Annotated in this window: 60 protein-coding genes, 1 tRNA gene and 1 other annotated feature; of the genes, 50 read left to right on the plus strand and 11 right to left on the minus strand. The window is 29.3% G+C overall.

What is annotated here, in order from left to right; translation table 11 throughout:
- Positions 1–70 precede the first annotated feature (70 nt).
- Positions 71–2014, minus strand: a complete 1944-nt coding sequence (locus HMPREF0078_RS00335; RefSeq protein WP_004838021.1) for a G5 domain-containing protein — start codon at positions 2012–2014, stop codon at positions 71–73.
- Positions 2015–2289: 275 nt separating this feature from the next.
- Between HMPREF0078_RS00335 and HMPREF0078_RS00340 the strand changes: the two genes are divergently transcribed.
- The 3 genes from HMPREF0078_RS00340 to HMPREF0078_RS00350 are packed head-to-tail and all read left to right on the plus strand — an operon-like array spanning position 2290 to position 5309.
- Positions 2290–3006, plus strand: a complete 717-nt coding sequence (locus tag HMPREF0078_RS00340) for an ABC transporter ATP-binding protein (protein ID WP_004838022.1) — start codon at positions 2290–2292, stop codon at positions 3004–3006.
- The gene (locus HMPREF0078_RS00345) at positions 2996–3991 is read left to right on the plus strand and encodes a COG1361 S-layer family protein (RefSeq protein WP_004838023.1); all 996 of its coding nucleotides are present in this window, start codon (positions 2996–2998) and stop codon (positions 3989–3991) included. Before HMPREF0078_RS00340 ends, HMPREF0078_RS00345 begins: the two co-directional genes overlap by 11 nt.
- Positions 3981–5309 carry an ABC transporter permease gene (locus tag HMPREF0078_RS00350; protein WP_004838024.1) on the plus strand — a complete coding sequence of 443 codons (1329 nt, stop codon included), beginning with the start codon at positions 3981–3983 and terminating at the stop codon, positions 5307–5309. The genes HMPREF0078_RS00345 and HMPREF0078_RS00350 overlap by 11 nt, the downstream gene beginning before the upstream one ends.
- Before the next feature lie 34 nt (positions 5310–5343).
- Here the strand turns inward: HMPREF0078_RS00350 and HMPREF0078_RS00355 are convergent, their stop codons facing one another.
- Together HMPREF0078_RS00355 and HMPREF0078_RS00360 are read right to left on the minus strand one after the other, a co-directional pair.
- Positions 5344–6831 (minus strand): NAD(P)/FAD-dependent oxidoreductase, encoded by a 1488-nt coding sequence (locus HMPREF0078_RS00355; protein WP_004838025.1) that lies wholly within the window; start codon positions 6829–6831, stop codon positions 5344–5346.
- 34 nt (positions 6832–6865) lie between these two features.
- On the minus strand, positions 6866–7582 hold the full coding sequence (locus tag HMPREF0078_RS00360; RefSeq protein ID WP_019118256.1) for an MIP/aquaporin family protein: 717 nt from the start codon (positions 7580–7582) through the stop codon (positions 6866–6868).
- A 214-nt stretch (positions 7583–7796) separates the two neighbouring features.
- On the opposite strand from HMPREF0078_RS00360, the gene HMPREF0078_RS00365 reads away from it, so the two are divergent.
- The 5 genes from HMPREF0078_RS00365 (at position 7797) to HMPREF0078_RS00385 (ending at position 13668) form a co-directional block, all read left to right on the plus strand.
- Positions 7797–8828 (plus strand): M42 family metallopeptidase, encoded by a 1032-nt coding sequence (locus HMPREF0078_RS00365; protein ID WP_004838027.1) that lies wholly within the window; start codon positions 7797–7799, stop codon positions 8826–8828.
- A 98-nt stretch (positions 8829–8926) separates the two neighbouring features.
- Complete coding sequence (locus tag HMPREF0078_RS00370; RefSeq protein ID WP_004838028.1) at positions 8927–10000, plus strand: BMP family lipoprotein; 1074 nt, start codon at positions 8927–8929, stop codon at positions 9998–10000.
- A 105-nt stretch (positions 10001–10105) separates the two neighbouring features.
- A complete protein-coding gene (locus HMPREF0078_RS00375; RefSeq protein WP_004838029.1) occupies positions 10106–11629 on the plus strand; it encodes an ABC transporter ATP-binding protein in 1524 nt (507 codons plus the stop codon).
- Positions 11622–12740, plus strand: coding sequence for an ABC transporter permease (locus HMPREF0078_RS00380; protein WP_004838030.1), 1119 nt, complete (start codon positions 11622–11624; stop codon positions 12738–12740). Before HMPREF0078_RS00375 ends, HMPREF0078_RS00380 begins: the two co-directional genes overlap by 8 nt.
- On the plus strand, positions 12733–13668 hold the full coding sequence (locus HMPREF0078_RS00385; protein WP_004838031.1) for an ABC transporter permease: 936 nt from the start codon (positions 12733–12735) through the stop codon (positions 13666–13668). The genes HMPREF0078_RS00380 and HMPREF0078_RS00385 overlap by 8 nt, the downstream gene beginning before the upstream one ends.
- Before the next feature lie 403 nt (positions 13669–14071).
- On the opposite strand, the gene HMPREF0078_RS00390 is transcribed toward HMPREF0078_RS00385, so the two are convergent.
- Together HMPREF0078_RS00390 and HMPREF0078_RS00395 are read right to left on the minus strand one after the other, a co-directional pair.
- A tRNA-Pro gene (locus HMPREF0078_RS00390) sits at positions 14072–14148 on the minus strand.
- A gap of 76 nt (positions 14149–14224) precedes the next feature.
- Positions 14225–14683, minus strand: coding sequence for a 2-thiouracil desulfurase family protein (locus HMPREF0078_RS00395; protein WP_004838032.1), 459 nt, complete (start codon positions 14681–14683; stop codon positions 14225–14227).
- A gap of 43 nt (positions 14684–14726) precedes the next feature.
- Between HMPREF0078_RS00395 and HMPREF0078_RS00400 the strand changes: the two genes are divergently transcribed.
- The 12 genes from HMPREF0078_RS00400 to HMPREF0078_RS00450 all read left to right on the plus strand — a co-directional run bounded on the left by HMPREF0078_RS00400 (position 14727) and on the right by HMPREF0078_RS00450 (position 22466).
- Entirely contained in the window at positions 14727–15176 is a 450-nt protein-coding gene (locus tag HMPREF0078_RS00400; RefSeq protein ID WP_004838033.1) for a ribonuclease domain-containing protein, read from the plus strand.
- Positions 15177–15431 carry a barstar family protein gene (locus HMPREF0078_RS00405; protein WP_004838034.1) on the plus strand — a complete coding sequence of 85 codons (255 nt, stop codon included), beginning with the start codon at positions 15177–15179 and terminating at the stop codon, positions 15429–15431.
- A 28-nt stretch (positions 15432–15459) separates the two neighbouring features.
- A complete protein-coding gene (locus tag HMPREF0078_RS00410; protein WP_004838035.1) occupies positions 15460–15810 on the plus strand; it encodes a hypothetical protein in 351 nt (116 codons plus the stop codon).
- A complete protein-coding gene (locus HMPREF0078_RS00415; RefSeq protein ID WP_039920334.1) occupies positions 15803–16501 on the plus strand; it encodes an ABC transporter ATP-binding protein in 699 nt (232 codons plus the stop codon). The genes HMPREF0078_RS00410 and HMPREF0078_RS00415 overlap by 8 nt, the downstream gene beginning before the upstream one ends.
- Positions 16498–17286 (plus strand): ABC transporter permease, encoded by a 789-nt coding sequence (locus tag HMPREF0078_RS00420; protein ID WP_004838037.1) that lies wholly within the window; start codon positions 16498–16500, stop codon positions 17284–17286. Before HMPREF0078_RS00415 ends, HMPREF0078_RS00420 begins: the two co-directional genes overlap by 4 nt.
- A gap of 9 nt (positions 17287–17295) precedes the next feature.
- Entirely contained in the window at positions 17296–18030 is a 735-nt protein-coding gene (locus HMPREF0078_RS00425; protein ID WP_004838038.1) for an ABC transporter permease, read from the plus strand.
- 7 nt (positions 18031–18037) lie between these two features.
- Entirely contained in the window at positions 18038–18202 is a 165-nt protein-coding gene (locus HMPREF0078_RS09165) for a hypothetical protein (protein WP_004838039.1), read from the plus strand.
- A 25-nt stretch (positions 18203–18227) separates the two neighbouring features.
- On the plus strand, positions 18228–18965 hold the full coding sequence (locus tag HMPREF0078_RS00430; protein ID WP_004838040.1) for an NAD-dependent protein deacylase: 738 nt from the start codon (positions 18228–18230) through the stop codon (positions 18963–18965).
- 2 nt (positions 18966–18967) lie between these two features.
- Positions 18968–19342, plus strand: coding sequence for a hypothetical protein (locus tag HMPREF0078_RS00435; RefSeq protein ID WP_004838041.1), 375 nt, complete (start codon positions 18968–18970; stop codon positions 19340–19342).
- A 68-nt stretch (positions 19343–19410) separates the two neighbouring features.
- A complete protein-coding gene (locus HMPREF0078_RS00440) occupies positions 19411–20592 on the plus strand; it encodes a coenzyme F420-0:L-glutamate ligase (protein ID WP_004838042.1) in 1182 nt (393 codons plus the stop codon).
- A gap of 56 nt (positions 20593–20648) precedes the next feature.
- Entirely contained in the window at positions 20649–21623 is a 975-nt protein-coding gene (locus tag HMPREF0078_RS00445; protein WP_004838043.1) for a YitT family protein, read from the plus strand.
- A gap of 12 nt (positions 21624–21635) precedes the next feature.
- Entirely contained in the window at positions 21636–22466 is an 831-nt protein-coding gene (locus HMPREF0078_RS00450) for a glycosyltransferase family 8 protein (protein WP_004838044.1), read from the plus strand.
- 35 nt (positions 22467–22501) lie between these two features.
- Here HMPREF0078_RS00450 and HMPREF0078_RS09240 read toward each other — a convergent pair whose 3' ends face one another.
- The 3 genes from HMPREF0078_RS09240 to rd all read right to left on the minus strand — a co-directional run bounded on the left by HMPREF0078_RS09240 (position 22502) and on the right by rd (position 23317).
- Complete coding sequence (locus tag HMPREF0078_RS09240; protein WP_244261731.1) at positions 22502–22756, minus strand: VTT domain-containing protein; 255 nt, start codon at positions 22754–22756, stop codon at positions 22502–22504.
- On the minus strand, positions 22663–23097 hold the full coding sequence (locus HMPREF0078_RS00455) for a TVP38/TMEM64 family protein (protein WP_004838046.1): 435 nt from the start codon (positions 23095–23097) through the stop codon (positions 22663–22665). The genes HMPREF0078_RS09240 and HMPREF0078_RS00455 overlap by 94 nt, the downstream gene beginning before the upstream one ends.
- Before the next feature lie 61 nt (positions 23098–23158).
- Positions 23159–23317 carry a rubredoxin gene (gene rd / locus HMPREF0078_RS00460; RefSeq protein ID WP_004814307.1) on the minus strand — a complete coding sequence of 53 codons (159 nt, stop codon included), beginning with the start codon at positions 23315–23317 and terminating at the stop codon, positions 23159–23161.
- Between the two features lie 135 nt (positions 23318–23452).
- On the opposite strand from rd, the gene HMPREF0078_RS00465 reads away from it, so the two are divergent.
- The 9 genes from HMPREF0078_RS00465 to HMPREF0078_RS00505 all read left to right on the plus strand — a co-directional run bounded on the left by HMPREF0078_RS00465 (position 23453) and on the right by HMPREF0078_RS00505 (position 30611).
- Positions 23453–23851, plus strand: coding sequence for an ATP-binding protein (locus HMPREF0078_RS00465; protein WP_019118240.1), 399 nt, complete (start codon positions 23453–23455; stop codon positions 23849–23851).
- 118 nt (positions 23852–23969) lie between these two features.
- Positions 23970–25796: a translational GTPase TypA gene (typA, locus tag HMPREF0078_RS00470; protein ID WP_004838048.1), complete on the plus strand. Its 1827-nt coding sequence runs from the start codon at positions 23970–23972 to the stop codon at positions 25794–25796.
- Positions 25797–25806: 10 nt separating this feature from the next.
- A complete protein-coding gene (locus HMPREF0078_RS00475) occupies positions 25807–26247 on the plus strand; it encodes a hypothetical protein (RefSeq protein ID WP_004838049.1) in 441 nt (146 codons plus the stop codon).
- Between the two features lie 11 nt (positions 26248–26258).
- On the plus strand, positions 26259–26897 hold the full coding sequence (locus tag HMPREF0078_RS00480; protein ID WP_004838050.1) for a redox-sensing transcriptional repressor Rex: 639 nt from the start codon (positions 26259–26261) through the stop codon (positions 26895–26897).
- 7 nt (positions 26898–26904) lie between these two features.
- A complete protein-coding gene (gene abc-f / locus HMPREF0078_RS00485) occupies positions 26905–28827 on the plus strand; it encodes a ribosomal protection-like ABC-F family protein (protein WP_004838051.1) in 1923 nt (640 codons plus the stop codon).
- A 54-nt stretch (positions 28828–28881) separates the two neighbouring features.
- A complete protein-coding gene (amaP, locus tag HMPREF0078_RS00490; RefSeq protein ID WP_004838052.1) occupies positions 28882–29421 on the plus strand; it encodes an alkaline shock response membrane anchor protein AmaP in 540 nt (179 codons plus the stop codon).
- Positions 29422–29429: 8 nt separating this feature from the next.
- Positions 29430–29735: a hypothetical protein gene (locus HMPREF0078_RS00495; protein WP_004838053.1), complete on the plus strand. Its 306-nt coding sequence runs from the start codon at positions 29430–29432 to the stop codon at positions 29733–29735.
- A gap of 19 nt (positions 29736–29754) precedes the next feature.
- Positions 29755–30198 (plus strand): Asp23/Gls24 family envelope stress response protein, encoded by a 444-nt coding sequence (locus tag HMPREF0078_RS00500; protein WP_004838054.1) that lies wholly within the window; start codon positions 29755–29757, stop codon positions 30196–30198.
- 59 nt (positions 30199–30257) lie between these two features.
- Positions 30258–30611, plus strand: coding sequence for a Spx/MgsR family RNA polymerase-binding regulatory protein (locus tag HMPREF0078_RS00505; protein WP_004838055.1), 354 nt, complete (start codon positions 30258–30260; stop codon positions 30609–30611).
- A 16-nt stretch (positions 30612–30627) separates the two neighbouring features.
- On the opposite strand, the gene HMPREF0078_RS00510 is transcribed toward HMPREF0078_RS00505, so the two are convergent.
- The gene (locus tag HMPREF0078_RS00510; protein ID WP_004838056.1) at positions 30628–31251 is read right to left on the minus strand and encodes a thiamine diphosphokinase; all 624 of its coding nucleotides are present in this window, start codon (positions 31249–31251) and stop codon (positions 30628–30630) included.
- 101 nt (positions 31252–31352) lie between these two features.
- Here HMPREF0078_RS00510 and HMPREF0078_RS00515 point away from each other — a divergent pair, with 101 nt between their 5' ends.
- The 13 genes from HMPREF0078_RS00515 (at position 31353) to yihA (ending at position 46121) form a co-directional block, all read left to right on the plus strand.
- Positions 31353–32549 (plus strand): AI-2E family transporter, encoded by a 1197-nt coding sequence (locus tag HMPREF0078_RS00515; RefSeq protein WP_004838057.1) that lies wholly within the window; start codon positions 31353–31355, stop codon positions 32547–32549.
- A complete protein-coding gene (locus tag HMPREF0078_RS00520) occupies positions 32550–33164 on the plus strand; it encodes a hypothetical protein (protein WP_004838058.1) in 615 nt (204 codons plus the stop codon).
- Positions 33165–33192: 28 nt separating this feature from the next.
- On the plus strand, positions 33193–35556 hold the full coding sequence (locus tag HMPREF0078_RS00525) for a glycogen/starch/alpha-glucan phosphorylase (protein ID WP_039920337.1): 2364 nt from the start codon (positions 33193–33195) through the stop codon (positions 35554–35556).
- Positions 35557–35575: 19 nt separating this feature from the next.
- Positions 35576–36370 (plus strand): ZIP family metal transporter, encoded by a 795-nt coding sequence (locus HMPREF0078_RS00530; protein ID WP_004838060.1) that lies wholly within the window; start codon positions 35576–35578, stop codon positions 36368–36370.
- A 506-nt stretch (positions 36371–36876) separates the two neighbouring features.
- On the plus strand, positions 36877–37692 hold the full coding sequence (gene cdaA, locus HMPREF0078_RS00535) for a diadenylate cyclase CdaA (RefSeq protein WP_004838061.1): 816 nt from the start codon (positions 36877–36879) through the stop codon (positions 37690–37692).
- On the plus strand, positions 37685–38617 hold the full coding sequence (locus HMPREF0078_RS00540) for a CdaR family protein (RefSeq protein WP_004838062.1): 933 nt from the start codon (positions 37685–37687) through the stop codon (positions 38615–38617). The genes cdaA and HMPREF0078_RS00540 overlap by 8 nt, the downstream gene beginning before the upstream one ends.
- The gene (locus HMPREF0078_RS09245) at positions 38617–39297 is read left to right on the plus strand and encodes a CCA tRNA nucleotidyltransferase (protein ID WP_004838063.1); all 681 of its coding nucleotides are present in this window, start codon (positions 38617–38619) and stop codon (positions 39295–39297) included. The genes HMPREF0078_RS00540 and HMPREF0078_RS09245 overlap by 1 nt, the downstream gene beginning before the upstream one ends.
- Positions 39294–39944 carry an HD domain-containing protein gene (locus HMPREF0078_RS09250; protein ID WP_004838064.1) on the plus strand — a complete coding sequence of 217 codons (651 nt, stop codon included), beginning with the start codon at positions 39294–39296 and terminating at the stop codon, positions 39942–39944. The genes HMPREF0078_RS09245 and HMPREF0078_RS09250 overlap by 4 nt, the downstream gene beginning before the upstream one ends.
- Before the next feature lie 49 nt (positions 39945–39993).
- Positions 39994–41331, plus strand: coding sequence for a trigger factor (tig, locus tag HMPREF0078_RS00550; protein ID WP_004838065.1), 1338 nt, complete (start codon positions 39994–39996; stop codon positions 41329–41331).
- Between the two features lie 33 nt (positions 41332–41364).
- Positions 41365–41952, plus strand: a complete 588-nt coding sequence (gene clpP, locus HMPREF0078_RS00555) for an ATP-dependent Clp endopeptidase proteolytic subunit ClpP (protein ID WP_004838066.1) — start codon at positions 41365–41367, stop codon at positions 41950–41952.
- A gap of 2 nt (positions 41953–41954) precedes the next feature.
- On the plus strand, positions 41955–43163 hold the full coding sequence (clpX, locus tag HMPREF0078_RS00560) for an ATP-dependent Clp protease ATP-binding subunit ClpX (RefSeq protein WP_004838067.1): 1209 nt from the start codon (positions 41955–41957) through the stop codon (positions 43161–43163).
- A 43-nt stretch (positions 43164–43206) separates the two neighbouring features.
- Complete coding sequence (gene lon / locus HMPREF0078_RS00565) at positions 43207–45537, plus strand: endopeptidase La (protein WP_004838068.1); 2331 nt, start codon at positions 43207–43209, stop codon at positions 45535–45537.
- The gene (gene yihA, locus HMPREF0078_RS00570; protein WP_004838069.1) at positions 45534–46121 is read left to right on the plus strand and encodes a ribosome biogenesis GTP-binding protein YihA/YsxC; all 588 of its coding nucleotides are present in this window, start codon (positions 45534–45536) and stop codon (positions 46119–46121) included. Before lon ends, yihA begins: the two co-directional genes overlap by 4 nt.
- Before the next feature lie 83 nt (positions 46122–46204).
- Here yihA and HMPREF0078_RS00575 read toward each other — a convergent pair whose 3' ends face one another.
- A complete protein-coding gene (locus tag HMPREF0078_RS00575; RefSeq protein ID WP_039920698.1) occupies positions 46205–46777 on the minus strand; it encodes a xanthine phosphoribosyltransferase in 573 nt (190 codons plus the stop codon).
- A gap of 103 nt (positions 46778–46880) precedes the next feature.
- Here HMPREF0078_RS00575 and HMPREF0078_RS00580 point away from each other — a divergent pair, with 103 nt between their 5' ends.
- Together HMPREF0078_RS00580 and HMPREF0078_RS00585 are read left to right on the plus strand one after the other, a co-directional pair.
- Complete coding sequence (locus tag HMPREF0078_RS00580; RefSeq protein WP_004838071.1) at positions 46881–48167, plus strand: M18 family aminopeptidase; 1287 nt, start codon at positions 46881–46883, stop codon at positions 48165–48167.
- An 8-nt stretch (positions 48168–48175) separates the two neighbouring features.
- Positions 48176–48475 (plus strand): MTH1187 family thiamine-binding protein, encoded by a 300-nt coding sequence (locus HMPREF0078_RS00585; protein WP_004838072.1) that lies wholly within the window; start codon positions 48176–48178, stop codon positions 48473–48475.
- Between the two features lie 59 nt (positions 48476–48534).
- On the opposite strand, the gene HMPREF0078_RS00590 is transcribed toward HMPREF0078_RS00585, so the two are convergent.
- The gene (locus tag HMPREF0078_RS00590; RefSeq protein ID WP_004838073.1) at positions 48535–49860 is read right to left on the minus strand and encodes an NCS2 family permease; all 1326 of its coding nucleotides are present in this window, start codon (positions 49858–49860) and stop codon (positions 48535–48537) included.
- Between the two features lie 99 nt (positions 49861–49959).
- Between HMPREF0078_RS00590 and HMPREF0078_RS00595 the strand changes: the two genes are divergently transcribed.
- The 6 genes from HMPREF0078_RS00595 (at position 49960) to HMPREF0078_RS00620 (ending at position 57167) form a co-directional block, all read left to right on the plus strand.
- The gene (locus tag HMPREF0078_RS00595; RefSeq protein ID WP_039920340.1) at positions 49960–51213 is read left to right on the plus strand and encodes a hemolysin family protein; all 1254 of its coding nucleotides are present in this window, start codon (positions 49960–49962) and stop codon (positions 51211–51213) included.
- A 7-nt stretch (positions 51214–51220) separates the two neighbouring features.
- The gene (locus HMPREF0078_RS00600; RefSeq protein WP_039920341.1) at positions 51221–52876 is read left to right on the plus strand and encodes a putative manganese-dependent inorganic diphosphatase; all 1656 of its coding nucleotides are present in this window, start codon (positions 51221–51223) and stop codon (positions 52874–52876) included.
- A gap of 312 nt (positions 52877–53188) precedes the next feature.
- Positions 53189–54199 carry a 3-deoxy-7-phosphoheptulonate synthase gene (gene aroF / locus HMPREF0078_RS00605; protein ID WP_004838076.1) on the plus strand — a complete coding sequence of 337 codons (1011 nt, stop codon included), beginning with the start codon at positions 53189–53191 and terminating at the stop codon, positions 54197–54199.
- A 1-nt stretch (position 54200) separates the two neighbouring features.
- Positions 54201–55277, plus strand: a complete 1077-nt coding sequence (gene aroC / locus HMPREF0078_RS00610; protein ID WP_004838077.1) for a chorismate synthase — start codon at positions 54201–54203, stop codon at positions 55275–55277.
- Positions 55270–56310, plus strand: coding sequence for a prephenate dehydratase (locus tag HMPREF0078_RS00615; protein WP_004838078.1), 1041 nt, complete (start codon positions 55270–55272; stop codon positions 56308–56310). The genes aroC and HMPREF0078_RS00615 overlap by 8 nt, the downstream gene beginning before the upstream one ends.
- A gap of 8 nt (positions 56311–56318) precedes the next feature.
- Positions 56319–56587 (plus strand) — a binding site (T-box leader).
- Positions 56588–56639: 52 nt separating this feature from the next.
- Entirely contained in the window at positions 56640–57167 is a 528-nt protein-coding gene (locus HMPREF0078_RS00620) for a tryptophan transporter (RefSeq protein ID WP_039920344.1), read from the plus strand.
- The last annotated feature ends 93 nt before the right edge of the window (positions 57168–57260 follow it).

The raw sequence follows: 57260 nt of genomic DNA on the forward strand, positions 1-57260 counted from the left end.
GATTCATCACCTTTTTTATTAAGATTTTCTAAATTATTACTTTAAAATCTTTAAAATTTAATCATTCAATTTATTTTCTTTTTTTAGAAACAAATAGTCCGCCGCTTGCCATTCCCAATAGGGCAAGAAGACTTGAAATTGAACCTACGCCTGTTTTAACATTATTATTGTTATTTTTGTTAGATACAATTTTAGAAACTATAGGTTTCTTTTCATCTTTTTCTTTTTCTTTTTCTATTTTATATTCTTTTACTGTTATAGTTGATAAAGCTGTTGTTGTTAATCCGTCTTTATCAGTAAGAGTGAATTTTATTTTGTACTCACCAGCTTTATTGTTATCAAAATTTCCCTTATCGATTACAACTTTGTCAATCATTTCTCCATCTTCAGGATCAAAAGCCTTTAGTATTAATTTCTTTAAATCTAATTTTTCTCCAAGATCAATTTCTTTTGATGGTTTAACCTCAAGAATTGGAGCTTTATTTTTTTCGACTTTTTTTGTTCCTCTTAGGATGATTTTATCTACTGGTTTTTTTTCTACTTTTTCTACTTTTTCATTAGTTAATTCTTTTATAATTTCTTTAGTTCCGTCTTCGTTTATAACGTAGTAATAAGGAGTAGAGGTAACACTTAGTCCGTTTACACCTTCTTGTTTTACTTTTGTTTTTCCTTCTTCTAGTGTAGGATCATCTTCATAGACAGTCTTATATTTTATTTCTGATTCCTCTCTTTTATCTTCCTTTAGGATTTTGGATTTAAGAGTTAGCTTCCAACCATCTAGGTCATTTCCTTGCATATCTAAAGAATAAAGCTTTCTTAAACGTTCAGCATTGTCGCCTGTAAATTCTGCTTTTAGTATAAAATCTTTAAATTTTTCTGAAGAGTGACTATATAAATTAAGTGAGTTTTGAATAAGAGCTCTTTTAAAGGACCTATCATTATATAATTTAAATTCACCTTCTTGGAATTTTCTGTTAGAAGAAATTAGTTTTCTTCTATTTGTAAGTTTTTCTGTTATTTGCCCATTATGAATTTGTGTTATTGTAAATTCAATATTTAGACTTTCTTTATCTTCATCTAAGATAATAGCATTGGGATCTTTTATTCCCACAAGAGAAGTGTTCATGTTTTGTGTAATATAACCACCTATTATGCCTTTATTAGGTTGATTTTGATTTGAAATTTGATATATATAATTTTCATCATCAGGTTTTATATCAATACTTTCAACATTAAAATCCTTAATAATTTGACCGTTATCATCTTTTATTTCATCTGTTTTGATATCAAATTCTAAAGGTGTTCCTATTTTACCATCAAAACGCTTCGTAACAGATGTATAATTTTTTTTGCCGTTCTCTCCGATATATTGAATTCTTATAGAGTAATTAAAGGATACAGGTTTACCCTCATCGGCTTGGTTGTAATATCCTTTACTATCACTATATTTCCAGCCTATTCTTACTTTCACATTCTCATGTTTTGCGAAAGCATTTACTCTACTATTTTCTGGCTTGTTTTCATTATTAATTTCTAATCCATCATTAGACTTATTGGTTTTGTCCTTATTTTCGTCATTTATTATATTTTGAGATGGTTGAATTTTTTTCTCAGGATTTTTATTTTCTTCAACTTTATTTTCTTTAGCTTTTTGTCCTATTTTTTCATTCACAAAATTTTCAACTTTAAAAGCTGGATTACTTTTCAAAGATTCTCTAATTTGATTTTCAAATACTGAAATTTCTTCTAAAGAGTATCCTGCATTTTTTAGGCTATTTATATTATTTTCGCTAAAATTAAAGGCTTTTTGTTCATTTTGTACTTTTTGATTATTTACTTCTTCATTTTTTGTAGATATTTCTACTTTTGTAGATATTTCTACAATACTTTGGTTTTGACTTTCAGAAGCTTTTTCATTTTCTGCAAAAGCTGTTGCAGGCGCTTGAAGAATCATTGTTAATGATAGGGCTGCTGTAAAAATTGGAGTGCTTACCTTTCTTCTATCTTTTTTCATGTGTTCTCCTTTTTAATGTTTTTTGACTTTTTTTGTTATTAGTAATAACAAAATCTGTTTTCCATTTACATATAAACTATACTTGAATAATTAAAAAAATCTAAAATTATTATAATTTAAAAAAATTAAATAATAATTAAATCAACTTATAAATTTATATAAATACTTATTTAATTTGAAAATTTTTAAATTAACTATTGATTGTTTTTTTATAAAAATTATATAATAAGAAAAACAATTTATGGTTTTAGATACGCTTATTAAAAGGGAGTTTTATGACTTTTATTCAAATAAAAAATGTAAAAAAATACTATAAGCTTGGTTCAAATATTATAAAAGCTTTAGATGGAATTGATTTAACAATTGATAAGGGCGAATTTATTGCTTTGCTTGGGACTTCTGGCTCTGGTAAATCGACTTTGTTAAATATTCTTGCAGGTCTTGAAAGACCATCTTCGGGAGATATTTTATACAAAAATATTTCTTTAAATTCTTTGAGTGAGGAAGATATAACTAGATTTAGAAATTTAAATATTGGTTTTGTTTTTCAATCATATAATCTTATGCCTTATCTTACGGCTATAGAAAATGTGGCTTTGCCTTTAATTTTTAAAGGCGAAGGCAAAAAAGAAAGAGAAGAGAAAGCCTACCAAATTTTAAAAGACATGGGGCTTTCTAAAAGAGTTTATAATAAACCAAACGAGCTTTCTGGTGGACAACAACAAAGAGTTTCCATTGCGCGTGCTTTTGTGGGAAATCCAAATATTATTTTTGCTGATGAGCCTACGGGAAATCTTGATACAAAAACTTCTTTTGAAATTATGGAATTGATAAAATCAATTGTTAGAAAAAATAATCAAACCCTTATTATGGTAACGCATGATGAGGAAATGACAGAATTTGCTGATAGAACCCTTTTTATGAGAGATGGACTTATAGAAAAAATACATGAAAAATTAAGTATAGATGAGGTATTAAAAAATGGAAAATAATCAAGTTGAAAACACTACAAATTTTAATAAACAAGATGATTCTGCCAATGAGCAAGCTCAAATAAGAAATAAACCAAAATTAATTATTTCTTCATATAAAATCCAACCAAAAATGGTTGAAGCTGGAAAAGATTTTGATATAATTTTAACTTTGTATAATACGAATGCACAAAATGCTATATTTAATTTGAAAGTTTCTCTTGACCAAGCATCTTCAACTGAGCAAGTTTCTGGAAATAATAAAGCAGGTTCGGAAACTGCTTATGGGAATGAGGGATCTGTTTTTACACCAGTTGAAAGGTCAAATACTTTTTATAGGTCTGCAATTTATCCTTGGAATTATTCAACAGAAACTATAAAAATGAATGTTTTGCCTAATACAAAAGCTGGCAATTATCAAATGAGCGTTAATTTTGAATATGAAGATTATCTTGGCAATCAATATCAAACCACAGAAAGTATAGGAATACCTGTTGTAGCAACTGCAGCAATAAGTACAAGTGATATAAATATAGATGAACTATTTGTAGGAGAAGATACAAATGTTTCGATGAATATTTACAATACTGGCAAGGATAATTTGACAAATTTTATGTGCAAAGTCGAAGGAGAAGGATTTGATGTAGATGAAAATAGTCATTTTATTGGAAATTTTGCACAAGGAGCGAGCGAATCTTTTTCTTTTAATATGAATCCTAAAAAAGAAGGTCCTTTAAAGGGAAAAATAATTTTAACTTATGAAGATTCCAAGGGAGAGGTTCATAAGGAAGAAAAAACTTTTAAAAAACAAGTTCAAATGTCCCAAAATGAAAATGTGGATGAAAATGGCAATCCAATAGAATCTACCGAACAAGTAGAACAAGATTTTAATATGGCACCTGTTATAGGAATCGGCTCTATTTTTCTAATAGTTTTATTGATTTATTTTATAAGAAAAAGGAGCAAAAAGAAAAAAAATAAGGAATTAGATTTAGATGAAAATTAAAGACAGGATAGATATTGCCTTTAGAAATCTTTTGAGAAGAAAATCTAGAACTATTCTTACCATACTTTCAGTTTTGATTGGAACAGTGTCAATAATAATGATGATTTCCTTGAGTTTGGCGATGGCAAAACAACAAAGAGATATGGTTGAATCTTTTGGAGGATTGGAAAATATAGAAATAAGTTCTGACAAAGCACAAACTTCTATAAATCAAAGTAGCATAGGCAAGTTTAAAAAAATAAAACATGTAAAATATGTAATTCCTCATAAGGATTTATATACAGAAATTTTTTTGAAAAAGAATAAAGATACAAAACTTGAAGCAAATAATGGAATAAGTCTTATACCTGATAAGGTATTTGCTCAAATAAAATCTGACATGATAAAGTCAGGTTCAAATTTAAATCCATCAGATGAAATGTCTATGATTTTGGGTTCAGACTATCACTTATATAAGATGAAAAAACAAGGTGAATCCTTTGAACAAGAAGACGTTCAAGGCCTAAATATTTTAAAAGAAAAATTTATTTTAAGATTAGGCTATGAAGATATGGAAAATAATCCCACAGACGAAGAAGGAAATTCTAAGCCGACTTTCGCAGATCTTGAAATAAAAGTTAAGGGGATAATGAATGAATCAAGTTTTTTAGAAAAAAGCAGAATGTATATAAATGAAAAAACTTACAAAACTTTGCAAAAAGAAGATAAAAAATTGCAAAGCCCAAGCCTTGATGACATGAGCGAAAATGGAGGGAAAAAATCAAATTATTTGTACGAAAATATTACCCTTGTATGTGATAAATATGAAAATGTAAAAGCAGTAGAAGATGAAGTAAAGTCGATGGGTTATCAAACATCATCATCAATAGATATGATAGAAGAGATAAATAAATCCACAAAAACGATAATGCTCATACTTGCAGGAATAGGTTCAATCGCCTTTATTGTAGCAGCGATAGGAATAATAAATACAATGCTTATGAGCATATACGAAAGGCAAAAAGAAATTGGTCTTATGAAAGTAATTGGCGCAAGCGTTTCAGATATAAAGACTATGTTTTTATTAGAATCAGGATTTATAGGATTTTTTGGAGGACTTGTAGGCTTACTTATTTCTTATTTGTTAGGATTTATAGCAAATAAATTTTTGCTAGCAGGATTCGCCCAAGCCATGGATACAGCTTTGGAATTTAATATCCCAATTTGGCTAGGAGTTATGGCAGTGATTTTTTCATCATTTATAGGAATTCTAGCAGGCTACCTACCAGCAATAAGAGCAACAAAATTATCAGCAATAGAAACATTAAGAAGCAATTAAAAAAACCACAGGCATGTAGCCTATGGTTTTTTTATTATTCTTCTAAATTTTTTTCTTCTAATTCTTTTATGAAATTATTAATATCTTTTTTATTTATTCTAGAAATTCCAGAATGTTCGCTGTCGAATTTTCTGTTTAAAATTTTTTCTCCTGTTTCGTCTTCCATAACTTCTAGAACTCTTTGCCTACAGAAATTTCCTTGGCAAAATCCCATTCCACTTCTTGTACGTCTTTTTATTGAGTCAAATGTCAGACAAGGGATACCCCTGTTCATTGCATCTCTTATTGTTTTTTCGCTAACTTGCTCACACCTACATACAAGTCTTTCAGGATTTCCAAGTGGCAAATCAATTTTATCTTTTACCTTATTAAAATCTTCAAGGTCTTTGTATTCTATAATAGGTTTTCTATAAGGATTGTAGGAAGGATCATCTTCCAAATTTAAATTTAAATCTTTTAAAATATTTTCAACAATTTTGGCAACTTCTGGAGAAGAAGTTATACCTGGAGATTGGATTCCTACAACATTTATAAAACCAGAAGTTTTGGTATTTTCTATTATAAAATCCCCAGTTGATGAAGCAGGTCTAAGTCCTGCAAAGGAACGGATGAATTTTTTTAAATCTATTACATCATCTTTTACAGATTTTAATCCAAGCTTGTAAATTTCTGCAAGCCTTTCAATGTGTGTTCCAAGATCAATTTCTTCTTCGTCGATTGCATCAGGGCCCAAAAGAAGGTTGTTGTGGTAGGTTCTTGTTACAAGAATTCCTTTTGATTTTGGAGATGGTGTTTGGAATAAAACTTGTTTTATTTTTTCGCCAGTTCCTTTTTGCATAAGTAAATATTCGCCACTTCTTGGATGGATTGTAAAATCAGTTTCTGTAATCATGCTTGATATTTTTGCTCCATTTAATCCGGAAGCATTAATTACAAATTTTCCTTCATAAGTATTGTCATCAGAAGTTTTTACTTTAAAAATATCTTCTTCTTTTTTTATATCAACAACTTCACTTTGAAGTTTTAATTCGGCGCCATTTTCTATGGCATTTTCTACAAGGGCAATAACGTATTCGTATGGAGAACAAACACCAGCTCCTTTGCAATAAAGAGCGGATATTGCATCATCGGATACATTAGGTTCTATTTGTCTAAGCTTTTCTTGATTAATTATTTCAATATCATCAAGATTATTTTCAAGACCCATTTTGTAGAGTTTATTAAGTTCTTTTTCATCATCTTCATCAAAAGCTAAAACCAAAGATCCGTTTTCCAAAAATCCGAAGTTTAGCTCTTGGTTTAACTTATTAAATTCCACTCTTCCCTTGTAACAAATTCTTCCTCTTAGCTCATCATGGCTTTCAGCATAGCCACCATGAACTATGGCAGAATTTGCCTTGCTAGCTCCCATGGACACATCAATTTCTTTTTCTAAAATTAAAATATTTAATTTATACCTAGAAAGTCTTCTTGCAATTGATGCACCAGTTACACCAGCACCGATTACTATTACATCATACATTTTATTCTTCTCTTTTCTTAAAATTTATAAATAATTAAAATATAAAATTAAAAACTGGAACTGCTAAGATACCACCAATTATTGGTCCAACAACAGGAATCCATGAATATCCCCAGTTTGGATCTACTTTGTTTTTGAAAGGTAATACTGCATAAGCAATTCTTGGTCCCAAATCTCTTGCAGGATTAATTGCATAACCTGTTAGTCCACCTAAACTCATACCGATTGAAACGATAAGACCAAATACATATAATTTGTCAACGCCGCCCATTCCAGCGCCAGCAACATTACCAAATCCTAAAATAGCAAATACTAAAACAAAAGTTCCAATAATTTCTGATAATAGGTTTCTAAAAGTATTTGGTATAGTTGGAGCTGTGCAGAAAGTAGCTCTAACTGTTAATGGATCATCGCTTGTTGCGTCATAATGATCTTTAAATAAAATATAAACTAAAATAGCTCCGCAAAAAGCTCCAAGCATTTGTCCAATTATGTATGAAGGAACTGTATTCCATTCTATTCCACCATTAAATGCAAGAGCAATTGATAGGGCTGGATTAAAATGAGCACCTGTTAATGCACCAAAAATACAAGCTGGAATCATAACTGCAAGACCCCAAGCAAATGTAATTTGAACAGGACCTGCACCTTTTTGTCCACTCTTATTCAATAGAACGTTTGCAACAACTCCATCTCCTAATAAAATAAGTAACATTGTTCCAAAAAATTCACCTAGTATTATGTCTCTCATAATAACCTCCTGTTTTATTACTAAATATAAAAAAAGCAACAAAAATAATGGGATAAATTTGTTGCAAAGTCTCTTTTTATATTCAGCTGTGAAAATGTTTACACCCATATTATAGCACATATATTTTTATAATACAAATATTTATTTTATTTTTAAATTTACAAGGAAAAATTTTTAATTTATAATTAAATTATAAGAAAATAAAGGAGTAAAAATGGACAAAAATACAATAATAACTTATATAAAAGAATTATGCACAAGACCATCACCAACTGGTTTTACAAAAAAATGCGAAAAATATTTGATGGAAGAATTTAAAAATTTAGGATACAAGCCTTATCAAAACAACAAGGGAAATGTAATTGTTCCAATTTATGTAGATGAAAAAAATAAAGATGATGGACTTTTATTATCAGCTCATATCGACACGCTTGGTCTTATGGTAAGAAGTATAAAAGAAAATGGAGGAATTCAAGTTACAACTCTTGGTGGCTTTCCATTAAATTATGCAGAATTTGAAAATGTAAAAATTTTTACAAGAGATGGAAAAGAATTTGAAGGAGTTTTTAGATTAAATGAGCCTTCAGTTCATGGCTCAGATACACCAAAAATTTCAAAAAGAAATTTTGATGAAATGGAAGTTGTTATTGATGAGCTTGTTGAAAGCGATGAGGATGTAAAAAAACTTGGAATAAATCCTGGAGATTTTATTGCTCTTGATTCAAGATTTAGATATTCTAATGGTTTTGTAAAATCACGTCATCTTGATGATAAGGCGTCTAGCGGAGTTTTGCTTGCTCTTGCAAAAGAAATTAAAGAAGAAAATTTAAAATTTGATAGAAATATTTATATGATGTTTACAACTTATGAAGAAGTAGGACACGGAGCAAGTTCTGGCCATCCGGCTGGAATAAAAGATATGATAGCAGTTGATATGGGAGTTGTTTTTGATGATTTAAAAACAAATGATAGATTGGTTTCAATTTGTGCAAAAGATTCATCAGGTCCTTACAATTTTGATTTAACAAATGATTTGATAAATACAGCCAAAAAAATTGGAATTGATTTTGCAATTGATATTTATCCATTTTATGGTTCAGATGCATCTGCTGCTATGAGCTCATTTTACGATTATAGGCACGCCCTTGTAGGCTGTGGAATTTCAGCATCTCATGGCTATGAAAGATGTCACGAAAATGCCTTGATGAATTTGTTTGATTTATTAAAAACTTATATATTAAAATGAAAAATAATTTTATTATTGTAAAATAGCTAGACAGAAAGATAAATTTCATATAAAATAGTATTACACAAAAAAACAATTTCTTAATTTAAGGGGGAGAGATGAAAATTAAAAAAATTATGGCTGGAGCTCTAACTCTAGCACTTTCACTAAGCATTACAGCTTGTGGATCAAAAAAAGATTCTGATAACGGTTCAATGGCTTCTACAGCTTCTAATGCAAATGGAGCAAAAGTATCAGCTACAATGGTAACTGACCAAGGCGGAATAAATGATAAATCATTTAACCAATCTGCTTATGAAGGATTAAAAGCTTACGAAAAAGATGGAAAAATTAAATTTGATTATATTGAATCACACAAAGATTCTGATTATCAACCAAACCTTGAATCAGCACTTGATAGTGAATCAGATTTGATTTTTACAGTAGGATATGCTCTTTATGATGCAACAAGCAAGGCTGCAAAAGACAATCCAGATCAAAATTACGCAATAATCGACAACGCAAATCCTGATAAAATTGAAAATCTTTTAGGAATAACATTTGCAGATAATGAAAACTCATTTTTAGTTGGATATATTGCAGGAATGAAAACAGAATCTAACAACGTTGGATTTGTAGGTGGAATGGAATCAGCAGTAATCGATAGATTTGAATATGGATTTAGAGCTGGTGTAAAACAAGCAGCAAAAGAAAAAGGAAAAGACATAGAAGTTCAAGTTCAATACGCAAACTCTTATGCTGACCAAGCAAAAGGAAAAAATATTGCTAACCAAATGTATCAAAAAGGCGCAGATGTAATCTTCCATGCAGCTGGTGGTACAGGAATTGGAGTATTTGAAGCAGCAAAAGAAAATAATAAATACGTAATCGGCGTTGACCGTGACCAAAAAGAAGAAGCTCCAGATAATATTTTAGCTTCAACAGTTAAAGGCGTAGGTAAAGCTGTTCAATTAACACTTGATGATTACAAAGATGGAAAATTCAAAGGTGGAGAAACAAGAGCATTTTCACTTAAAGATGGAGAAGCTTTGGATATAGCTTATGGAGATAATGACCTAGTAGACCAAGAAGTTAAAGATAAGGTTGAAGATTTAAGAAATCAAATCGTTGATGGAAAAATTAAAGTTCCACAAAACGAAGAAGAATTTAAATCAATGGGTTATGACAAATAAGTAAAAATCTGCTTAGAAAAAATAAGTAATTAAAAGAGTAGGAAGAAAAACTACTCTTTTTTTTACAAAAATATTTAGAAAATTCTAAATTAATAGTGAGGTATTATGGATAAGTATTTAAATGAAAGCCCAGTTGTTTCATTAAAAAATATTCATAAAAGCTTTGGCGACAAGAAAGTTTTAAAAGGCGTAGATTTTGACCTTCACAAATGTGAAGTACACGCTCTGCTTGGAGAAAATGGAGCTGGTAAAACTACTCTTATGAATATTTTATATGGGATGTTTCCTCAAACTGAAGGAAACATTTACATAAAAGGCGAAGAAATTATAAATAATTCGCCAAAAAAAGCAATTAGCATGGGCATAGGAATGGTTCACCAACATTTTATGCTGATAGAACCCTTTACAGTTACAGAAAATATAATATTAGGTTATGAAGGAAAAAATTCTTTCATTGATAGAGATAAGGCAAAAAAAGAAGTTGTTAAATTAAGCCAAGAATATGGACTTATTATAGATCCGGACAGCAAAGTTGCGGATATATCTGTTGGACAACAACAAAGAGTTGAAATTTTAAAAGCTTTATATCATGGAGCAGATATTTTGATTTTTGATGAGCCAACAGCAGTTTTAACTCCTCAAGAAATAAATGAATTTATAGAAATAGTTGAAAAATTAACTGAACTTGGAAAATCAGTTATAATAATTACCCACAAATTAAAAGAAATTAAAGCTATGGCAGATACTTGTACCATAATTAGAAGGGGAGAATACATCGACAAAGTTAATGTAAAAGACGTAAGTGAGGCTGATCTTGCAGAAAAAATGGTAGGCCGTGATGTAAGCTTTAATGTAAAAAAAGAAAAAATTGACCTTGGCGAAGAAATATTTAAGATAGAAGATCTTTGGGTTAAGGACAACAGAAAAGTTGACAAGGTAAAAGGCTTAAATCTTTCGATAAGAAAAGGAGAAATTCTAGGAATTGCAGGAGTTGATGGAAACGGTCAAACAGAATTAATAGATGCCATTTCTGGAATGAGAAAAGCTCAAAAAGGCAAAGTTATTTTAAAAGGAGAAGATATTACTAATAAAGCTCCTAGAAATATAATTGACCTTGGCATGAACCAAATTCCAGAAGATAGACAAAAAAGAGGTCTGGTTTTAGAATATCCAATTAAAGATAATTTGATTTTGGAGAATATAGATAAAGACTTTTCAAAAAATGGAATTTTGGATTTCAAAAAAATAGAAGAAAACGCAAACAATTTGATTGATAAATTTGATATAAGACCAAATGATATAAACGAAAAAGCAGGAAGTCTTTCAGGCGGAAACCAACAAAAAGTAATTATCGCAAGAGAGATTACAAATGATCCAGATTTATTAATAGCTGCTCAACCAACAAGAGGACTTGACGTTGGAGCAATAGAATTTATCCACCAATATTTGGTAGAGCTTAGAAATCAAGGTAAGGCAGTTTTATTAATAAGTTTTCAATTAGATGAAGTAATGGATTTATCTGATAGAATTTGCGTAATTTATGATGGACAAATTGTAGGAGAGCTTGATCCAAAAGAAACTGATGAATACGAAGTAGGAAGATTAATGGCAGGAGGAGATCATGAATAAGAAAGCAAAAACAAAAAGAAAAAATTCTTTTTCAAATTCAAAATTATTATTTACTCTTGTATCAATAATCTTGGGACTTTTGGTAGGAGCTATAGTTCTTTCTCTTACAGGTTATAATCCAATAGAAGCTTATGGAAAATTAGTAGAAGGAATTTTTAAATCCCCAAGAAATATCGGTTGGGCTCTTGTAAATTCAACACCAATTATTCTTACAGGTCTTGGTGTATGTTTTGCTTTTCAAACAGGACTATTTAATATGGGAGCAGAAGGACAATTTATAATTGGTTCAACTGTAGGATTTTTGATGGGCTACTTACTAAAACTTCCACCAGTAATCCATGTTATTGTTACAATAATTGTTGCACTTTTGGCAGGATTTATTTATGGAGGTCTTGCTGGATTTATAAAAGCAAAATTTGGAATTCACGAAGTAATTTCAACTATAATGCTTAACTGGGTAGCATTTTATTTTCAAAATTTTATAGTTTATCGCTATCAAAAACCAAATTCTATGGGAACATTTGATATAAATGATTCAGCAAAAGTTACTCTAGTTACAAATGCTAGCCAAAAATTTGATGGATTTTTTGGAAAATTTTTTAGAGCACCAATTCATTTAGGAATAATTCTTGCTATTGTTAGCGTAATTATTATTTGGTTTATTCTTGAAAAAACAAGTCTTGGTTATAAATTAAAAGCCGTAGGATTAAACAGAGAAGCAAGTGAGTACGGTGGAATTGATGCAAATAAAAAGATAATCCAATCAATGGCAATTTCTGGATGCTTGTGTTCGCTTGCAGGCGTAACTCAAGTAATGGGTTACACTTATTCACTTCCTTTATTATCAGCTATGGAAAATTTTGGATTTGATGGACTTGCAGTTTCACTTTTAGCATCTAACAATCCAATAGGATGTATTTTCTCAGGCTTATTTTTGGGATCATTAAAATATGCAGGAAGTAATTTACAAAGAACAATGGGAGTTCCTAGTGAATTAATTTCTATAATTATAGGAACAATAATTTTATTTACTGCTATTCCTTTGATATTTAGAATTATAAAAGCAAAAGTAAACAAAAAGAAAAATAGAAAGGCGGGAAATAATGCTTAATTTGACAGTTTTAGGATTAATAATTGGAAATACACTTTCAAATGCTACACCAGTATTATTGACTGGCCTTGGTGGAATGATTTCAGAAAAATCTGGAGTAGTAAATATTGGACTTGAAGGAATGATGACAATAGGTGCTTTAGTAGCAGCAACAGTAGGATATTATGTAGGAAATCCATGGCTTGGATTTTTGGCAGGAGGTCTTGCTGGAATGTTTTTTGGACTAATCCATGCACTTGTTTCAGTTACATTTGCAGGAGATCAAACAATTTCTGGTATTGCTATAAATACATTAGCACCAGGTTTGGCTTTGTTTTTAGCAAGATTATTTTTTGATGGCGCAACTCAAACCCCATCAATTGCTTTGGAAAATAAAATTCCTAGATTATTTGACGGTTTGATTACAAATCAAGCGCTAAAAAATATTTTTTCTCAATATGCGACAGTTTATATTGCTTTAATATCTGTAATTTTGCTTTATGTATTTTTATATAAAACAAAATGGGGACTAAGGCTAATTGCAGTTGGAGAACATCCAAAAGCAGCTGAAACTTTAGATATTTCTGTAGGAAAAATTAGGTATCTTGCGGTAATGTTTTCAGGATTTATGGGAGGACTTGGAGGAGCTTCTATGTCACTTGCAGTAGTAAGTGTATTTTCTCCAACCTTAATTGCAGGTCAAGGATACATTGCACTCGTTTGTGTAATATTTGGAAATTGGAGGCCACAAGGAGTTTTGATAGGTTCATTATTTTTTGGACTAACCCAAGCTATAGCAACCTATTTAACAGGAACAACAATACAACTTCCAATGGAATTTATTTCAATGATTCCATACATTTCAATTTTGATTTTCTTAATTTTATTTAATAAAAAATCAAATGCACCAAAAGCAAGTGGTAAGCCATATTTGACAGAAGATATTTAAAAATAACAGAATATAAAAATAACCCATCTCGATCGCAAAATCAAAAGAGAACTCATAGATAGATTTAATAAATGAGATCTCTCCACAAGGTCAAGATGGGTTATTTTTTTCATTAATAATTAATAAATAAAAAGTAGAATGTTTTTTAAATTTTATTTTTAAAATTTATATAAGCCAAAAAAGATAAAATAAAAAAATTAGCAATAAAATAAAGAGTTCCATAACCCATCTCTACCGATTATAAAGAGAGGAGAGATCTCTTTTATGGGTTAAATTTTTATTTTGCTTATTGCTAAAGAATTTTTTAAAAAAATAGGCATAAAAAAAGCACCGCTCGGTGCAATTTTAAAAGGGAAAATTTACGTATTACAACTAAAAAAGCAAGCTTTTGCTTGCAAAAAAATGGTCGGGGTGAAAGGATTCGAACCTTCGGCCTCATGGTCCCAAACCACGCGCGCTACCAAGCTGCGCCACACCCCGATGTCCTAACGACAATATATAATATACCAGCTTTAAAAATATTTGTCAAATATTTTTTTGAAAAAATTTTAAAAATTTATGATTCGCTAATTTTAGCTTTTATATAAGAATAAAATTCTTCAATTTCTTTTTCGGTGAAAATAATTATATCATTTTTCTTTAAAATTTGGCAAGTTATTCCATCACCTTTTACTAAATTTTTATTAAAATTTCCATCATAAATAAAATCTTTTCCGCAAGATGGTGATTTTGCTTTTAGGAGGGCGATTTTTATATTATTTTTCTTACAAATTTCTAGGGCAATTTCTCCACCTTTTTTGAAATTTTTTGTAAAATCTACTCCATCAACATTTATAACTTTAGAATTTTTTATCTCACATGGCTTTCTTGGCGTTTTCATTCCTGAATCTACTTCTGGACAAACGTCTATGAAATTTATTTGTGGAAATTTTTCTTTTAAATTTTTTATTTCGTTATTTTTTCCGTCATAGCGACAATTTATTCCCAAAAGACATCTTGATATTAATACATTCATATTTTTATCCTTTCTGATATAATTATAGCAAAGGAGTAATTAAATGAAAATTAAAAACTTTTTTTATAAATTTATTTTAAGTTTTTTTCTTATTTTTGCTTTTGCTGGATGTGTAAAGCTTGATGATATTAATTCTAATGAAGCAGTTGAATGTACAAGTCTTCTTGAAGATAAGGCTTATTATAAAAAAGATGATGTAGTTGATTATATTAAGGCTTATAAAAAACTTCCTCCAAATTTTTTGACAAAAAAAGATGCGAAAAAACTTGGTTGGATTCCTAAGAAAGGAAATTTGTGGGAAGTTACTGATAAGGGTGTAATTGGCGGAGATTATTTTGGGAATTTTGAAAAAAATTTACCTGATGCAAATTACAAGGAATGTGATGTAAATTATTTTGGTGGAAGACGTGGTGGCGAAAGACTTATTTATGATGAGGATTTTAATATTTTTTACACCAAAGACCATTACAAAAGTTTTACCAAGGAGAATTAGATGATTTGTTTGGATGGAAATAAATTTAAGTCAAGGGATGAGGCTTTTTCTTATTTGAATGAAAAAATTGATTTTGAATATGAAGTAAATAATCTTGATGGGCTTTTTGATGAACTTTCTATGCTTGATGAGAAAATTATTATTAGAAATTATCCTCTTATTTATAAAAATTTGAATGATTATGGAGATAGGCTTTTGTCTTGTTTTATGAAGGCAAGTCTTTGTTTTGATTTGGAAATTGATTTTCTATCATAGATTAATATAGTAAAGAAAAGGAGCTAATATGGAAGATAGGTCAGTAAATAATGAAATTAGAAACTTTGTTGCCAAAAATATTATAAATAATTTTCTAAAAAATGGGGATAAGTTTTATGATAAGGAATTTCTTATTAATAAATTTAGGGTAAATCCTTCTTATGTGGATAAAACTTACCAAAGACTTTTGGATGAGGATTTGATTGAGGCGAAAAGTGATTATTATTATATGAAAATTGATGAAAACAAAAGAAATGCCCTAATTGTGGAATTTGCAAATGGATATTTGAATGAATTTTTAAAAAATATGAATTCAATAGGAATTACAAATGAGGGAGTTTATGATTTTGTATCTTTGAGGATGAATGCTAATGGATAATATATTAGAAATAAAAAATTTGAAAAAAACTTATGGCAAAAAAAATGTGCTTGATGGTATTGATTTAAAACTTGAAAGAGGGAAAATTTTGGGACTTATGGGTCCAAATGGTTCAGGAAAAACTACTCTTTTAAAATGTATAATGGGTTTAATTAAGCCTAATGATGGAGAAATTTTAATTGATGGGAAAAAAGTTGGAGTTGAAACAAAAAAAATCATCTCTTATTTGCCTGATGCCTACCATCTTTATGATAATTTGACAATTGAAGATACGGTAAATCTTTACAAGGATTTTTATGATGATTTTAATATGAGAGTTTGCAAGGAACTTTTTGAATTTATGAAAATTCCAAAGGAAGGTTATTCTGATAAATTATCAAAGGGAATGAAGGAGAGGCTTCTTTTGGCACTGACTCTTTCTCGTGATACAAAATTATATATTTTGGATGAGCCAATAGAAGGAGTTGATCCTATTGCAAAGGATATGATTTTATCTGCAATTATAAAAACTGTAGATATTGGTAGGACAATTATTATTACAACTCATCAAATTGGAGATTTGGAAAATCTTTTTGATAGGGCAGCTTTTATCCAAAGAGGACAAATTCTTTTGGAAGAAGACGCCGAAGATTTGAGAGATAAGTATAAAAAACAAATGGTAGATTTGTATAAGGAAATTTTTGTAATATGATTAGATTTTTGAAATATGAATTAAAAAGGTCAAGGGGATTTTTTCTTTTGATGGCATTATTTGCCATACTTTCTCAAGGTCTTGTTGGGATATTTTATAAATTAAATAGCTTTGAGCTGGAAAATAAAAACACTTCATTTTTTATTCTCCTTATAGCTCTTGCCCTTATAATTTTGTCAGTTTGTTTGATATTTTTTACCATTAGATACAAAAGAGATATTTTTGACAAGTCATCTTATATAACTTTTACCATAAATATTTCTGTAGCTAAGATTATTTTTGCAAAATTTTTGGCAAGTCTTGTGATAGGCTTTTTAAGCCTTGTAGTTTTTGTAGGCTCTTTAATTATATGCTCAAAGTTTTTGGGGATTTATGATGATTTAATAAATATATCCATGAAACTTCTTATGGTATATATTTTTGTTTTAGAAATCTACTATTCAATTGCCTATCTTCTTTTGGTTTTTGGAATAACCCTTTCAAAAGTACAAATTTTTAGAAGATATTATTCATTTGTGTCAGTGGTTTTGTCCATTGTTTTATTTACAATAATAGTTTGGCTTTTAAGAAATATTTACACAATAAGTCCTGTGATTTTAAGATTTAAAGACTTTGCCATCCAAAGGATAATAAATATAAATGGAGTAGATATTTCCATGCTTTACAATGGAGTTGACGGAAAAGTTTTGGGAATAAATATTTGGATGCTGACATTTTCTATTTTGATAATAGCAGTTACATTTTTTTATAATGTATTTTTGATAGAAGAGAAGATTGATTTTTAGGAGATTATTATGAGAAAATATTTAAAATATGATGCAAAATCGAATATGAAATTTTTCATCTCAACAATTGCAAGTTTTGTAATTCTTTTAATCTCAATGATGTCAATCAAAACAATTGGAGCATTTTCAAGAACGCTAGAAATAAATTCAGCCATAAATTCAATAGAAATAATTGTAGTTGTAGTTTTTATCCTAACAATTTCTTATTTTATTATAAATAGTTTTTACAAAGATCTTTACACAAACAGGTCAATACTTACATTTTCCTTGCCAATAAGTGCAAGAGAATTTATTTGGGCAAAACTAATAGTAATAAATATTTTCTATTGGCTTTTAGTGTTTTTGTCAGTGTTTTTATTCTATATAGTAGGAACATATTTAAATACAAAAATACTTCTATCTTTGGTCTTTATAATGATTTTGATAAATATAAGTGCTCTTTTAGTATTTTTATATGTGCAAATGGATAGGTATTTGTTTAAAAGAAAAATTTCAGTATTTTTAATTTTTATAATAACAGCGGCCATATTTGCTCTTGCGTTTTTCATAAATAAAATTTTTTTGCTTTTAAGTAATAAGATTATTTTAAAAGATTATAATTATATGGCTTTTGTTTATTCTTATGTAAAATACAAGGGAGAATCATATATAAACCTAACAGGATTTATTTATTATATTTTGATATTTCTAGGATTATTTTGGATAAATGCAAAAATATTAAAAAAAGATTTAGACTTATCGTGAGGACTTTATGAATAAAAATATGTATATAGGAATTGTAGGAGGAGTAATTATTTCAATAATTTTAAATAATGCCTACAATTTTCCAAACAAAGAAATGGTTGCAGTAGTCTGTGCAGTAATAGGCGCATTTTTTGGAGCAAGCATTGATAATAAATTTAAAAAATCTAAGTAGGGTATAGTCATTGTAAGGAGATATTATGGATAATAAAATTAATGAAGTTAAAAAAATCATAAAAGAATCAAATAATATTGTATTTTTTGGAGGAGCAGGAGTATCAACAGCATCTGGCGTTCCAGATTTTAGATCTGCAACTGGACTTTATAATAGAGAAAATAATTCATCATATTCGCCTGAATATATGCTAAGCCATGAATTTTTTGTAAATCATCCTGATGAATTTATGGAATACGCAAAAGAAAATTTGATGATTGAAGGAATAAAACCAAATGATTGTCATCTTGCTTTAACAAAACTTGAAAAAAAAGGAAAACTAAAGGGAATTATTACTCAAAATATAGATTCTCTCCACCAAGAAGCAAAAAGTAAAAATGTAATTGAGCTTCACGGGAATTTGAGAGATTATTATTGTACATCTTGTGGCAAAAATTTTGACCTAGCTTATGTTAAAAAATTTAAAAATGTAGTTAAGTGTGATGAGTGTGGCGCAGTTGTTAGACCTGATATTGTTTTGTATGGAGAAAGTTTGAACAATGATAACATTAGCTATGCGGTAAAATTAATTAGCGAAGCAGATGTGTTAATTGTCGGTGGAACAAGTTTGGTTGTTTATCCTGCGGCAGGTTTGATAGATTTTTATAGGGGAAACAAACTTATAGTAATTAATCAAGATCCTACCCCAAAAGATAATAAAGCAGATTATCTTTTGAAAGGAGATATATCAAAAATAATGAAAGAATTAGTAGAAGGTGTTTAATTTTGAAAAAAAGACATGGAATTGACGAGCTATCTATAGGACTTGTATGGTTTGCAATTGGCTTAATGCTTATAAATTATTTTTTAAAAATTAATTTTTTACAAGCAATGCCACTTGTGATAGTTTTTTATGCTATATTTAGGACTATATCAACAAACGAAATAAAAAGAAACAGCGAAAATTATATTTTCAAATTAAAATTTTTAAATCCTATTCAAAAAAAATATAGGAGTATTAAAAGGAAAATATTTGGAGATAAAAAATATAAGTATATTAAATGTAAATCATGTGGACAAGAATTACGTATTCCTAAAGGCAAAGGAAAAATAATCGTAAAATGCCCAAAATGCAAGACCAAACAAAAAGTAAAATCGTAAAAAAAAAATAAAATTTTAACTTTATTTTTTAAAAAAATTAATGTATAATACGTGAGGAAGGAGCATGTATGGATAGATTAATAGGAACAGTATCAATGGGTGTTAGGACACCTATTATTGAGACAGGAGATAACTTAGTAGATATTGTATTTGATAGTGTAAACAAGGCTGTTGAATCAAAAAATATCGAAATAAATGATAAGGATGTAGTTTGCATTACAGAATCCCTTGTAGCAAGAGCTCAAGGAAACTACGCAAGTTGTGAACAAATTGCTAAAGATATAAATGATAAATTTAAATCTGACGAAATAGCAATATTGTTTCCAATTTTAAGTAGAAATAGATTTTCAATAATGCTAAAAGCTTTTGCTTTGAGTGGAAAAAAACTTCACATTTGCTTATCTTATCCACAAGATGAGGTAGGAAACTACATTATGGACAGAATGGATTTATTTGAAAGTGATGTAAATCCTTATTCAGATATTTTGTCAGAAGAAGAATTTAGAAAACTTGCAGGAGATTATAAACATCAATTTACTGGAGTTGATTACATTTCTCTTTACAAAGAAATGGCAAAAAATAGCGAAGTACATTTTTTCAACAATCCAAAAGATGTACTTAAATTTACAAAAAGTGTTTTAGTTTGCCAAATCCACACAAGAGATTTAACTAAAAAACTTCTAGAAAAATCTGGAGCTGAAGAAATTTATGGTCTAGATGAAATAATGACAAAATCAGTTGATGGCTCAGGCTATAATGAAGATTACGGTTTACTTGGTTCAAATCTTTCAACAGAAGATGTTGTAAAATTATTCCCAAGAGATGGTCAAAGTTTTGTAGATGAACTTCAAGAAAAATTTATTGAAAAATATAATAAACAAGTTGAAGTTATGATTTACGGTGATGGAGCATTTAAAGATCCAGTAGGAAAAATTTGGGAGCTTGCAGATCCAGTTGTATCTCCAGCTTATACAAAAGGACTTTCTGGCACACCAAATGAATTGAAAATAAAATATATAGCTGATACAGAATTAAAGGACTTATCAATAGATGAAAGAACTGCAAAAATGAGAGAAAGAATTTCACAAAAAGCAGCTGATTTAAAAGGAACAAATGAAACCTTAGGAACAACTCCTAGACAAATCACAGATCTTTTAGGCTCACTTTGCGATTTGACATCAGGCTCAGGCGATAAGGGAACTCCTGTTGTTCTTATACAAGGATATTTTGATAATTATTCGAATGACTAAAAAAAAGCCGTTAGGCTTTTTTTTTATAAAGTTGGAGGATTAAAAAATAAGAAAAAATGAATGAAAATATAGATCCTAATAATTATTCCGACAAGGAAAAAATTAAACATATTCTTGATAGAAATGCTGCAATAAAAATACTTAGAAAAGATAGAAAAAAAGATAAATTTGCCCACAAGCCCTTGAGTGAAAAAAAGAAATTTTTACTTATGAGCTTTGCCGCCATACTTATGGCAAATGGAACACATTTTTTTAAATATCCAAATCATTTTGTAATTGGAGGAGTAGAGGGGGCATCCATACTGCTTTCAAATAGTCTTGCCTTATCCCCTGCCTTTATAACTTTGATTTTAAATGTGACTTTGTTGGTTTTGGCGTATTTTATTTTGGGTAGGAAATTTGTTTTAAAAACCGGATATGTATCCATATTAAATTCCTTAACGGCCCTTGCTCTAAGCAAAGTCTTACCTCACACAACTCCATTTACAGATAATAAATTATTAGAATTATTTTGTGCAGTTTTAATACCAGCTCTTGGCTCATCAATTTTATTTAATTTATCAGCATCAAGTGGCGGGACAGATATAATCGCTATGATTATAAATAAATACACAAATTTAAATATTGGAAAATCACTTTTGATGGGAGATTCTATTCTAACAATTTTATCAATCAAAATATTTGGAGTAGAAATTGGACTTTTATCTTGCCTAGGTCTTTTGATGAAAGGCGTTGTAGTAAATCAATTTATATCATCATTTAATACAGCAAAACTATTTTTGATTATTACATCCAAGCAAGAAGAAATAAGTGTATTTATTAGAGATAAATTAAATAGGTCGGCTACAGTTTTGGATGGAACAGGACTTTATTATAAAAAAGACCAATCAGTATTTTTGTGTGTAACAAATGATTACGAGGCCGTTTTATTTAGAAAATATATAAAAGAAATTGACCCACGCTGTTTTATAACAGTCTTAGATACATCATCAATAATAGGCAAGGGTTTTTATACGACAGACCTTCAATAGAAAGGGAAAACTATGAATATATTGGTTTCATGTGATGAAAATTATTTAAATCCTCTAAAAACTATGCTATATTCATTATTTGAAAGTAATGATACAAATTTTGAAATTTATTTGATTCACAAAGATATTAGAGATGAAAAAATAAAAGAAATTGAAAAATTTGTAATAAAAGCAAGCTCAAAAAGGGCAAAATTAAATGCGATAAAAGTTAAAAATCTTTTTTCTAATGCAAAAATAACTTTTTATTATACAGAAGAAATGTATTATAGGCTTTTGGCTTATAAATATTTGCCAGAAAATTTGGATAGGATTTTATATTTAGATCCTGACGTTTTAGTTTTAAATTCTTGCGAAAAACTTTACAATATGGATTTAGGGGATAATTATTTTGCAGCAGCAACTCATACTATTCCAACTGTACAATCTGCAAATGTAGCAAGGCTATCTATTTCATCAGGACATAAGGATATAGAAAATTATTTTAATTCAGGAATTTTGATGATAAATTTAAAACTTTCAAGAGATAGTCAAACTTATGAAAAAGAAGTTTTAAATTATGTAAAAAATACCAAATCATTAGGGCTTATAATGCCAGATCAAGATCTTTTGAATGTGGTTTTTAGAAATAAAATAATAAAAATTGACGAAATAAAATATAATTATGATGCAAGAAGATATTTAACTTACAAATTGAAGGATAAAAAATATAATTTATCCTACATAATTTCAAATACATGCTTTTTGCATTTTTGTGGAAAAAGAAAACCCTGGTTAGAAGAAAATAATCTAGGCGTATTTACATCACTTTATTTATATTTTTGGAAAAAAGCAATGAATATATAAAAAAAACTCCTAATTTTTGAAAATTAGGAGTTTTTTTATGCTAAAAATAATTTCAAATGATACATTAAATATGCTATAATCACAATTTCTATAAATTTAGCCACAAACATTATTTTTAAATAATCTTCAAATTTTAATTTTTTAAATCCTGCAACCATTGATAAGGCGTTGTCAGGAGCAAAGGGCATAGCACTTGTTAGAAATAAAACTTTTTTAAATCTTTTTGTGCTTTGTCTTGTCGCACTTTCGTATTTTTTAAGGCTTTTTTTGGTAAAAAGAAATTTAAAAATCTTTTACCATAAATTCTAGTCAAAGTGTAATTTAAAACAGCAGTCATAAGACCTGTTATGTAATTTAAAAATAAACCAAATTTTTGACCGAACAAGGCAAAGCCTATTACTATAAAAATTGTCGTTGGAATAAAAGGAACAAATCCAATCAAAACTTTAAGGATTATAAATATTAAAGGGGCAAGATAAGTAAAAGCTCCAATATAATCGTATAATTTATCCGAATTTGTGAGTATTCCCAATTTGTACAATCTATAAAGAAAGGTCAAAAATAAAATAGAAAGTCCAAGGCTTATAAATATTTTAATTTCTTTGCTATGTTTTTTTAAAAAATATTTCATAAAAAAAATATGAATACGAATTTATAAAAAAGAGAGGCGAGTGCCTCCCTTTTAAAAAATCTTATTCTTGTTCTTCGAACATATCCTTGCCAACTCCACAAACTGGGCATACCCAATCTTCTGGAAGGTCTTTGAATTCTGTTCCTGCATCGATTCCGTTATCTGGATCTCCATTAGCAGGATCATAGATATATCCACAAGCTGTACATACGTATTTCATAATATTCTCCTTTCATTTGTTATACATACATTATACTACAAAAACAAAAAAAGCAATAATTTTAACTTTTTAGACAAAAATTAACAAAAAATTTTTATTTGGGTATAAATTTATTAATAAGAGATGAGGGGTAAGATGGAACTTATTAGAAACACAATGCCTACTGACCTAAAAATGATAAAAAAATTTAGGGATGGGCTTGTTTTAAATTTAAAAAATAAAAATATAGATGAAAATTTAATTTTTAAAATAAGATTGATTTTGGACGAGCTTATAATAAATTCCTACGAGCATGGAAATAGGTGTGAGTATGACAAAATTATTGACACAACTTTTATCATGGATGATACTTGCTGTTTAATAAAAGTAAAAGATGAGGGAGAAGGAATAGATTATCTTTTTGAAAATGATGGACTCCATGATCACGGCAGGGGAATTAAACTTGTTTATAGCTTAGCAGATGAGCTTATTATTAAAGATAATATTATAATCGCTTTTGTAAAAAGAGATTCCAAGAGAAAATTATATATATAATACTTGGTAAGTTTTTTTTATCAAGTATTTTTTTTGTTATTTATTGATAATCTTATCACATATGATATAATAAATTGATGAATAAATAGTTTATATTAGTTAAGAAAGAAGTGATTTAATGAAACGTGAAGATATAAGAAATGTGGCGATAATCGCCCATGTTGATCATGGTAAGACAACTCTTGTTGATGGTCTTTTAAAAACCAGCGGAATTTTTAGAGAAAATCAACAAGTTGATGAAAGAGTTATGGATTCAAATTCTATTGAAAGAGAAAGAGGAATTACAATTCTTTCAAAAAATACTGCGATCAATTATAAGGGAATAAAAATAAATATAATTGACACTCCAGGACACGCCGATTTTGGTGGAGAGGTTGAAAGAGTTTTAAATATGGCTGAAGCTGTAGTTTTGGTTGTAGATAGTCGTGAAGGTCCAATGCCTCAAACAAAATTTGTTTTGAGAAAGGCAATCGAATTAAATCTTCCAGCAATTATTTGTATAAATAAAGTTGATAGACCTGACCAAAGAGTTGAAGAAGTAATGGATGAAGTTTTGGATTTATTTATTTCCCTTGAAGCTGATGAATCATATCTTGATTCTCCATTTGTTTTTGCATCAGCCAAAGAAGGTTGGGCAAGTTTAGAATTTGGTGAAGTAAAAAATGATATGACAGATCTTTTGGATACAATAATTGATTACACACCAGCTTTTGAAGCTAAAGAAAATGCTCCATTTAAAGTTTTGGTTTCAACAACAGACTATGACAATTATCTTGGAAGAATTGCAATTGGAAAAGTTGAAAGTGGACAAATAAATAAAAATGATTCTTGCATAATTGTAAATTACAATGATAAGGATAGAAAAGTAAAATCAAAAATTGTTACAATTTATGAATTTGAAGGACTACAAAGAAGTGAAGTTGAAAAAGCAGATTTTGGTTCAATTGTTGCCTTATCAGGAATGGAAGATATAAATATAGGAGATACAATTTGTACAGAAAATGATATGGAGCCAATAGAATTTACAAAAATTTCTGAGCCAACACTTTCAATGACGTTTTCTGTAAATAATTCACCATTTGCAGGACGTGATGGAGATTATGTAACAAGTAGACATTTAAGAGATAGATTATTTAAAGAAAAAGAAACAGATGTATCACTTAGAGTTGAAACAACAGATTCAACAGAAGCATTTAAGGTTTCTGGAAGAGGGGAACTTCATCTTTCAGTTTTGATAGAAAATTTAAGAAGAGAAGGATATGAATTCCAAGTTTCAAAACCTGAAGTTATGTTTAAAAAAGATGAAAATGGAAAAACACTTGAACCAATGGAGCTTGCAACAATTGATGTTGACCAAGAATACACAGGTTCAATAATAGAAAAATTAGGTCTTCGTAAAGGAGAGCTAATGGATATGGCTCCAAATTCATCAGGATACACAAGAATGGTATTTAAAATTCCTGCAAGAGGACTTATAGGTTATAGGCAAGAATTTTTAACAGATACAAAAGGAACTGGAATTTTAAATACAGAATTTGATTCTTACGAAAGATATAAGGGAGATATTGCAAAAAGACAAGCAGGTTCACTTATTTCTTTTGAAACAGGAGTAGCAACTACTTATGGACTTCACGCAGCTCAATCAAGAGGACAACTTTTTGTAAAGCCTCAAGATGAAGTTTATGAGGGAGAAGTCATAGGTTCAAATGCAAAAGGAATTGACATCGACGTAAATGTCTGCAAGAAGAAAAAACAAACCAATGTCAGAGCATCAGCAGCTGATGAAGCCCTTGTTTTATCTCCTGCAAAAATTATGAGCGTTGAAGAGATGATGGAATTTGTGGAAGAAGATGAATTAATAGAAATCACTCCACACAATTTAAGAATTAGAAAAAAAATCTTAGATAATAATTTAAGATATAAATCAAAAAAATATAGTAAGTAAGGAGCTAAAGATGAAAAAGAGATTTGAAAGATTTCTTTCAAGTACTCTGCTTTTATCAGTATTAGTGGTTTTAGTATCAAATTTAATCCTAATTCTTACAAAAATTAACCCACAAGTAGTAAATAATGTTTGGAGTATCTCCTTCATTATTTCTTGGGTTATAATGCTTATTTATCCTCTTTATATATTAATGGAAAAAGAAACAAGAGGCTATTCAATTTTTGTAGCAATAATAAGCATTATAGTTTTTGCAATCCTAAGCTACCACGCCCTACTTGTGGTAAGTAACTATACACCATTATTACCAAAATACATAGCAGTAGATGAAAGAATATCAAGTTATTGGCAAGAGTTGTTTTATAGTGGACTAATAATTATTTATATAGTTCATCTTTTGAATGTAATACTTTTAAACAGATTAAGGTCTAAAGAAATAAAAAATAATGATTAACGGAGGTTGTTATGAAAAAAGGGTCAAACGTTTCTTTATCAGTAATAAAAAGGTTACCAAAATATTATAGGTATTTAGAAGCAATTAATGAAAAAGGTATTGTAAGAGTTTCATCTAAAGAACTTTCACAAATTACAGGCTTAACAGCAAGCCAAATTAGACAAGACTTAAATCACTATGGCTGCTTTGGTCAACAAGGTTATGGTTATAATGTAAAAGAATTAATGCAAGAGCTTGCAAAAATTATTGGAGTAAACAAAGAATATTCTATGATAATAATCGGTTTTGGAAATATTGGCCATGCTCTTTTCCAATACTCAGGTTTTAAAACTTTAGACTACAATGTAAAAGCAGTATTTGACAAAAACAATGAAGAAGTTTCAACAGGAAAATTAAAAGTTTTGTCAACAGATGATTTAAAAGAATATTTAGAAAAAAATGAAATAGATATAGGAATTATCACAACGCCAAAAGAAGGTGCCCAAGAAGTTTGTGATATTCTTTGTGAAGGAGGAATAAAAGGAATTTGGAACTTCGCACCGGTTGATTTAAAAACAAAAAATAATGTGGTAATAGAAAATGTTCATCTAGATGAATCATTATTTACCCTAACATATTTTATCAACACACCAGAAGATTTCATTTTCTAAAAAAATTATGATTGTAGCGTCAGTATCAAATTTAGAAAAATCCTATCCAACCCAAGACGTATTTTCAAACGTATCATTTACAATAAATAAGGGAGATAAAATTGGCTTAATAGGAAATAATGGTTCTGGAAAGTCTACACTATTTAATATATTGACAGGAGAAATTTCCAAAGATTTAGGAAAAATTCATATACCAAATGATGTAAGCCTTGGTTATTTGAAACAACAATTAGGACTTATGTCAGATAAAAGTATATATGATTATTGCTTGGAAGTTTTTAAAGATCTTATAAAACTTGAAGAAAATATTAGAGATCTTGAAATAAAAATGAGCGAGGAAAAAAATCCAGATAAGCTCGATGAAATAATGATTGAATATGCAAAAAAAAGCGAAGAATTTGAAAAACAAAATGGCTATTCCTATAAGTCGGAAATAAGAGGAGTACTTATAGGAATGGGCTTTAGCGAAGAAGATTTTTCAAAAGAAATTTCACTTTTATCAGGAGGACAAAAGGCAAGGGTTGAACTTGCCTGTCTTTTATTGGAAAAACCTGATTTAATTTTGTTAGACGAACCGACTAATCACCTTGACATAAAGGCGATTAATTTTTTGGAAAATTTTGTAAAAAATTTTAAGGGATCAGTTATAGTTATAAGCCACGATAGATATTTTTTGGATGCAACAGTTTCAAAAATATTTTTGATGGAAAATGGTGGACTAAAAATTTATGATGGAGATTATACATCATTTATGGCTCAAAGAAAAAAAGATTTGAAAGTCCAAAACCATCTTTATAAAACTCAGCAAAAAGAAATCAAAAGGCAAGAAGAAATAATTGATAGGTTAAAAAATCTTGGCGGTTCAAAAAGAAAAAGAGGAATTTCTCAATCAAGATCAAGACAAAAACTTTTGGATAAAATGGAAAGGGTAGAAAAACCTGATAACTTAAATGAATCCATAAATATAAGATTTACTCCAAGAATAATTTCGGGAGTTGATGTATTAAGTGTAGAAAAATTAAAAAAATCTTACGATAAGGATATTTTTGAAGATATTTCTTTTAATATTTATAGAAATGATAGGGTTGCAATAATTGGAGAAAATGGAGTAGGAAAAACTACTTTATTTAAAATTATTTTAAACCAAGAAAGAAAAGACGATGGGGAAATAAAATTAGGCTCTAGCGTAAAAGTTGGATATTTTGACCAAGAACAAAAGTCCTTAAATACAGAAAACACTTTGTTTGAAGAAATAAGAGAAGCTTATCCTGATCTTACAAATTATGAAATTAGATCATATCTTGCAAAAATAATGTTTTACCAAGATGAAGTTGATAAGCCAATAAATGAATTATCCGGAGGCCAAAGGGCAAGAATTTCTCTTTTAAAACTTATGCTTTCAGATTGTAATTTTATTTTGATGGATGAGCCTACAAACCATCTTGATATAGATTCAAAAGAAGCCTTGGAAGATGCACTTATCGCTTATGAAGGAACAGTTCTTGTAATAAGCCACGACAGGTATTTTTTAAATAAAATTGCCGTAAAAATTCTTGATATGCACAAGGATTATATAAAAGAGTATTTGGGTAATTACGATTATTATGTAGAAAAATTAAAAGAAGAATCATTAGAAGATGAAAAAAAGCCAATAATGACACAAACCCAAATAAAAAAAGAAGAAAAAAAGAAAAAACTTAAAAGGCTTGAAGTAAAAAAAATAAAAGAAAAAATAGAAAAATTAGAAAAAGAATCCAATACAATTGATGCAAAAATTCATAAACTTACAGAAGAAAGCCTCAAAGAAGGTTTTTATGATGATGAAAAAAAAGTCATAGAAACTTTTGCTAAGATAAAAAACCTTGAAGAAAAGAAGCAAAGATACCAAGATAGGTGGTTAGAATTATCTTTGGAATTAGAAGATGACTAAAAAAGTTTTGTTTCAAAAACTAAAGCATGGGTAACTTATAAGTAAGGAGGCTTTATGGGAGGATTTAAAAAATTTTTGTGGTCACTTATGACCATAGCTTTGATAATAATTTCCGCCATACTTGGAACACTCGCTCTCGCAGACGATGGAGTAAGGCATGATTTATTATCATATTTAGAAATACAAAATTACAGATACGTACTTCTCGGAGTTGCTATAGCAATTTTGGTTTTTGCAATTATTCTTTTGATAGATATTATAGCAAATCAAAATGATAAGCGTGAATATCTAGTAGAAGATAATACAGGCGATATTTTTATTACAAGAAATTCCTTGGATTCAGCAGTAAATTCTGCAGTAAATAAATTTATGGGAACAGAACTTACAGATTCGAAAGTTAAAATAATAAAAGGCGAAACTGTAGAAGCGAAAATTAAATGTGACGTTTTTGGAGATAGGGACTTTGAGGATTTAGGTAGAAAGATTCAAGCTGAAGTTGAAATGGGACTTAGAATGCTTACAGGACTTGAAAATGCAAATGCCCATGTTCAATTAAATAAAGCTCACAAAAGTCAAGAAAGAGAACTTAGGTAGGTGGTATTATGGAAAAAGAAAAAGCAAAATTAGATTTAGAAAAACAAGTAACCGCCTATGATGTAGAAATGAGAAAACTTGATATAAAAGAGAAAAAAGAAAAAGAATGCAAAGAATTTAAAGAAAAAAATAAGCACAAAATAATTTCTTTGATTTTGGGAATTGCAACAATAGCTTCTTTATTCGATTTTGGATTTTTTAGAACTGTTGGTATTTGGATTGTGCTAGGATTTTGTTATTGCTTGGGCGGATGGCTCGACAAAGATCCTAAAGTGATAGGATTTGTAATTAGCTTATTAAAAAAATTTCAATAAAAAAAGATAGGGGAAAATTATGACAGAAAAAACATTTGACAAAGATTACGAAAAAGGAATCGAAGAGGATCAAGAAATCGAAAAAGAAGTTTCAAAATTGACAATTGCTGATAAGGTTGTAGCAAAAATTTCTAGAATTGCAGTAAATAAAGTTGATGGAATTTTGGATATGAAGGCAAGTTTTTTTGATTCAGTTTCATCAGTTTTCCAATCATCAAGTGAACAAGATACATCAGGAGTAGATGTTGAAGTTGGACAAAAAGAAGCAAAAGTAAATATGCAAATAATCTTAGAATATGGAAAATCTGCTCCACATATTTTTGAAAATATCAAAAAAGTTGTAAAAGAAAATGTAAAGCAAATGACAGGACTTGATGTTGTAACAGTAAATGTTGATGTAGTTGATGTTATGACAAGAGAAGAATACAAATCTAAAAAATCAGATAACGACGATAGAAAATAAAAAAATAAAGGGGTTGAAAGGTCAACCTCTTTTTTAAAGATTAATTTAAGGAGAAAAATATGAAAGCATTATTAATAGGATATAAATCTTGCTCAACTTGCAAAAAAACTGAGAAATTTTTGGAAGAAAAGAAAATTGATTATAAATTTCAAGATGTGAAAGAAGAAAAGCCAGAAAAAGACCAAATAAAAGACTTGTATGAAAAAAGTGGTCTTGAAATAAAGAAATTTTTCAACACATCTGGACAAATTTATAGGAAGTTGAATTTAAAAGACAAATTAAAAGATATGACAGAAGATGAGAAATTAGATTTATTAGCATCAGATGGCATGTTATTAAAAAGACCAATTTTAGTTTACGGCGATGATGTTGTAGTTGGTAGATTAAATATAGAAAAATATTTTGAAAAATAAGGCAGGAAATCCTGCCTTATTTATATACATTTTTGTTTTCATAAATTACAAGAATCATTCCCTTATCAAATTCTATTTTAAATTCTTTTCCTATTGGCTCATTTGATACGCCTAGGTGCATGTCGTTTTTTAAGGTGAAATTTTTTAGTTCATATTTTAAATTTATTAAATTTAAATTTTCTATTTTTTCTGTAAGGGCAAAAATGGAAATGTAGGTGTTTTCTATTTGTTTTTTTTCTTCAAAATTTTTATCTATTACAAATAATTTTTGATTTTTATTTTTTAATTCTATATCAATTCCTTTTTTCTTAAATTCTTCCATTATTTTTATATTTGCAATAGTGTGGGAAATTCTTCCTCCTAGTCCTCCATAGACAATTATTTTTTTGTAGCCTTTTTTTATTGCAAAATTAATTGCAGCGTACAAATCGGTTTCGTCTTTTTCGGGTTTTAGCGTAATTTTATTTTCAAAATCTGGTTGTTGTGCTGAATCGAAATCTCCGATTATTGTATCTATTTTTATTCCGATTTTTTCTATATATGTATAGCCTTTATCTGCTCCTATTACGTAATCATCTTTTCCTATTTTATCAAAAAATCCGTCGAAATCTCCGCCGGCAAATATATAACATTTTTTCATAATCCACCTCAAGCTTATTATATCATTATTATAAAATGGAAGATGAAAAATTTCTATGGTAGAATATAGGTAAATGATTAATAGGGAGAAGGGAAACTTTAATGAAAAAATTAGATGAAAAGAATTCACAATTACTAAAAGTTATTCTTATATCTATTTTGGTATTTTTTGCATTTTGGTATATTGAAAATGTTAAGAATGGCTTGACGGTATTTATTGCTGTAATACAACCTTTTTTGATTGGATTTATGCTGGCTTTTATTATTAATTTGCCTATGAATTTCTTTGAAAGAAAAGTGTATTCTAAAATTTTTAAAACAGAAAAGACAAAAAAGTTAGTTCCGGTTTTTTCACTTATATCTTCTTGGATTTTATTTATTTTGGGTATTGTAATATTTTTGAATGTATTAATTCCAAGAATATCTAAGGCGGTAACTGCTCTTATTGAAAGATTTCCGTTATTTTTAGATGATTTGATAGATTTATTAAATAAAAATAAATTAACAAAAAATTTTGCCGATGATGCTCAAAAATATATAAATAGTGTTGATTGGAACAATGTCTTAGTTCAAGTTAAGGATTATTTTGTTGGAGAGGCGGGAAATATTTTTGATAAAACAACTTCAATTATAAATTCTGTATCATCAACTATTATAACCATAGCTGCTGCTACAATATTTTCGGTATTTGTATTGATTAATAAAAAAGATTTGAAAATTTTAGCTAATAGAATTATTTATTCCTTATTTAAAAGGAGTACTGCTGATGAAATTAACAAGGTGGCAAGTCTTTCTTATTCTTCATTTGCATCTTATATTAATTCCAAAGCTCTTTCTAGTTTGATACTTGGAATTTTGGTTTTTGTTGGTATGTTAATTTTAAAAATTCCTTTTGCGGCTATGGCTGCAATATTGGTTGCAATAGCAGATTTTATTCCTTATGTTGGACCGCTTATTGCAACTGTTATAATGATGATTTTAATTTTTATAGAATCACCATTTAAGTCTTTGGTATTTTTAATATTTTTATTAATAGCCCAACAAGTTCAAGGCTCAATAATTTATCCGGCTTTGGCTGGAAAAACAATTGGTTTGCCATCAATTTGGGTAATTGTATCAATAGCTATTGGTGGAAGTTTGTTTGGAATTGTTGGTATGCTTGTATCAATTCCAATTGCATCAATATTGTACACTTTGATGAATGAAAAAATGGATAAGACTTTGGCAAAAAAAGAAATTTCAGAAAATGAAATTAAAGAATTATCAGAAAAAGTTCACTACAAAAAGGAAGAAAAATAGATGAAATTAAAAAGATCTAAAAAAGGCGAATTTGTTCCAGTAATTAAAAATAATAAAATTTACTATGGTGGCTACCAAAATGACTTAAAAGAAGTAGGAGTGAGTAAATTTTATAGGGATAGGTCTTGTGTAGTTACGGCATTTACAAACACTTACCTATATCTTTACAGAAAAGATGAAAAATTTAGCCTAGATCAATTTAATGATTACCAATATTGGTTTTTTCAAATTATAAAACCAAGAGTTTATGGAGTGCCAACGGCAAGGCTTTTGGATTTTAAATTAAATAAATTTAGAAAATCCTACCATTTGAAATTAAAATCACACATTTTAGAAGATAATCCAATAAAAAGAAAATCAATGGAAGAGATTGCAAATTTTATTTTCCAAGCCATAGAAAAAGATCTGCCAGTTATATTTTTTAATTGGGTCAGTAGGTCGATTAGGGTGATGAAACATCATGGAGTTACAATTACAGAAATAGAAAAATTTGAGGATGATTATAAACTTACGATCTCATCTTGGGGAGAAGTTTACAAAATTTCATTAAAAGAATTTTTGACACAACATAGAACTTATACTGGTTTTATTTATTTTGAAAAAGATAATATATAAAAAAATTAAAAAATATAGGAGAGAAAAAATGAACAAAAACAAATTTATGGAAAGTTATATCGAAAATTTACAGAGAATTACACTAAAAAATTTTGCAGAAACTTCAGATAAGGACAGATATTTTGCTCTTTGCGATACAATAATGGAGCTTATCAATCAAGAATGGAGAAATTGCAAAAATAGGACAAGAAGATCAAGAAAAGCCTATTATTTTTCTGCGGAATTTTTGGTAGGAAGATCCCTTGGAAATAATTTAATAAATCTTGGAATTTATGATGAAGTAAAAGAAATTTTAAGTGAGATTGACATTGATTTTGAATCAATAGAAAATTTTGAAGATGATGCTGCTCTTGGAAATGGTGGACTTGGTAGACTTGCAGCTTGTTTTATGGATTCAGCGGCAACCCAAAAGCTTGATATGTATGGATACGGAGTAAGATACAGAGAAGGACTTTTCAAACAAAAAATAGAAAATGGCTTTCAAGTTGAAGGTGGCGATCATTGGATAAAAGATGGCGATGGCTGGTCAATAAGAGTTGAATCTGATTCAAAAATTGTAAAGTTTAGAGACCAAACTGTAAAAGCAGTTCCTTACGATATGCCAATGCTAGGTTTTGAAAATGAACAAGTAAATACATTAAGACTTTGGCAAGCAGAACCATTTGAAGAATTTGATTTTTCATATTTTAATAATTTTCAATATGATAAGGCAGTTGAAGAAAAAAATAGGGCTGAAGATATAACCAGAGTTTTATATCCAAATGATATGCAAAGAGAAGGAAGAGTTTTAAGATTAAAACAACAATATTTCTTCTGCTCAGCATCAATTCAAGATATGGTTTCAAAATACAAAAGATATTTTGATCACGATTTACAATTTGAAGATTTTTCAAAATATCACATAATCCAATTAAATGACACCCATCCAATTATTGCCATACCAGAGCTTATAAGAGTTTTAGTTGATGAAAATGGAATTGAATTTAAAAGGGCTGTAGAAATAACAAAAAATACATTTGCATTTACAAACCATACAGTTTTACAAGAGGCTCTAGAATCTTGGCCAAAAGATATAATGCTTGAAGTATGTCCAAGATGTTTTGAAATAATTAAAAAATTAAACGAAAATCTAGTAAAAGAATTTAAAGAAAAAGGCTTATCAGAAGAAGCAATTGATCCTTATAGAATTATAAGATTTGACCAAGTGAGAATGGCAAATCTTGCAATTGTGATGAGTAAATCAGTAAATGGAGTTGCAAAACTTCACACACAAATTCTAAAAGATGATACCTTTAAAAATTGGTATAAATTAATGCCAGAAAAATTCAACAATAAAACAAATGGAATAACACCAAGAAGATGGCTAGTATATTCAAATATAAAATTATCAAATTTCATTACAGAAAAATTAGGAAGCGATGATTGGAAATACGATTTAACAAAATTAAAAGGCCTAGAAAAATACCTAGACGATGAAAAAACTCTAGAAGAAATTAATCAAATTAAATTTGAAAATAAAAAAGACTTGGCAAAATATATTTTGGAAAATGAAGGAATAAGTATAAATCCAAATTCGATTTTTGATATACAAGTAAAAAGAATTCACGAATACAAAAGACAACATTTAAACCTTCTTCACATTATAAATTTATATCACAAATTAAAGAAAAATCCTGATATGGATTTCTACCCAACAACATTTATACTTGGAGGAAAAGCAGCACCAGGATATTTTAGAGCAAAAGCAATAATAAAACTTGCAAACGAAATTGCAAGAGTTATAAATAACGATGAAGAAGTAAATGACAAAATAAAAGTAGTATTTGTAAATAATTATAGAGTAAGCTACGGCGAAAAACTTTTCCCAGCAGCAGATATTTCAGAGCAAATCTCAACAGCAGGAAAAGAAGCTTCAGGAACAGGCAATATGAAATTTATGTTAAATGGAGCCTTGACCCTTGGAACTTATGATGGAGCAAATATAGAAATTTTTGAAAATGCAGGAGTTGAAAATAATTATTTATTCGGAGCAAAAGTTGAAGAATTAAATGAAATTTATGATTCTTATAATCCAAAAGAATTTTATTACAAAAATGAAGACATCAAAGATGCAGTAGATACACTTTTATCAGGAGAGCTAAACGATAATGACTCATATATGTTCCTAGATATTTACAATTGTCTAATAAATCCACAAGGTGGAGAAAAAGCTGACACATATTTTGTCTTAAAAGATTTTGAAGATTACAAAAAAACACACGAAAAAATAAATAAAGAATATTCCGATAGATTAACATGGGCAAGAAAGAGCTTGAAGAATATTGCTAACGCAGGATATTTTTCATCAGACAGAACAATTCTTGAATATGCAAAAGATATTTGGAAATTATAAAAAATAGAAAGAGAGAAAAATGAGCAAAGATTTAGTAATAGGATTACTAATTCCATTTATAGGCACAAGTCTTGGATCGGCTATGGTCTATTTAATGAAAAACGAATTATCAGGTAAAATTCAAAAATCCCTATCAGGCTTTGCTGCAGGCGTAATGGTTGCAGCAAGTATTTGGTCGCTTTTAATACCAGCGATGGATATGGTAGATCAAAAGTTAGGGAAAATGGCGTGGATTCCTGCTGTGGTAGGATTTGCCGTTGGAATTATATTTTTATTATTTTTAGATAATGTAGTCCCCCATCAACACGTTGATAGCGATGTGGCAGAAGGACCAAAAAATGATTCGTTAAGAAAAACAACAATGATGGTACTTGCAGTTGTAATTCACAATATACCAGAAGGAATGGCGGTAGGAGTAGCATTTGCAGGAGTTTTGTCAGGAAATACAGATTTAACAATGGCAGGAGCAATGGTGCTTTCACTTGGAATAGCAATTCAAAATTTTCCAGAAGGCGCAATAATTTCTATGCCATTAAAAAGTCAAGGAATAGGAAAAAATAAATCATTTATAATGGGAGTTTTATCAGGAGCAGTAGAGCCGGTAGCAGCAGTTCTTACAATATTATTATCCCAAATAATGATTCCAATTTTGCCATATCTTTTAAGCTTTGCAGCAGGTGCAATGTTTTATGTAGTAGTAGAAGAATTAATACCAGAAGCAACAGGTGAAGGCGAAGACCACTCAAACCTAGGAGTAATTTGGTTTTCAGTAGGCTTTTCAGTAATGATGATTCTGGATGTGGCATTAGGCTAGAAATTGTGCCGGTGGCACAATTTCTACTAATGCCCCGCGGAGTAAAATCGAAGAATTAAAAAATAGTTTTAATTTGGAAACTAAGAAAATTAAGTTTAACGCAATCAAAGAGCGTATGTTGGGCTAAAAATTGTGCCAGTGGTACAATTTCTACCAACATCCCGCGAAGTAAAATCGAAGAATTAAAAATCAGTTTTAAAATAATAAAAAACCAAATTAAGTAAAACGCAACCAAAGAGCGTGCTTGGCTTAGAAATTGTGCCGGTGGCACAATTTCTACTAATGCCCCGCGAAATAGGTACAAAGAAATAAAAAACAATTTAAATTAAAAAATAAAAATCAAAAAAATACCAAGTCAAAAACTTGGTATTTTTTTGTAAAAAATTTCTACGAAAAATTTTAAATATAAAAATTTCAAAAAATTTAAATTTTATTTCATTTAAGCCTTTCCTTTCTACAAAATTTTATAATAAAGTATATAATATAAATAGACTTAGGAGGTAGACATGTCTTACATAGATAATTTTGTAGCGTATTTATCGCTAATTAGGATTACAGATATAATTGATATAACGCTTATTGCTTTTATTGCATATAAATTGTTAAAGCTTCTCAAAAATACTAGAGCTGAACAAGTTATGAAGGGATTTATTTTTGTTTTAATTTTTGCATCTATTGCTGATATTTTTAAATTAAATACTGTTTCATGGCTTATGAATCAATTTTTTACTGTTTCTTTGGTATTTATAATTGTAGTTTTTCAGCCAGAATTAAGGTCTGCTTTGGAAAGAATTGGTAGGGGACGAAGCTTTTTTGTTAGTGATTCTTACAATAAGAATGAAAGATCTATTGATGAAATTGTTTCTGCTATGAGCTCCTTGTCTAGGCAAAAAATTGGTGCTTTAGTTGTAATTGAAAGAGAAGTTGGACTTAATGATATTATTGAAAGTGGAACTAATCTTTCCGCTGAAATTTCCAGCGAACTTTTGATAAATATTTTTATTCCAAACACACCTCTTCATGATGGGGCGGTTATAATTCGTGATGATTTGATTGAAGCGGCAGCTTGTTATTTGCCATTAACTACAAATAATACTTTGTCAAAAGAACTTGGCACTCGCCATAGAGCAGCTATTGGAATTAGCGAAAAAAGTGATTGCCTAGTCGTTGTTGTTAGCGAGGAAACTGGAACAATTTCTATAGTAAGCAATGGTGTTATAAATAGATATTTTGATGATGAGTCTTTAAAAGATAGGCTTATGAAAGAGCTAAGAGATGATGAAAATAAATTGAATTTTAAAAGGAGGATTGAAAATGAATAATAAAAATGACAGAAAATTGATTGTTTTATCAATTCTTGTCGCTGTCATTATGTGGGCTTTTGTAATGACTTCAACAAATCCTTCTTTATCAAAAACTATAAGAAATGTTCCTTTAACAATTAAAAATCAAGAAGTAATGCAAAAAGATGGCTATGCCTTGGTTGGTAAAGATGAGGTGGCAAGTGTAAATGTAAAAGTTGAAGGTTCAAGATCAGATCTTGCATCATTATCAGCAGAAGATTTGGTTGCAAGCATAGATTTGGGCGTGCCAACAGAAGGAATAAAAACTTTAAATGTAAATGTTGATGTTCCGTCAGGAATTAGGATTGAAAGTGTAAGTCCGTCAAATATTAATTTAAAAATGGAAAAAATTGTAAAAAAGGATTTGACTGTAGATATAAAAATTTCTGATAGGCTAAAAGAATCAAAAATTATTAATGTAAGCGAGCAATCTACCAAAAAAATCACCGTATCTGGCCTTAGAAATTATGTTGATAAGGTTGATAAAATTGTATTAAATATAAATGAAGAAGAATATCTTGATGGGAAAATTCATGATATTGGAGTAAAACCCGTAGATAAAAAAGGAAAAACTGTAGAAAATGTTGATTTGTCACAAAATGATGTGTCAATTTCTTTTGATGTTCTCCAAAGTAAGGAAGTAGGCGTAGAATTAAATTACGATAATCTTCCAAAAAATATGCAAATTACAGAAAGTAAAATTTCTCCAAACAAGGTTATAGTAAAAGGAGAAAAAAATATAATTGATAAAATAAGTGCAATAAAAACTAGAGAAATCGACCTATCAAATTTAAAAAACGATGAATTTGAGCAAAGAGTTGAACTTGAAATCCCACAAGCTGTCGAGCTAAATGAGGGAGATTATTTTGTAAATGTCTATGTGAAATTAGGAAAGAAAAATTAATGTCCTATAAATATCTAGTAAAAAGACTTGAAGATTCTGGTTTTGAAACTTATCTTGTAGGCGGAGCGCTAAGGGATAAGCTTTTGGGAGAGAAAATCCACGATATTGATTTGACGACAAGAGCAAGACCAGAACAAATAATGAAAATTTTTTCTGATATGAAATTAATAGATATAGGGAAAAAATTTGGAACAATAAAGGTTATTTATAAATCTGAAGAATTTGAAATTACAAGTTTTAGGGCTGAATCTTTTTACAAAGACAAAAGACATCCTGATAAAATTTCCTTTTCAAATACAATTGAAGAAGATTTAAAAAGAAGAGATTTTACCATAAATGCCATGGCAGAAAGAAATGGCAAGATAATAGATTTATTTGATGGGAAAAAAGATTTAAAAAATAAGATAATAAGAGCTGTTGGCAATCCTTACGAAAGAATTGAAGAAGATTATCTAAGAGCTTTAAGAGCGGTAAGATTTGCTACAGTTTTGGATTTTGAAATTGAAAAAAATTTAAAAAATGCAATAAAAAATAAGAAAAATAATATAGAAGAAATTTCAAAAGAAAGAATTAGGGATGAAATTGACAAAATTTTATTATCCAAAAATCCATCAAGAGGAATTAGATTATTAGAAAATCTAGACCTTTTGGAATATATATTTCCAGAAGTTAAAAAATGATAGGCTTTAATCAACATTCCTCCCACCATAAATTTGATTTATTTGAACATTCTATGAAAGTATTGGATATGACGCCAGCAAATTTAAAAACAAGAATGGCAGGACTTTTTCACGATACAGGAAAAATTGATACATTTTTTCTAGATGAAAATGGCGAAGGGAGATTTTTTGGACACCAAGAAATATCAAAAGAAATAATTAAAAATAGATTAAAGGAATTAAAATATCCCAAAAAATTTATTGAAAACACCTTGCTATTGGTAGAAAGGCACATGGATAATACCAATACATACACAAAAAAATCTGTAAGAAAACTTTTGAGAAAAGTCGGAGATGAAAATATTTACGATTTGTTTGATTTGCAAAAAGCAGATGTTCTTTCGACAGTTCACGATAATACAGAAAATATTTTAAATGCAAAAAAACTTTTAGAAGAAATTTTAAATTCAAATACTCCAAGGAAAAAAGATCAAATTGATTTTTCTGGCAATGATTTAATAGAAATTGGATTTAAAGAGGGAAAAGAGCTTGGAGAGATTTTAAATGAAGTTTATAATTTGGTAATGGATGAAAAATTAGAAAATAAAAAAAGTGAAATTGTTAAATATATAAAAAATAAATACAATAATCTTGATAGAAATTATTAGAAGTAGTATATTAAACTAATGAGTATGTAGTGTTTTAGGAGGCAAAACTATGACAGAATTAAAATCACATGAAAATAATATAGCAAAATTTGACTTAGTAGTAGCTGCTGAAGATTTTGAAAAAGCAGTTAATAATGTTTATAAAAAAAATAAGTCTAGATATAGGGTAGATGGATTTAGAAAAGGAAAAGTTCCAAAAAGAATAATCGAAAAAATGTATGGAGTAGAAGTATTCTACGATGAAGCAATTCAAGAAGTTTTCCCAGAACCTTATAACAAGGCAATTGATGAATTAAATCTTGAAGTAATAGATCAACCATCAGTTGATTTTGACGATATAGAAAAAGGAAAAGACGTTGTATTTAAAGTAGAAGTTGAAACAAAACCTCATCCAACACTTGGAGATTATTCTGAGCTTGAAGTTACAGAAATCCCAACAGAAGTTACAGATGAAGATGTAGAACACGAACTTAAACACCAACAAGAAGAAAATGCAAGAATTATTCCAATAGAAGACGGCGAAGCTCAAGATGGAGATACAGTAAATATCGATTTTGATGGTTTTCTTGATGGAGAAAGATTTGAAGGCGGAAAAGCTGAAAATCACGATTTAGTTCTTGGCTCAAAATCATTTGTAGGCGATTTTGAAAAACAAGTTGAAGGTCACAAAGTTGGAGATAAATTTGACGTCAATGTAACTTTCCCTGAAGATTATCAAGCAAAAGAATTCCAAGGAAAAGACGCAAGATTTGAAGTAGAAATCAATTCGATTTCAAGAAAAGAACTTCCAGAAATTGACGATGAATTCGCAAAAGATATTTCTGAATTTGAAACATTAGAAGAATTAAAAGAAGATACAAAGAAAAATCTTAAAGAAGATAAAGAAAAATTTGTAAAGAATCAAATTCAAAATGAAGCAATCAAAGCTTTGGTAGAAAAATCTGAAGTAAGCGCTCCAGATCCATTAGTAAACCAAGAAATTGATCTTGAAATGCAAAATCTTGACCAAAGATTACGTCAAATGGGAATTTCTTTACAACAATATATTGAAATGACAAAAATGGATATGTCTGCAATTAGAGATCAATATAGAGCTGTTGCAGAAGATAAAGTAAAAGCAAATCTTGTAATGGATGAAGTTGCTTTGAAAGAAAATATTGAAGTAAGTGATGAAGAAATAGAAAATGAAATAAAAGATGCCGCTAAACAATATGGAGTAGACGATTACGAAAAATTCAAAGAAATCTTCGAAAAGAATGTTTCTAGAGATACAGTTATAGAAAATGTTAAAAGAAGAAAAGCTGTAGAACTTCTAGAAAAAAATGTAAAATTAGTTCCAGCTGAAAACAAGTCAGAAGAAAATAAAGAAGACGAAAAAGAAGATTAGTAATCATAAACTCCAAAAAGATAAGGAGATTTTATGAACGCAAAAAACTTTTTAGTTCCTACAGTTATAGAGCAAACAAATAGGGGCGAGCGTGCTTATGATATTTACTCAAGATTATTAAAAGATAGGATTATTTTTCTAACAGGTCCTGTTGAAGATGGAGTAAGTGATATAATTATTGCTCAACTCTTATTTTTAGAAAGCCAAGATCCAAATAAGGATATTCAATTTTATATAAATTCGCCAGGTGGAGTAGTTACAGCAGGACTTGCAATCTATGACACAATGAATTATATAAAACCAGATGTATCTACAATTTGTATAGGTCAAGCTGCATCAATGGGAGCAGTTTTACTTTCATCTGGAGCAAAGGGAAAGAGATTTTCTCTTCCAAATTCAAACATCCTAATCCATCAACCATCAGGTGGAGCTCAAGGTCAAGCAAGTGATATTCAAATCCAAGCTGAACAAATTTTAAAAATGAAAAAAAGACTAAACAAAATTTTGGCAGATAATACTGGTCAAAGTATTGAAAAAATTCAAAAAGATACAGACAGAGATTTTGCTATGGATGCTTATGAAGCAAAAGAATATGGCTTAATAGACAAGGTAATAGAATAAGTATGGGTAAAATGGAATTTGAAGAAAACAGATGTTCCTTTTGTGGGAAAAGTGCTGATGAGGTTGATAGATTAATTGCAGGCCCAGATGCTTTTATTTGTAATGAATGCATTGAGCTTTGCTCATCAATCATCCAAAGAGAAGAATTAGTTGAACATAGCCACATGGACATTGATCTTGCTACACCAAGTGAGATAAAAGATTATTTAGATCAATATGTAATCCAACAAGAGATGGCAAAAAAAACACTATCAGTTTCAGTATATAATCATTACAAAAGAATAAATTCAAATTATGATAGCAAAGATGATGTTGAGCTACAAAAATCAAATATTTTGATGCTTGGACCAACTGGCTCTGGAAAAACTCTTCTTGCTCAAACTCTTGCCAAGAAATTAAATGTTCCATTTGCAATTGCAGATGCAACAAGTTTAACTGAAGCAGGATATGTTGGAGAAGATGTAGAAAATATAATTTTGAAATTAGTTCAAGCTGCTGATTATGATATTGAGCTTGCCCAAACAGGAATAATCTACATTGATGAAATAGATAAAATAACTAGAAAAAGTGAAAATCCTTCAATAACTCGTGATGTTAGTGGAGAAGGAGTTCAACAAGCACTTTTAAAATTAATTGAAGGAACTGTTGCAAATGTTCCTCCTCAAGGCGGAAGAAAACATCCAAGCCAAGAATATATCCAAGTTGATACAACAAATATTTTGTTTATTGTTGGTGGAGCCTTTGATGGAATTAAAGATATAATAAAACAAAGAACCAACAAAAAATCAATTGGTTTTGGCTCAGAAGATAGTGAAAACAAAGAAGTTTCTTTGGCAGACGTTACAACTGAAGATCTTTTGAAATTTGGATTAATTCCAGAATTTATTGGAAGAGTTCCTATAGTTGTTTCGCTGGAAGATTTAGATGTAAATAGTCTTGTAAAAATTTTACAAGAGCCAAAAAATTCTCTATTAAAACAATATCAAAAATTATTTGAGCTTGATGGAGTAAAATTAACTTTTGAAGATGAAGCAGTCAAAGAAATTGCCGAAAAAGCCTTCAAGCAAGAAACGGGTGCGAGAGGACTTAGGACAATTTTGGAAGATTTGCTTTTGGATGTAATGTTTGAAATTCCTTCAAAAGACCATATAAAAGAAGTTATTGTATCAAAAGGTGCTATAAAAGATAAGAAAAAATTAATATACAAATAAAAAAGGGAGACATTGGGCTCCCTTTTTACTACAAGGAGATAAAATGAGCTTTATCTATAAAATAGATACAAAAGAATATCCGATGGTTCCTGTTAGGGGCTTGTGGGCTTTTCCTGATACAGTAGTCCACTTTGATTGCCAAAGAGCGGTTTCAAAAAAAGCTGTAGAAGATGCTTTATTAAATGAATCTGAAATTTTTTTGGTAAATCAAAAAGATATTCTAGAAGATAATCCAAAAAAAGAAGATATTTATGATTATGGAACAATTGCAAGCATAAAACAAACTTTTAATTTGCAAAATGGAGAGCTTAGGGTTTTGATTGAAGCAAAATCTGTTGGCGAAGTTTTGAATGTAAAAATTGAAGATGGATTTTTTAAGGCAGAGGTTAAAGAATATATTTTCGATGAAGAAAATTTTGAAAGTAACGAAAATATAGAAGCCTTGAAAAAAATGTTGGTTGAAGATTTTAGATCTTATGTTTCAATGGATAATACTATTCCACCAGAAATTGCTTTTTCTTTGGTAGAAATTGAAAATATTGATAAACTTGCAAATTTGATAACATATTATCTTCCTCTAAGTCCAAAAGAAAATTATTCCCTTTTAAAAGAGCTTGATATTGAAGAAAAACTTATTAATCTTCATAGGCTAATTCAAAAAGAAATTGAGCTAAAAGATTTGTCAAAAAAAATAGATTCTAAGGTTCAAGAAAATATTAATAAGGGACAAAAAGAATATTATCTTAGAGAAAAACTTGATGTTGTTAAAAATGAATTAAATGATTTAACAGGAAAAGATTTAAATGAGGCAGATGCCTTTAGGAAAAAAATTAAAAAATTAAAAATCGACAAGGAAGACAAGGAAACTTTATTAAAAAGTATTGATAGACTTGAAATGATTCCTGAAATGAGCCCTGATTATGGAGTTATAACTTCTTATCTTGATTTTGTAATCTCTCTTCCTTGGTCAAAAAAATCAAAAGATAATTTGGATATAATTCATGCAAAAAAAGTTTTGGATGAAGACCATTATGGACTTATGGAAGTCAAGGAAAGAATTCTTGAATCAATCGCTGTTAGGAAGAAAAAAGGAAACAATCAAGCGGCAATAATTTGTCTTGCTGGCCCTCCAGGAGTTGGTAAAACTTCAATTGCAAAATCAATCGCAAGAGCTTTAAATCGCAAATTTATTTCTATGCGTCTTGGTGGAGTAACTGATGAATCAGAAATTAGAGGTCACAGAAGAACTTACGTTGGGGCTATGGCTGGAAGAATTTTATCAAATATATCAAGAATAAAAGTAAAAAACCCAGTATTTTTGCTAGATGAAATTGATAAGTTAGGTTCAGATTTTAGGGGAGATCCATCATCAGCCCTTCTTGAAGTTTTAGATCCTGAACAAAACGATAAATTTATTGACCGCTATCTTGATATTGGTTTTGATTTATCAGAAGTATTTTTTATAACAACAGCAAATGATATTTCAAATATACCACCAGCACTTTTTGATAGGCTTGAAATTATAGAAATTTCTGGCTACACTCAAAGGGAAAAGGAAGAAATTGCCAAAAGATATTTGATAAAAAAAGAAATGGAAAACAACGGTCTTGAAAAAAATGATTTGAATATTTCAGATCCAGTTATAGAAAAAATTATCAAATCCTACACAAGAGAAGCTGGAGTAAGATCTCTTGAAAGAAATATTGCAAAAATATGTAGGCGTGCTGTAAAAGAAATTCTTGAAGGCAAAGACAAGGTCAATGTTTCTATGAGAAATTATGAAAAATATCTTGGCAAGGAAAGATTTTTTGAAGACCAAAGACTCAAAGAAGATAAAATCGGAATTGCAAATGGACTTGCTTGGACTCAAGTTGGTGGAACAATTTTAACAATCGAAGTAAATGCCATGGACGGCAAAGGGGCAAATTTATTTACTGGAAGTTTGGGAGATGTTATGAAAGAATCTGCTCAAGCGGCAATTTCATATTTGAGAAAAAATTCTAAAGAATTAGAAATCGATCCAGATTTTTATAAAAATAAAGATATTCACGTCCACGTTCCAGAAGGAGCAACTCCAAAAGATGGCCCATCAGCAGGAATTACAATGACAACTGCAATCGCATCAGCTCTTACAGGAAAAAAAGTAAGATCTGACCTTGCAATGACAGGAGAAGTTACAATCACAGGAGAAGTTTTGCCAATTGGAGGACTTAAAGAAAAGGCTCTTGCAGCTTACGCTTACGACATAAAAAATGTAATTATTCCAAAAGAAAATGAAAAAGATATTGAAGATATTGACAAGGAAGTTAGGGAAAAAATAAACTTTATAAAAGTATCAAAAGTTTCAGAAGTTTTAGAGGAAGCTTTGCTATGAAAATAAAATCAGTAAATTTAGATCAAGTTGCAGGATTTGCCTCCCAATTTCCAAATGATGATTTTGAAGAAATAGCCTTTGCAGGAAGAAGTAATGTGGGAAAATCTTCTTTTATAAATTCATTTTTGGATAAAAAAAATCTTGCCAAAACTTCATCAAAACCGGGCAAGACCAAAACCATAAATTTTTATAAAATAAATGATAAATTTAGGCTAGTCGATCTTCCAGGCTACGGCTACGCCAAAGTTTCAAAAACAGAAAAAGAAAAATGGAATAATTTAATCCACAAATATTTATATGAAAGAGAAAATTTAAAAGAAGTTTTTCTTTTGGTAGATATAAGACACGCTCCAACAAAACAAGATAAAGAAATGTATGATTGGATAATAGATTCTGGCTTTACAGGATTTGTTATAGCAACAAAATACGATAAAATTCCTAAAACACATTTAAAAAAACACATAAAAGAAATAATGAAAACTTTAAATATTGATGATGAAGGATTGATTTTTGCCTATTCATCAATAACTTCTCACAATAAAAATGTTTTATTAGAACAAGTTGAAGTAATAGTAAATTCATAAATTTAAATTTTAAAATCTCACGCAAGTGGGATTTTTTATTTTGAAAATTTTAAAATAAAAAAGATGGCAAAAGCCATCTTAGATTAATCTATAAATTCTATTTCTTTTCCGTTCATGTGAGAAATTCTTGCAAGAGAGTAAACATCTATGCCCATATCATCAAGAAGTTTTCTTCCGTCTTGGTAGGATTTTTCTATAACTATTCCAACGCCAGCCACATTTGCACCTGCTTGTTTACAAATTGCAACCATAGCTTTTGCAGCTTGACCATTTGCCAAAAAATCATCTATCAACAAAACATTATCATTTTCGTGTAAGTAATCCTTGCTTACAATAAGTCTTTTCATTTCTTCTTTTGTATAAGAATAGCAAGTTGAAGAAAATGTATTATCATCGGTTGTAAGAGATTTTTGTTTTCTTGCAAAAACTACATCGCAATCAAGGACAAGACCTGTGATAACTGCTGGGGCAATTCCTGATGATTCAACTGTCAAAATTTTATTTATATTTTTGTCTTTAAAATGTTCAGCAAATTCTTCTCCCATTTCTTTTATCAATTTTGGTTTTATTTGATGGTTTAGAAAAGAATCAACTTTTAAAATATCTTTGCCAAGAACCTTGCCGTGGCTTAATATTACTTCTTCTAATTTTTTCATTATAAACATTTACCTCCGTACTCTTTTTATTATTATAAAGCAAAGTTTAACAAAAAGTCAAAATTCACTTTTATAAAGCTATCTATAGGGTAATATATATTATATGAATAGAAATGAAATAATCAATGACTTAATAGAATTTATTGACCAAAGTCCAATAAATTATTTTGCTGTCAAAAATTCTATTGATCGTTTAGAAAAAAATGGTTTTAAAAAACTAAATGAAAATGAAAAATGGAAACTAGAAAAGGGCGGAAAATATTTTGTAAGTCGTGACGATACGGCTCTTATTGCTTTTAGTGTGGGAGATGATCCAAGAAAGGGGTTTGACATAATTGGATCTCACACAGATTCACCAACTTTCAAAATAAAATCAAAGCCTGAAATGACTTCAAATGGATTTTTGAAATTTAATGTTGAAGGCTATGGGGGAATGATTGTATCTTCTTGGTTTGACAGGGATTTGTCTTTGGCAGGAAAAGTTGTTTTTGAAGAAAATGGAGAATTTAAATCAAAACTTGTAAAAATTGACAAAGATCTTTTGACAATTGCAAACTGTGCAATCCATATTAATAGGGAATTAAATTCAGGTTACAAATATAATATGCAAGATGAGCTTTCTCCAATTATAAAAACAATCGAAGATGATTTTAAAAAAGATGGATTTTTGCAAAAATTATTGGCAAAAGAGATTGGAGTAGATGAAGAAAAAATAATAGATTTTGATTTGGCACTTTATGATAGGCAAAAAGGATCTATTATGGGAAGTGATGATGAATTTATTCACATTGGAAGACTTGATAATCTTGCAAGTGTTCACCAATCATTAACAGCTTTGATTAATAGTGAAAATAAAAAATTCAATATGTGCGTATTAAATGACAATGAAGAAATTGGATCAGGCACAAGGACAGGAGCATCTTCACCATTTTTGGATGAAATTATGGAAAGAATTGTAATGAATTTGTGTTATGATAGGGAAGATTATTTTATTTCTCTTTCTAATTCATATTTAATTTCAGCAGACCTTTCTCACTCAATTCATCCAAATTATAGTAATTTATTTGATTCTACTAATAATACAAGAATAAATATTGGTATAGGAATAAAGGTAGCTTCTAATGGTGCTTATACAACAAATGTAGAAACTAGGGCGAGATTTTTAAAACATGCAAAAAATGTTGGAGCAAAAGTACAAACTTTTCATAACAGATCTGACAAGGTCGGTGGCTCTACAATTGGTCCAATTGTTTCTGCAAAATCTGGAATAAAATCAATAGATGTCGGCACACCAATTCTTGCCATGCACTCAATAAGAGAGCTTGGTGGGGTAGATGATCACATAGAAGCTATAAAAATATTTGAAGATTTTTACAATAAAAAATATTAGGAGGATATATGGCAGTTATAGAATTAACAGTAGTACCAATAGGAACAAAAGAAACTTCTGTTTCAAAATATGTAGCAGGTTGCGAAAAAGTTTTGAAAGAATACGAAGATTTGGAAGTAAGATTAAATCCAATGGGAACAGTAATTCACGGAGATATAGACAGGGCCTTTGAAGCAATCAGAGCTTGTCAAGAATCAGTTTTTAAAAACGGAGCAGATAGAGTTTACTCAGTAATAAAAATAGACGACAGACGCGACAAAAAAGCAAGTCTTGACCAAAAAATAAAATCAGTTGAAGATAAGATGTAAAATATTTTATCTTAATTTAAAAATTCCCCAAAATTAATGGGGAATTTTTGTTTGCTTATTTACGAAAATAATGGAAGTAAATATCTTAGTAAAAATACTAAGGCAAGCACATAAACTAATGGGGAAACTTCTTTTCCTTTTCCTGTTAATAATTTTACGCTTGCGTATGAAATCATTCCAAAGGCGATTCCTTCTGCTATTGAATAAGCAAAAGGCATCATTATTATTGTCATAAAGGCTGGGAATGATTCTGTAAAATCTCCAAAATTTATATCAACAATTGAATCTATCATAAATAATCCTACCATTACAAGAGCAGCTGCTGTTGCTTGAGCTGGAATTATTGTGATTAATGGATAGAAAAATATTGATAGGAAAAAACAAAATCCTGTTGACAAGGCAGTTAGTCCTGTTCTTCCACCTTCTGCAACTCCTGTTGCACTTTCTACAAATGTTGTTACAGTTGATGTTCCCAAAAGTGCTCCAAGAGTTGTACCAATACTATCTGCAAAAAGTGCACGTCCAGCATTAGGCAACTGTCCATTTTCATCTAACATTTTTGCTTTTGTTGCAACTCCTGTAAGTGTTCCTATTGTATCAAATAAATCTACAAATAAAAATGCGAATACAACAGAAAACATTTCAAGTGAAAACATTGATGAAAAATCTAATTTGAAAGCAATTGGACTAAGTGATGGTGGCAATTGAATAATTCCGCCTTCTGGGAGCTTGCTTACTCCTGTAAATAGGGCAATAATTGTAGAAATTACGATTCCTATTAACAAGGCTCCTTTTGTTTTTCTTGCTGTTAAAACTGCCATAATCAAAAGTCCTATAAAAAATATAAAACTTTCTTTGCTAACTAAATTTCCAAGTCCAAGTCCAACATCATTTTTTACAATTACAGTAGAATTTAATAAACCAATTAGAGCAATAAATAATCCGATTCCTACTGATACTGCAGTTTTTAAACTTCTTGGTATGGCATTAAAAATTGCTTCACGTACATTAAAAAATGTTAAAAATACAAAAATAATTCCTTCGATAAAAACAGCTGCTAATGCAAATTCCCAACTTTTTCCCATAGTCATTACAACTGTGTAGGTAAAAAATGCGTTTAATCCCATTCCAGGTGCAAGGGCAAATGGAAGGTTTGCGTAAAGAGCCATAATTAAAATTGCAATTATTGATGCAATTATTGTTGCAGTAAATACTGCTCCCTTATCCATTCCGGCATCTCCCAAAATTTGTGGATTTACTGCCAAAATATATGACATAGTCATAAATGTTGTAATTCCTGCCATAATTTCAGTTTTTACATTTGTTTTTTTCTCTTTTAATCTGAAAATTTTTTCGGCAAGTGATTCGTTCGAATTTTTTTCCATAATTCCTCCTTTTTTTCGAGCATATTATATCATAATTACTTTAATTAATCACTTTATTTTTTTATAAATTTCTCATATAATGTATTCAAGGAGGAAGTTTTGACGACAAAAAATATAATTGAGTTATTTGTAATGATTTTGGGGATTTTGCTTTCTGCATTTTTTTCATCTTCAGAAACTGCTATTACTTCTGTAAACAAATTTAAATTAAGGCAACTTGAAGAAAAAAATGTAAAAAACGCAACATTACTTAGAAAACTCGTTGATGATAGCCAAAACACAATTACAACAATTCTTGTTGGAAATAATATTGTTAATATTGTTACTACTACCATAGCTGCATTATTTTTTACTGATATTTTTGGAGCTGCTGGTGCTTTTATTTCTACAGTTGTTGTAACTATAACAGTTTTAATTTTTGGAGAAATTACTCCAAAGCTTGCAGCTCAAATTAATAGCGAAAAAATGGCTCTTAGATTTTCAAAAGCTATTTATATTGTTTCTATAATTTTAAAGCCTACGGTATTTTTATTGGGATTATTTACAAAATATCTTACAAAAAAATTATCTGATGGGGCTGATAATTCTGATAAGGTTACAGAAGAAGATTTGAAAACTATTGTAGATGTTGGGGAAGAGCAAGGCGTTATTAACAATGAAGAAAGTGAAATTATAAATAATGTTTTTGATTTTGCTGGCTCTTTTGCATCTGATATTATGACTCCAAGAACTAATATGGAGGCAATAGCTATTGATTCGACTAAGGAAGAATTGGATAAATTTTTAATTGAATCAAAGCATTCAAGAATTCCTGTTTATGGCGAAAGTATTGATAATATTGTGGGCGTTTTGCACATGAAAGATATTGTTACTTTTGTTGCTGAGGGTAGAGAGCCAAGGCTTAAAGATATGCTAAGGCAAACTTACTATGCTTATGAAAATATGAATATAATTGATCTTTTTAAATCAATGAAAAAAATGAATGTGTCCCTTGCCATTGTTGTTGATGAATACGGCGGAACGGAAGGGCTTGTTTCGATTGAAGATATAATTGAGGAGCTTGTTGGAGATATTTACGATGAATATGATCCTGATGATGAAAAAGTCTACAAGGTTTCTGATAATGAATTTATAGTTGATGCAAGTATGCACATAAATGATTTTAATGATTATTTTAATAGAGATATTAAAGAAGTTAAAAATGATTCGGTTGGAGGTTTGGTAATTGATTATCTTAACCGTCTTCCTAAAACTGGAGATATTGTAAAGGTTGATGATGTTACTTTGATTTGTGAGAAGGTTGAACGTTACAAGATAAATTTACTTAGAGTTAAATTTGATAGCGAAAGTTAGAGGTATTATGAAACAAACAGTTTATATTACAGGTCACAAAAATCCAGATACTGATTCTATTTGCTCAGCCCTTGCTTATGCAAATCTAAAAAATAGGCTGGGAGATAGCGAGGCGATTCCGATTAGACTTGGTCATGTAAATCAAGAAACTCAATTTGTTCTTGATTATTTTGGAGTTAAGGCTCCTCTTCACAAGGATTCTATGAAACTTCAAATAAAAGATATTGACTATGACAATTCTTATAATGTTGATGAATCTCTTCCAATTAGAAATGCTTGGTCAATAATTCAAGAAAATAAATTGAACTCTCTTTTTGTAGTAGATGATAAGGAAAGATTAATTGGAGTTGCATCTTTGTCAAACTTAACCCATTCTTATATGGAAGTTTGGGATGATAGAATTATTGGAAGAACTCACACGCCAATTGAAAATATAGTGGATATTTTATCTGCAAAGCTTATGGTAAATCCAAAAAAGCCTAGAGATTTTACAGGCAAAATGATGGTTTATGCCATGAATGAAAAAGATTCTCCAGAAACTTCATTGGTTGGAGATGGAGATTTGGTTATAACAGGAAATAGGCTTGAAGCTCAAGAGTATTTGATAAGTAAAAATATTTCTTTAATTATTTTAACCAACGGCTCTGATATTAAAGAGGAGCTAAAAAAAGAGGCCGAAAAAAATAATATTACAATTATTTCGACAGAATATGATACCTTTATGACAGCAAGACTTTTGCCAATGGCAGTTCCAATTGCAAATGTAATGAGCACAGAAAATTTGGTTTATTTTTCTCCAGAAGATACAGTTGATACAGTTCGTGAAGTTATGGGAAAAACTAGGTTTAGATCTTATCCAATTGTTGATGCAAGGGGAAGAGTTCTTGGGGCAATTTCAAGATACCATTTGATTTCTGATGAGAAGAAAAAATTAATTTTGGTTGACCACAACGAAAGAAACCAATCAGTTGATGATATTGATTATGCAGAAATAATTGAAATAATTGACCACCACAGAGTAGCTAATGTTGTAACAAACCAACCTTTATTTTTTAGGGCAGAGCCTGTCGGTTCAACTGCAACCATAGTTGCAAAAATGTTTTTTGAATCAGGAATAAGACCTACAAAAGAAATTGCAGGAATTCTTTCAGCAGCAATAATTTCCGATACTCTTTTATTTAGATCTCCAACAACAACAGAAACTGATAAAAGAGTTTTAAATAGACTTACAAAAATTGCAGATATTAATCCAGAAGATTTTGCTATGAAGATGTTTAAGGCTGGAACAAGTCTTAAAAATAAATCGCCAGAAGATTTAATTGATGGAGATGTAAAAGCATTTACAATTGGAGATGACAAAATCAGAGTTGGACAAGTTATGACGATGAATCCAGAAGAGTTAAATCCTATAAAAGATAAATTAATTGCTCTTATGAAAGATAGATTAAATGCTAAGGGAGAAAATACCTTTGTTCTTGTCCTTACAGATATTTTCAATAAAAAATCTGAATTATTAGTAGTGGGAAACTATCTTGATGATATAGAAAAAGTTTTTGGAAATAAGGTAAACAATGGAACAATTTCAGCTCCTGGTGTTTTATCCAGAAAAAAACAAGTTATACCAAAAATAACTGAAGCTATTATGAATTCCCACAATAATTAAACTTTACTGAAAAAAATTTCTATGCTATAATATAGAAAATTTAGAAAACAGGAGAAAATAATGAAAAACTTAAATTTTGCACAAACTAGCTTTTACTTTTTTAACTTTACTTTTGACAAAAGTAAGGCTATTTATCATGTGCAAAATTTTAAAACATTTTAAGTTTTTTTGAATTTTAGCTTCTTGGTAATAGCCAGGAAGCTTTTTTATTTTGAAATAATAAATTAGCTTAGAAAATTACATAAAAAATTTTTAAAATTTTTCTTATATGGAAATTTTAAAAGAAAAAAGAGATTTTATTAGGAGAAGAAAATGATTATTAAATTAAAAAATGGTGCAAATGAAAAAGAAGTACAAGATCTTATAAAAGAAATTGAAGATATGGGGCTTAAAGTAAGTAAAGCAGTTGGTTTTAAAACGACTATCTTGGGGCTTTTGGGAGATACATCCAAGGTTTCAAAAGATGATATGAAATCAAAAAGTGTTGTTGATGATGTTATAAGAATCCAAGAGCCTTATAAAAAAGCAAACAGAAAATTTCACCCAGAAGATACAATAATTACTTTGGAAAATGGATCAAAAATCGGTGGAGGATCTTTTGTTTATATGGCAGGACCATGTTCAGTCGAAAGCGAAGAGCAAATTGTATCAATTGCAAAAAAAATCAAAAAATCTGGCGCAACGATTTTAAGAGGAGGAGCTTTTAAACCAAGAACAAGCCCATATTCCTTCCAAGGTTACGGAAAAAAAGCTATTGATTATCTGATAAAAGCAAAAGAAGAAACAGGCCTTGCCCTTGTTTCAGAAATTATGGAAATAAATCAATTAAAATATTTTGATAATGTAGATATTCTTCAAGTTGGAGCAAGAAATATGCAAAATTTTGATTTATTAAAAGCGCTTGGAGAAGTTGATAAACCAATTTTATTAAAAAGAGGTTTAGCAGCAACTTATGAAGAATTATTGATGGCAGCAGAATATATTATGAGCAGGGGAAATACAAAAGTTATTCTTTGTGAAAGAGGTATTAGGACTTTTGAAACAGCAACAAGAAATACTTTGGACGTCACAGCTGTTCCATTTTTGCACGAAAAAACTCATCTTCCAATAATAATCGATCCATCTCATGCAGCGGGGATTTCAAGATATGTAAAAGATTTATCTCTTAGTGCAACGGCAGTTGGGGCAGATGGACTTATGATAGAAGTTCACGAAAATCCTGCAAAAGCATTTTCTGATGGAGCTCAATGCGTAGTTCCAGATGATTTTGACAAAATAGTAAAGGCTACAAAAAAAATCCATGATTTAAGAAAGGAAATTTAAAATGAGTCAAAGCTTTGGAAAAAATTTAAAAATAACCATATTTGGCTCAAGCCACCAAGAATATATGGGCGTAGTTATGGATAATATGGAAATTGGTTTTGAAATTGACATGGAAAAACTAGATCAATTTATGCAAAGAAGAGCTTCAGGAAAATCAAAATTTACAACAAAAAGAAAAGAAAGTGACAAGATAGATTTTATTTATGGGGTAAGGGATAATAAAATAATTTCAAAAACCATAACAGCAATAATAAAAAATGAGAATTACAAATCCAAAGATTATGAAAATTTAAATGATATTCCAAGGCCATCTCATGCTGATTATACAAGTTTTATAAAATATGGAAATGATATGGATATGAATGGGGGAGGACCTTTTTCTGGAAGATTAACTGCGCCATTTTGTCTTGCAGGAGGAATTGCCAAGCAAATTTTAGAAGAAAAAAATATAAAAATTTCATCAAGGATTAAAAATATTGGAGGAATTGAAGATAAAAATATTGATTTGGCAAATCCTCCTATGGATGAATTGGAAAAAATTTCTCAAAAAGAAATCCCTGTTTTGGACGAAAAAAAAGAAAAAGAAATTAGAAATCTTTTAGAAGAAGTAAAAAAAGATGGAGATTCTATTGGAGGAATTTGCCAAGTTTTTGGGGAAAATATTCCAAAAGGACTTGGAGATCCTCTCTTTGATTCTTTTGAGGCAAAAATTTCCTATCTTTCTTATGGGATTCCTGCTGTTAGGGCGGTTTCTTTTGGTTTGGGACTTGATGCAATGAAAATGAAAGGTTCTCAGCACAACGACCAATTTGAAATTAAAAATGGACAGGTAAAAACTATAACAAATAATGCTGGTGGAGTTGTTGGAGGAATTACAAATGGTATGCCTGTAGTTTTTGATTTAATTTTCAAACCGACCCCGTCAATTTCTATTTGCCAAAAATCATTTTCTATAAAAGAAAAAAAAGAAAAAATATTGCAAATTAAGGGACGACACGACCCATGCCTTGCCCTTAGAACGCCTCCTATTGGAGAATCTATTTTGGCTTTAACCTTATTGGACTTGTTAAATGAATGAAAATATTAAAAAAATTATTAAAAATTTAGAAAAAGAAAATTATAAAAAAGAAGATTTGGAAAATCTTGATAAATTTGTAAAAGAAAAATATAAAGATTATATGATGAGCCTTTGTGATGGAAAATTTTCTAAATATTTACAAGATAAATTTATAAGAGAAATTTTTCCTAAAGAAGGAAAAATTGGTGTAGGAGGGGCAAAAGGCTCTTATGCCGATCAAGTTTCCCATATTATTTTTCCTAAAGGTAAAATAAATTATTACAAAAAATTTGACCAAATTCTTGATGCAATAGATGAAAATATATGTGATTTTGGAATTTTGCCTTTAGAAAATTCATCTTTTGGTTCGGTCAAAGAAGTTTATAATCTAATGCTTGAAAGAAATTTTTTTATAATTGGAAATTATAAGCTAGATATAAATCATTATTTGTTGGGAAATTTAGATGCAAAACTTTCTGATATAAAAACAGTTTATTCTCATCCGCAAGCTCTTGGTCAATGTGGAAAATATATAAATAAACACGGTTTTATTCAAAAAGAATATTATAATACGGCACTTGCGAGTAAATATATAAAAGAGAAAAATAATAAAAAACTTGGAGCTATTGGCTCAAAATTTTGTGCTAAGGTTTATAAACTAAAAATAATTGACGAAAATATTCAAAATGAATCAAATAATTATACAAGATTTATTATAGTGTCCAAAAATTTAAAAATTTATGAAAAGGCAAACAAAATTTCTGTAAGGTTAAAAGCTTTTGATAAGCCGGGCTCTCTTATTAATATCGTAGAAAAATTTAAAATTTTGGGTGTAAATATGACTAAGCTTGAATCTTCTCCAATTCCTGGTTCTGATTTTGAATTTGTATTTTATTTTGACTTTGAAGGCTCTATTAAAGAGAAAAGAATTAGGAGTCTTTTGGATTTTTTATATGAAAATACTAGGGATTTTGAATTTATGGGAGCTTATATTGACTTTAACAAAGCATTTGACAAAAATATAAATTCAATATATAATCAAAATAACTTATAAGTTAAAATAATAAAACTTTGATCAGAAGTAAGTAAGTTTTATAAATCTTTTATAGAGAGCTTGTGTGTGGTGGAAACAAGCAAAGAAGTAAAACCGAATGGATCTGAGAGTGCTAAGGTGAAAAAAGTACCCGAGGCCGTCTTCCCACGTTATAGGGATATGATATGAAATTATTTTAAATTAGTATCAGAATAAAGATATGTAGGATTTATTAATTTATTGAAATTTATTTTACATAAAAAGGATGGCACCGCGAATTCAACCATTTGCTCCTTTGGAGTAAGTGGTTTTTTTATTGGAAAATTTTAAAAAATTTAAAGGAGAAAATTATGAAAACAAAAACTATAACTCAAGCGTCAATTTTACTTGCAATAGGAACAATACTTCATTTGATACCAGGTTTTGTGGGAATGGTAAAACCTGATTTTATGTTGGTGTGTGTTTTTACAATTATTATTTTAAATAAGGATTTTAAAATGTCACTTGCAGTAGGTCTTGCTGGTGGAATTTTGGCAGGCATTACAACGAGTGCGCCAGGCGGTTTTGTGCCAAATATTATAGATAAAATCATTTCATCCTTATTTGTATATTTTTCTGTAAAATTTTTAGAAAAAATAAAAATAGAAAATATTTTTTCGATTGGGAGCCTATATTTTCTTGGAACAGCAATATCTGGGCTTGTATTTTTATTTTTGATGAATATAACAGGAGCTTTACCAGAAGGATTTGGTATAAAATTAATGTTTGTAAGCCTAGTTCTTCCAACTGCTGGCATAAATATTCTTGTAGGCTTATTTTTTGATAAAGTTATGAGTATGTATAATAAAAATTTTGCAAGAAGCCTAGCTCAGATTTGATTTAGAGCGTAGACAATTTAAATTAAGGAAAAATTTTTGATTTTTTATAGGATAAAAATTTTTTTAATGGAAAAAATATAAATTATTATTTTA

The sequence above is a fragment of the Anaerococcus vaginalis ATCC 51170 genome, assembly GCF_000163295.1.
Lineage (GTDB): Bacteria > Bacillota > Clostridia > Tissierellales > Peptoniphilaceae > Anaerococcus > Anaerococcus vaginalis.

Coding starts and splice junctions, on each gene's coding strand:
- HMPREF0078_RS00335 (WP_004838021.1), bottom strand. CDS start 2,014: ATGAAAAAAGATAGAAGAAAGGTAAGCACTCCAATTTTTACAGCAGCC.
- HMPREF0078_RS00375 (WP_004838029.1), top strand. CDS start 10,106: ATGGATAAGTATTTAAATGAAAGCCCAGTTGTTTCATTAAAAAATATT.
- HMPREF0078_RS00480 (WP_004838050.1), top strand. CDS start 26,259: ATGAAAAAAGGGTCAAACGTTTCTTTATCAGTAATAAAAAGGTTACCA.
- HMPREF0078_RS00425 (WP_004838038.1), top strand. CDS start 17,296: ATGAGAAAATATTTAAAATATGATGCAAAATCGAATATGAAATTTTTC.
- HMPREF0078_RS00345 (WP_004838023.1), top strand. CDS start 2,996: ATGGAAAATAATCAAGTTGAAAACACTACAAATTTTAATAAACAAGAT.
- HMPREF0078_RS00600 (WP_039920341.1), top strand. CDS start 51,221: ATGAAACAAACAGTTTATATTACAGGTCACAAAAATCCAGATACTGAT.
- HMPREF0078_RS00365 (WP_004838027.1), top strand. CDS start 7,797: ATGGACAAAAATACAATAATAACTTATATAAAAGAATTATGCACAAGA.
- HMPREF0078_RS00615 (WP_004838078.1), top strand. CDS start 55,270: ATGAATGAAAATATTAAAAAAATTATTAAAAATTTAGAAAAAGAAAAT.
- HMPREF0078_RS00465 (WP_019118240.1), top strand. CDS start 23,453: ATGGAACTTATTAGAAACACAATGCCTACTGACCTAAAAATGATAAAA.
- HMPREF0078_RS00575 (WP_039920698.1), bottom strand. CDS start 46,777: ATGAAAAAATTAGAAGAAGTAATATTAAGCCACGGCAAGGTTCTTGGC.
- aroF (WP_004838076.1), top strand. CDS start 53,189: ATGATTATTAAATTAAAAAATGGTGCAAATGAAAAAGAAGTACAAGAT.
- HMPREF0078_RS00580 (WP_004838071.1), top strand. CDS start 46,881: ATGAATAGAAATGAAATAATCAATGACTTAATAGAATTTATTGACCAA.
- amaP (WP_004838052.1), top strand. CDS start 28,882: ATGGGAGGATTTAAAAAATTTTTGTGGTCACTTATGACCATAGCTTTG.
- HMPREF0078_RS00350 (WP_004838024.1), top strand. CDS start 3,981: ATGAAAATTAAAGACAGGATAGATATTGCCTTTAGAAATCTTTTGAGA.
- HMPREF0078_RS09165 (WP_004838039.1), top strand. CDS start 18,038: ATGAATAAAAATATGTATATAGGAATTGTAGGAGGAGTAATTATTTCA.
- HMPREF0078_RS00415 (WP_039920334.1), top strand. CDS start 15,803: ATGGATAATATATTAGAAATAAAAAATTTGAAAAAAACTTATGGCAAA.
- HMPREF0078_RS00405 (WP_004838034.1), top strand. CDS start 15,177: ATGATTTGTTTGGATGGAAATAAATTTAAGTCAAGGGATGAGGCTTTT.
- HMPREF0078_RS00400 (WP_004838033.1), top strand. CDS start 14,727: ATGAAAATTAAAAACTTTTTTTATAAATTTATTTTAAGTTTTTTTCTT.
- HMPREF0078_RS00410 (WP_004838035.1), top strand. CDS start 15,460: ATGGAAGATAGGTCAGTAAATAATGAAATTAGAAACTTTGTTGCCAAA.
- HMPREF0078_RS00590 (WP_004838073.1), bottom strand. CDS start 49,860: ATGGAAAAAAATTCGAACGAATCACTTGCCGAAAAAATTTTCAGATTA.
- HMPREF0078_RS00360 (WP_019118256.1), bottom strand. CDS start 7,582: ATGAGAGACATAATACTAGGTGAATTTTTTGGAACAATGTTACTTATT.
- HMPREF0078_RS00505 (WP_004838055.1), top strand. CDS start 30,258: ATGAAAGCATTATTAATAGGATATAAATCTTGCTCAACTTGCAAAAAA.
- HMPREF0078_RS00385 (WP_004838031.1), top strand. CDS start 12,733: ATGCTTAATTTGACAGTTTTAGGATTAATAATTGGAAATACACTTTCA.
- HMPREF0078_RS00495 (WP_004838053.1), top strand. CDS start 29,430: ATGGAAAAAGAAAAAGCAAAATTAGATTTAGAAAAACAAGTAACCGCC.
- HMPREF0078_RS09245 (WP_004838063.1), top strand. CDS start 38,617: ATGTCCTATAAATATCTAGTAAAAAGACTTGAAGATTCTGGTTTTGAA.
- HMPREF0078_RS00525 (WP_039920337.1), top strand. CDS start 33,193: ATGAACAAAAACAAATTTATGGAAAGTTATATCGAAAATTTACAGAGA.
- HMPREF0078_RS00530 (WP_004838060.1), top strand. CDS start 35,576: ATGAGCAAAGATTTAGTAATAGGATTACTAATTCCATTTATAGGCACA.
- HMPREF0078_RS00395 (WP_004838032.1), bottom strand. CDS start 14,683: ATGAATGTATTAATATCAAGATGTCTTTTGGGAATAAATTGTCGCTAT.
- HMPREF0078_RS00500 (WP_004838054.1), top strand. CDS start 29,755: ATGACAGAAAAAACATTTGACAAAGATTACGAAAAAGGAATCGAAGAG.
- HMPREF0078_RS00440 (WP_004838042.1), top strand. CDS start 19,411: ATGGATAGATTAATAGGAACAGTATCAATGGGTGTTAGGACACCTATT.
- lon (WP_004838068.1), top strand. CDS start 43,207: ATGAGCTTTATCTATAAAATAGATACAAAAGAATATCCGATGGTTCCT.
- HMPREF0078_RS00450 (WP_004838044.1), top strand. CDS start 21,636: ATGAATATATTGGTTTCATGTGATGAAAATTATTTAAATCCTCTAAAA.
- clpX (WP_004838067.1), top strand. CDS start 41,955: ATGGGTAAAATGGAATTTGAAGAAAACAGATGTTCCTTTTGTGGGAAA.
- HMPREF0078_RS00445 (WP_004838043.1), top strand. CDS start 20,649: ATGAATGAAAATATAGATCCTAATAATTATTCCGACAAGGAAAAAATT.
- abc-f (WP_004838051.1), top strand. CDS start 26,905: ATGATTGTAGCGTCAGTATCAAATTTAGAAAAATCCTATCCAACCCAA.
- clpP (WP_004838066.1), top strand. CDS start 41,365: ATGAACGCAAAAAACTTTTTAGTTCCTACAGTTATAGAGCAAACAAAT.
- HMPREF0078_RS00355 (WP_004838025.1), bottom strand. CDS start 6,831: ATGTATGATGTAATAGTAATCGGTGCTGGTGTAACTGGTGCATCAATT.
- cdaA (WP_004838061.1), top strand. CDS start 36,877: ATGTCTTACATAGATAATTTTGTAGCGTATTTATCGCTAATTAGGATT.
- aroC (WP_004838077.1), top strand. CDS start 54,201: ATGAGTCAAAGCTTTGGAAAAAATTTAAAAATAACCATATTTGGCTCA.
- HMPREF0078_RS00540 (WP_004838062.1), top strand. CDS start 37,685: ATGAATAATAAAAATGACAGAAAATTGATTGTTTTATCAATTCTTGTC.
- HMPREF0078_RS00340 (WP_004838022.1), top strand. CDS start 2,290: ATGACTTTTATTCAAATAAAAAATGTAAAAAAATACTATAAGCTTGGT.
- typA (WP_004838048.1), top strand. CDS start 23,970: ATGAAACGTGAAGATATAAGAAATGTGGCGATAATCGCCCATGTTGAT.
- rd (WP_004814307.1), bottom strand. CDS start 23,317: ATGAAATACGTATGTACAGCTTGTGGATATATCTATGATCCTGCTAAT.
- HMPREF0078_RS00515 (WP_004838057.1), top strand. CDS start 31,353: ATGAAAAAATTAGATGAAAAGAATTCACAATTACTAAAAGTTATTCTT.
- HMPREF0078_RS00420 (WP_004838037.1), top strand. CDS start 16,498: ATGATTAGATTTTTGAAATATGAATTAAAAAGGTCAAGGGGATTTTTT.
- HMPREF0078_RS00620 (WP_039920344.1), top strand. CDS start 56,640: ATGAAAACAAAAACTATAACTCAAGCGTCAATTTTACTTGCAATAGGA.
- yihA (WP_004838069.1), top strand. CDS start 45,534: ATGAAAATAAAATCAGTAAATTTAGATCAAGTTGCAGGATTTGCCTCC.
- HMPREF0078_RS00585 (WP_004838072.1), top strand. CDS start 48,176: ATGGCAGTTATAGAATTAACAGTAGTACCAATAGGAACAAAAGAAACT.
- HMPREF0078_RS00520 (WP_004838058.1), top strand. CDS start 32,550: ATGAAATTAAAAAGATCTAAAAAAGGCGAATTTGTTCCAGTAATTAAA.
- HMPREF0078_RS00370 (WP_004838028.1), top strand. CDS start 8,927: ATGAAAATTAAAAAAATTATGGCTGGAGCTCTAACTCTAGCACTTTCA.
- HMPREF0078_RS00475 (WP_004838049.1), top strand. CDS start 25,807: ATGAAAAAGAGATTTGAAAGATTTCTTTCAAGTACTCTGCTTTTATCA.
- HMPREF0078_RS00380 (WP_004838030.1), top strand. CDS start 11,622: ATGAATAAGAAAGCAAAAACAAAAAGAAAAAATTCTTTTTCAAATTCA.
- HMPREF0078_RS00510 (WP_004838056.1), bottom strand. CDS start 31,251: ATGAAAAAATGTTATATATTTGCCGGCGGAGATTTCGACGGATTTTTT.
- HMPREF0078_RS00430 (WP_004838040.1), top strand. CDS start 18,228: ATGGATAATAAAATTAATGAAGTTAAAAAAATCATAAAAGAATCAAAT.
- HMPREF0078_RS00455 (WP_004838046.1), bottom strand. CDS start 23,097: ATGAAATATTTTTTAAAAAAACATAGCAAAGAAATTAAAATATTTATA.
- HMPREF0078_RS09250 (WP_004838064.1), top strand. CDS start 39,294: ATGATAGGCTTTAATCAACATTCCTCCCACCATAAATTTGATTTATTT.
- tig (WP_004838065.1), top strand. CDS start 39,994: ATGACAGAATTAAAATCACATGAAAATAATATAGCAAAATTTGACTTA.